At 50.2% G+C, this 57,671-nt stretch carries 54 protein-coding genes, 1 tRNA gene and 1 pseudogene (1 of these 56 only partly in view); 19 read left to right on the top strand and 37 right to left on the bottom strand.

Features of this window, described 5'->3' with window-relative positions; genetic code table 11:
- Positions 1–926 precede the first annotated feature (926 nt).
- A complete protein-coding gene (locus C4B57_02385; protein ID PXF55619.1) occupies positions 927–1,220 on the top strand; it encodes a hypothetical protein in 294 nt (97 codons plus the stop codon).
- 56 nt (positions 1,221–1,276) lie between these two features.
- On the opposite strand, the gene C4B57_02390 is transcribed toward C4B57_02385, so the two are convergent.
- Complete coding sequence (locus C4B57_02390) at positions 1,277–1,681, bottom strand: VapC toxin family PIN domain ribonuclease (protein PXF55495.1); 405 nt, start codon at positions 1,679–1,681, stop codon at positions 1,277–1,279.
- A complete protein-coding gene (locus C4B57_02395) occupies positions 1,681–1,914 on the bottom strand; it encodes an AbrB/MazE/SpoVT family DNA-binding domain-containing protein (protein PXF55496.1) in 234 nt (77 codons plus the stop codon). Before C4B57_02395 ends, C4B57_02390 begins: the two co-directional genes overlap by 1 nt.
- A 488-nt stretch (positions 1,915–2,402) precedes the next feature.
- On the opposite strand from C4B57_02395, the gene C4B57_02400 reads away from it, so the two are divergent.
- From C4B57_02400 to C4B57_02410, 3 genes are all read left to right on the top strand, one after another.
- Complete coding sequence (locus tag C4B57_02400; GenBank protein PXF55497.1) at positions 2,403–3,614, top strand: AAA family ATPase; 1,212 nt, start codon at positions 2,403–2,405, stop codon at positions 3,612–3,614.
- Positions 3,615–3,965: 351 nt separating this feature from the next.
- Positions 3,966–4,145 (top strand): hypothetical protein, encoded by a 180-nt coding sequence (locus C4B57_02405; protein ID PXF55498.1) that lies wholly within the window; start codon positions 3,966–3,968, stop codon positions 4,143–4,145.
- A 704-nt stretch (positions 4,146–4,849) separates the two neighbouring features.
- Positions 4,850–5,062 carry a hypothetical protein gene (locus C4B57_02410; GenBank protein PXF55499.1) on the top strand — a complete coding sequence of 71 codons (213 nt, stop codon included), beginning with the start codon at positions 4,850–4,852 and terminating at the stop codon, positions 5,060–5,062.
- Between the two features lie 80 nt (positions 5,063–5,142).
- On the opposite strand, the gene C4B57_02415 is transcribed toward C4B57_02410, so the two are convergent.
- Positions 5,143–5,448, bottom strand: coding sequence for a hypothetical protein (locus tag C4B57_02415; protein ID PXF55500.1), 306 nt, complete (start codon positions 5,446–5,448; stop codon positions 5,143–5,145).
- Between C4B57_02415 and C4B57_02420 the strand changes: the two genes are divergently transcribed.
- Positions 5,442–5,591, top strand: a complete 150-nt coding sequence (locus C4B57_02420; GenBank protein PXF55501.1) for a DUF2191 domain-containing protein — start codon at positions 5,442–5,444, stop codon at positions 5,589–5,591. The genes C4B57_02415 and C4B57_02420 overlap by 7 nt on opposite strands.
- A pseudogene (locus C4B57_02425) lies at positions 5,588–5,845 on the top strand (VapC toxin family PIN domain ribonuclease). Before C4B57_02420 ends, C4B57_02425 begins: the two are co-directional and overlap by 4 nt.
- 470 nt (positions 5,846–6,315) lie before the next feature.
- Here the strand turns inward: C4B57_02425 and C4B57_02430 are convergent.
- The gene (locus C4B57_02430; GenBank protein PXF55502.1) at positions 6,316–6,597 is read right to left on the bottom strand and encodes a hypothetical protein; all 282 of its coding nucleotides are present in this window, start codon (positions 6,595–6,597) and stop codon (positions 6,316–6,318) included.
- Positions 6,598–7,203: 606 nt separating this feature from the next.
- Here C4B57_02430 and C4B57_02435 point away from each other — a divergent pair.
- The 3 genes from C4B57_02435 (at position 7,204) to C4B57_02445 (ending at position 10,003) form a co-directional block, all read left to right on the top strand.
- Positions 7,204–7,476 (top strand): AbrB/MazE/SpoVT family DNA-binding domain-containing protein, encoded by a 273-nt coding sequence (locus C4B57_02435; GenBank protein PXF55503.1) that lies wholly within the window; start codon positions 7,204–7,206, stop codon positions 7,474–7,476.
- The gene (locus tag C4B57_02440; protein ID PXF55620.1) at positions 7,466–7,792 is read left to right on the top strand and encodes a type II toxin-antitoxin system PemK/MazF family toxin; all 327 of its coding nucleotides are present in this window, start codon (positions 7,466–7,468) and stop codon (positions 7,790–7,792) included. The genes C4B57_02435 and C4B57_02440 overlap by 11 nt, the downstream gene beginning before the upstream one ends.
- A 357-nt stretch (positions 7,793–8,149) precedes the next feature.
- A complete protein-coding gene (locus C4B57_02445) occupies positions 8,150–10,003 on the top strand; it encodes a bifunctional homocysteine S-methyltransferase/methylenetetrahydrofolate reductase (GenBank protein ID PXF55504.1) in 1,854 nt (617 codons plus the stop codon).
- A 288-nt stretch (positions 10,004–10,291) separates the two neighbouring features.
- Here C4B57_02445 and C4B57_02450 read toward each other — a convergent pair whose 3' ends face one another.
- A complete protein-coding gene (locus tag C4B57_02450; protein ID PXF55505.1) occupies positions 10,292–10,729 on the bottom strand; it encodes an IS200/IS605 family transposase in 438 nt (145 codons plus the stop codon).
- 99 nt (positions 10,730–10,828) lie between these two features.
- Between C4B57_02450 and tilS the strand changes: the two genes are divergently transcribed.
- The 6 genes from tilS to C4B57_02480 all read left to right on the top strand — a co-directional run bounded on the left by tilS (position 10,829) and on the right by C4B57_02480 (position 18,847).
- Positions 10,829–12,319 carry a tRNA lysidine(34) synthetase TilS gene (gene tilS / locus C4B57_02455; GenBank protein PXF55506.1) on the top strand — a complete coding sequence of 497 codons (1,491 nt, stop codon included), beginning with the start codon at positions 10,829–10,831 and terminating at the stop codon, positions 12,317–12,319.
- Positions 12,320–12,436: 117 nt separating this feature from the next.
- Positions 12,437–14,260, top strand: coding sequence for a cell division protein FtsH (locus C4B57_02460; protein ID PXF55507.1), 1,824 nt, complete (start codon positions 12,437–12,439; stop codon positions 14,258–14,260).
- A gap of 10 nt (positions 14,261–14,270) precedes the next feature.
- Positions 14,271–15,122, top strand: a complete 852-nt coding sequence (folP, locus tag C4B57_02465) for a dihydropteroate synthase (protein PXF55508.1) — start codon at positions 14,271–14,273, stop codon at positions 15,120–15,122.
- 545 nt (positions 15,123–15,667) lie between these two features.
- On the top strand, positions 15,668–16,465 hold the full coding sequence (locus C4B57_02470) for a TIGR00159 family protein (GenBank protein ID PXF55509.1): 798 nt from the start codon (positions 15,668–15,670) through the stop codon (positions 16,463–16,465).
- Between the two features lie 3 nt (positions 16,466–16,468).
- Positions 16,469–17,401, top strand: a complete 933-nt coding sequence (locus C4B57_02475; protein PXF55510.1) for a hypothetical protein — start codon at positions 16,469–16,471, stop codon at positions 17,399–17,401.
- Positions 17,402–17,491: 90 nt separating this feature from the next.
- Complete coding sequence (locus C4B57_02480; protein ID PXF55511.1) at positions 17,492–18,847, top strand: phosphoglucosamine mutase; 1,356 nt, start codon at positions 17,492–17,494, stop codon at positions 18,845–18,847.
- Between the two features lie 22 nt (positions 18,848–18,869).
- Here the strand turns inward: C4B57_02480 and C4B57_02485 are convergent, their stop codons facing one another.
- The 17 genes from C4B57_02485 to C4B57_02565 all read right to left on the bottom strand — a co-directional run bounded on the left by C4B57_02485 (position 18,870) and on the right by C4B57_02565 (position 39,382).
- Entirely contained in the window at positions 18,870–20,045 is a 1,176-nt protein-coding gene (locus C4B57_02485) for a cell division protein FtsZ (GenBank protein PXF55621.1), read from the bottom strand.
- 23 nt (positions 20,046–20,068) lie between these two features.
- Positions 20,069–21,292: a cell division protein FtsA gene (ftsA, locus tag C4B57_02490; protein PXF55512.1), complete on the bottom strand. Its 1,224-nt coding sequence runs from the start codon at positions 21,290–21,292 to the stop codon at positions 20,069–20,071.
- Between the two features lie 8 nt (positions 21,293–21,300).
- Positions 21,301–22,140, bottom strand: coding sequence for a hypothetical protein (locus C4B57_02495; GenBank protein ID PXF55513.1), 840 nt, complete (start codon positions 22,138–22,140; stop codon positions 21,301–21,303).
- Positions 22,137–23,042: a UDP-N-acetylenolpyruvoylglucosamine reductase gene (locus tag C4B57_02500; protein PXF55514.1), complete on the bottom strand. Its 906-nt coding sequence runs from the start codon at positions 23,040–23,042 to the stop codon at positions 22,137–22,139. The genes C4B57_02495 and C4B57_02500 overlap by 4 nt, the downstream gene beginning before the upstream one ends.
- Complete coding sequence (locus C4B57_02505) at positions 23,032–24,426, bottom strand: UDP-N-acetylmuramate--L-alanine ligase (GenBank protein ID PXF55515.1); 1,395 nt, start codon at positions 24,424–24,426, stop codon at positions 23,032–23,034. The genes C4B57_02500 and C4B57_02505 overlap by 11 nt, the downstream gene beginning before the upstream one ends.
- Positions 24,419–25,615, bottom strand: coding sequence for an undecaprenyldiphospho-muramoylpentapeptide beta-N-acetylglucosaminyltransferase (murG, locus tag C4B57_02510; protein PXF55516.1), 1,197 nt, complete (start codon positions 25,613–25,615; stop codon positions 24,419–24,421). Before murG ends, C4B57_02505 begins: the two co-directional genes overlap by 8 nt.
- Before the next feature lie 4 nt (positions 25,616–25,619).
- Positions 25,620–27,029 carry a UDP-N-acetylmuramoyl-L-alanine--D-glutamate ligase gene (murD, locus tag C4B57_02515; GenBank protein ID PXF55517.1) on the bottom strand — a complete coding sequence of 470 codons (1,410 nt, stop codon included), beginning with the start codon at positions 27,027–27,029 and terminating at the stop codon, positions 25,620–25,622.
- A gap of 35 nt (positions 27,030–27,064) precedes the next feature.
- Complete coding sequence (locus tag C4B57_02520; GenBank protein ID PXF55518.1) at positions 27,065–28,144, bottom strand: phospho-N-acetylmuramoyl-pentapeptide-transferase; 1,080 nt, start codon at positions 28,142–28,144, stop codon at positions 27,065–27,067.
- 3 nt (positions 28,145–28,147) lie between these two features.
- Complete coding sequence (locus tag C4B57_02525) at positions 28,148–31,216, bottom strand: UDP-N-acetylmuramoyl-L-alanyl-D-glutamate--2,6-diaminopimelate ligase (GenBank protein PXF55519.1); 3,069 nt, start codon at positions 31,214–31,216, stop codon at positions 28,148–28,150.
- A complete protein-coding gene (locus C4B57_02530; GenBank protein ID PXF55520.1) occupies positions 31,216–32,796 on the bottom strand; it encodes a hypothetical protein in 1,581 nt (526 codons plus the stop codon). The genes C4B57_02525 and C4B57_02530 overlap by 1 nt, the downstream gene beginning before the upstream one ends.
- An 11-nt stretch (positions 32,797–32,807) precedes the next feature.
- Positions 32,808–33,173 (bottom strand): hypothetical protein, encoded by a 366-nt coding sequence (locus tag C4B57_02535; GenBank protein ID PXF55521.1) that lies wholly within the window; start codon positions 33,171–33,173, stop codon positions 32,808–32,810.
- 48 nt (positions 33,174–33,221) lie between these two features.
- Positions 33,222–34,265 (bottom strand): 16S rRNA (cytosine(1402)-N(4))-methyltransferase, encoded by a 1,044-nt coding sequence (locus C4B57_02540; GenBank protein ID PXF55522.1) that lies wholly within the window; start codon positions 34,263–34,265, stop codon positions 33,222–33,224.
- On the bottom strand, positions 34,129–34,578 hold the full coding sequence (gene mraZ / locus C4B57_02545; protein ID PXF55523.1) for a division/cell wall cluster transcriptional repressor MraZ: 450 nt from the start codon (positions 34,576–34,578) through the stop codon (positions 34,129–34,131). Before mraZ ends, C4B57_02540 begins: the two co-directional genes overlap by 137 nt.
- Before the next feature lie 281 nt (positions 34,579–34,859).
- Positions 34,860–36,014, bottom strand: a complete 1,155-nt coding sequence (gene mltG, locus C4B57_02550) for an endolytic transglycosylase MltG (GenBank protein ID PXF55524.1) — start codon at positions 36,012–36,014, stop codon at positions 34,860–34,862.
- Positions 36,015–36,134: 120 nt separating this feature from the next.
- Positions 36,135–36,344 (bottom strand): hypothetical protein, encoded by a 210-nt coding sequence (locus tag C4B57_02555; protein PXF55525.1) that lies wholly within the window; start codon positions 36,342–36,344, stop codon positions 36,135–36,137.
- Positions 36,345–36,448: 104 nt separating this feature from the next.
- Entirely contained in the window at positions 36,449–37,063 is a 615-nt protein-coding gene (locus C4B57_02560) for a threonylcarbamoyl-AMP synthase (protein ID PXF55622.1), read from the bottom strand.
- Positions 37,064–37,573: 510 nt separating this feature from the next.
- A complete protein-coding gene (locus tag C4B57_02565; GenBank protein ID PXF55526.1) occupies positions 37,574–39,382 on the bottom strand; it encodes a phosphoribosylamine--glycine ligase in 1,809 nt (602 codons plus the stop codon).
- 460 nt (positions 39,383–39,842) lie between these two features.
- On the opposite strand from C4B57_02565, the gene C4B57_02570 reads away from it, so the two are divergent.
- The 3 genes from C4B57_02570 to C4B57_02580 all read left to right on the top strand — a co-directional run bounded on the left by C4B57_02570 (position 39,843) and on the right by C4B57_02580 (position 43,185).
- Positions 39,843–40,589, top strand: coding sequence for a hypothetical protein (locus tag C4B57_02570; protein PXF55623.1), 747 nt, complete (start codon positions 39,843–39,845; stop codon positions 40,587–40,589).
- 384 nt (positions 40,590–40,973) lie between these two features.
- Entirely contained in the window at positions 40,974–41,288 is a 315-nt protein-coding gene (locus C4B57_02575; protein ID PXF55527.1) for a ferrous iron transport protein A, read from the top strand.
- Between the two features lie 55 nt (positions 41,289–41,343).
- On the top strand, positions 41,344–43,185 hold the full coding sequence (locus tag C4B57_02580; protein ID PXF55528.1) for a hypothetical protein: 1,842 nt from the start codon (positions 41,344–41,346) through the stop codon (positions 43,183–43,185).
- A 35-nt stretch (positions 43,186–43,220) separates the two neighbouring features.
- Here C4B57_02580 and C4B57_02585 read toward each other — a convergent pair whose 3' ends face one another.
- The 9 genes from C4B57_02585 to C4B57_02625 all read right to left on the bottom strand — a co-directional run bounded on the left by C4B57_02585 (position 43,221) and on the right by C4B57_02625 (position 52,225).
- Complete coding sequence (locus tag C4B57_02585; GenBank protein ID PXF55529.1) at positions 43,221–43,823, bottom strand: methyltransferase type 12; 603 nt, start codon at positions 43,821–43,823, stop codon at positions 43,221–43,223.
- A 149-nt stretch (positions 43,824–43,972) separates the two neighbouring features.
- Positions 43,973–44,048 (bottom strand) — tRNA-Glu (locus C4B57_02590).
- A 170-nt stretch (positions 44,049–44,218) separates the two neighbouring features.
- Complete coding sequence (gene ampG / locus C4B57_02595; protein ID PXF55624.1) at positions 44,219–45,406, bottom strand: muropeptide transporter AmpG; 1,188 nt, start codon at positions 45,404–45,406, stop codon at positions 44,219–44,221.
- Positions 45,407–45,461: 55 nt separating this feature from the next.
- Entirely contained in the window at positions 45,462–46,400 is a 939-nt protein-coding gene (locus tag C4B57_02600; GenBank protein ID PXF55530.1) for a pyruvate synthase subunit beta, read from the bottom strand.
- A complete protein-coding gene (gene porA / locus C4B57_02605) occupies positions 46,397–47,575 on the bottom strand; it encodes a pyruvate ferredoxin oxidoreductase (GenBank protein ID PXF55625.1) in 1,179 nt (392 codons plus the stop codon). The genes C4B57_02600 and porA overlap by 4 nt, the downstream gene beginning before the upstream one ends.
- A 2-nt stretch (positions 47,576–47,577) precedes the next feature.
- On the bottom strand, positions 47,578–47,871 hold the full coding sequence (locus tag C4B57_02610; protein ID PXF55531.1) for a pyruvate ferredoxin oxidoreductase: 294 nt from the start codon (positions 47,869–47,871) through the stop codon (positions 47,578–47,580).
- Between the two features lie 74 nt (positions 47,872–47,945).
- Positions 47,946–48,494: a pyruvate synthase gene (locus C4B57_02615; GenBank protein ID PXF55532.1), complete on the bottom strand. Its 549-nt coding sequence runs from the start codon at positions 48,492–48,494 to the stop codon at positions 47,946–47,948.
- A gap of 151 nt (positions 48,495–48,645) precedes the next feature.
- Positions 48,646–50,553 (bottom strand): hypothetical protein, encoded by a 1,908-nt coding sequence (locus C4B57_02620; GenBank protein PXF55533.1) that lies wholly within the window; start codon positions 50,551–50,553, stop codon positions 48,646–48,648.
- 256 nt (positions 50,554–50,809) lie between these two features.
- Positions 50,810–52,225, bottom strand: coding sequence for an L-seryl-tRNA(Sec) selenium transferase (locus C4B57_02625; GenBank protein PXF55534.1), 1,416 nt, complete (start codon positions 52,223–52,225; stop codon positions 50,810–50,812).
- Here C4B57_02625 and C4B57_02630 point away from each other — a divergent pair.
- The gene (locus C4B57_02630; protein ID PXF55535.1) at positions 52,224–52,697 is read left to right on the top strand and encodes a 23S rRNA (pseudouridine(1915)-N(3))-methyltransferase RlmH; all 474 of its coding nucleotides are present in this window, start codon (positions 52,224–52,226) and stop codon (positions 52,695–52,697) included. The two genes, C4B57_02625 and C4B57_02630, sit on opposite strands and share 2 nt — an antisense overlap.
- A gap of 215 nt (positions 52,698–52,912) precedes the next feature.
- Here the strand turns inward: C4B57_02630 and C4B57_02635 are convergent, their stop codons facing one another.
- From C4B57_02635 to C4B57_02660, 6 genes are all read right to left on the bottom strand, one after another.
- Positions 52,913–53,137, bottom strand: a complete 225-nt coding sequence (locus C4B57_02635; protein ID PXF55536.1) for a hypothetical protein — start codon at positions 53,135–53,137, stop codon at positions 52,913–52,915.
- A gap of 19 nt (positions 53,138–53,156) precedes the next feature.
- Entirely contained in the window at positions 53,157–53,726 is a 570-nt protein-coding gene (gene pyrE, locus C4B57_02640; protein ID PXF55537.1) for an orotate phosphoribosyltransferase, read from the bottom strand.
- A complete protein-coding gene (locus tag C4B57_02645; GenBank protein PXF55538.1) occupies positions 53,723–55,024 on the bottom strand; it encodes an adenylosuccinate lyase in 1,302 nt (433 codons plus the stop codon). The genes pyrE and C4B57_02645 overlap by 4 nt, the downstream gene beginning before the upstream one ends.
- 113 nt (positions 55,025–55,137) lie before the next feature.
- Positions 55,138–55,521 (bottom strand): hypothetical protein, encoded by a 384-nt coding sequence (locus C4B57_02650; protein PXF55539.1) that lies wholly within the window; start codon positions 55,519–55,521, stop codon positions 55,138–55,140.
- A 10-nt stretch (positions 55,522–55,531) separates the two neighbouring features.
- Positions 55,532–56,848 (bottom strand): spore maturation protein, encoded by a 1,317-nt coding sequence (locus C4B57_02655; GenBank protein PXF55626.1) that lies wholly within the window; start codon positions 56,846–56,848, stop codon positions 55,532–55,534.
- 29 nt (positions 56,849–56,877) lie between these two features.
- Positions 56,878–57,671 carry the 3' portion of a lipid-A-disaccharide synthase gene (locus C4B57_02660; GenBank protein ID PXF55540.1) on the bottom strand. It continues 397 nt past the right edge of the window, so 794 of the gene's 1,191 nt are visible here — the last part of the coding sequence; its start codon lies beyond the right edge, outside the window — the gene reads right to left on this strand; it ends in the stop codon at positions 56,878–56,880.

Consider the following 57,671-nt stretch of genomic DNA (forward strand, 5'->3'; position numbering starts at 1 on the left):
CTGATCTCTTTCTTTAATTGACGAAACTGCTCAAGCCTGATAATCTCTCTGTCATCCATACTGAAGCCTCCTGTTTGAGATTTTATTTGGTTGGTGCCTATATATATCTTAACAGGAGGTTTCTTTTTTGGTAGTCTATTTCTTTTCTGATATATATGATATGCTTTTGAGGTATATTCTCTATCTGAGTTAATATATAACGTAATTGACTAAATTGAATAACTCTGATGCGAGATTTTCAAGAAAGTGTCCATGGACGGTGGATTTGGAAAATATGGCGACACCAGGCGGACAGAGTCAAGGGATCTGTGGGACTTCGTAAAATTTGTTGAATTATCATAGATAGAAGGAGGCGGAACGGGGAGTTCCAGGTGGAGACCTGATTAAGAAGGAATCGAGACAGAATTTTTCCCCTTGACCTTACGTATTTTCATTGTTTTTGATCTGGGGTCTGGCCAAGCCAATTAGCTGATACTGGAAGAAACGGTCGTAATCTGTGCTGATTACGGCCTTAAACGGCCTTTCTGGGGCTGAAAATACTCTCTTAAGAAAGCGGTAGGATATTCTCTATGAGCCTAACTGATCATTGCTTTGGTTCTCAGTTTTAAAAGGAAAACCGGGGGACAATTCTTCAAAGTGAGGGAAGTGTGAATACCCAAGACTGGAAGTGGCTGACAACGCAGAGGGAAGGACAGTTCTTTGAACGGAAGTGCTGTTGTGATCGCTCAGGCAAACGACCAAAGCGCAGAGATGCTCGAAGCGTAGCCCGCGATGTTTCCAAGACCCTTGCGGCCATGGCCGATGCCGATGGTGGGACCCTGGCATTAGGGATAGAAAATAGACGGCACACCCAGCGGCGTGGATTATCCGCAAGATCGCTTCATGGCTATCTCCTATCGGGAAATAGGTATCGGGGAGGATGCAGCATGAAAACCAAAGAAGAAATACTGAAAATTCTCAGTCACGAGATACCTTTTCTTAGGACTAAATATGGCGTGGTAAGTTGCGGTCTATTTGGCTCGTATTCAGGGGGGCAGCCAACCCTGAAAAGCGATATAGATCTGCTTGTCGAACTTAGAAGACCTGTTGGCTTTTTCAAATTTATTGAGCTTGAGGATTATCTTTCAGAAAAGCTCGGGACTAAAGTCGATCTTGTGACAGAAGATGCCTTAAAGCCCTTTATAAAACCTTACGTGATGGAGACAATAGCTTATGTCTGAGAGACGCAAAAGTGTTTTGCCATTTATCAGGGACAATTTCCCTCGCAAATTCTCTTCTAATGAGAGATCCAATTCTCCATTTTTAGGCCTGGTATACGCTCAAATTCCCTAACATTATCCGTAACCAATACTGCATCCAGCGCCAATGCATGAGCAGCGATCAGAAGATCGTTGGCCCCGATAAGAGTTCCTTTTTTCTTGAGATGCGCACGAATCATTCCATATTCAGGTGCGGCCTGTTCCGGCCAGTCCAATACAGTCACATACTCGAGAAATTCATTTAACGCAGCCTCGTTATGTTCGCGCTTCCTGGACAGTCTGATTCCATACCACAGTTCCGCCAGCACGATACTCGATATCCCAGTTTCTCCGATTGGGATTTTCAAGAGTTTTGCCTTTACTTCTTCAGGGCGCTTCTTGATAATGGCAATACAAACGTTTGTATCCAGCAGGTACTTCATCAAAACCCCTCACGTTCTTCAGGCAATAAATCTTCAATATGATCTGGAAAGTCATCACTAAAAGGCTTTCCTCTGGCAAAATATTGATCCCAAGACTTTGGCTTGGGTGTGAGGACTATACGATCTCCTTCCCGCTCAACAAAAACTTCGTTGGTATTAAAACGGAACTTCTTTGGAATACGGACGGCCTGACTCCTTCCGCTCACAAACACCTTTGCTGTTGTTTTTTCCATGTATATAAATCCTTTTCAGTCCTAGATTGATAAGATTGATATATGACAATAATATATCCCATAATGAGCATATTGCAAAGATATATACCAAGTCTTTCGTTCAGGAACATCAGAGAAGAAAAAGAGACGGGCGAATAATACTCTTAACAAGCCACATTTAAGAATGCGCCGGTTTCCGGCTTTATTGAATTACCAGGAGCAAAGGAAACGGTGTCATAATCTGTGCTGATTACGGCCTTAAATGGCCTTTTGGGGGCCGAAAACACCCTCTTAAGAAAAAAGCGGTAGGATATTCTTTATGAGCCTAACCGATCATTCCTTTTCCGGTTATTGCCCCTAACGAGGTCTTATGTCTCCACGTCCATGATAGGGGTTTCTCGCCGAAAATAAAGAGAAGCGTTAAATATGCTTGACACTTATTGAGGAATATCGTAAAGTATATTGTACGAAAATAGTCATAAATCGTTCAGTACGGTTGACATAAGGGAATGTTAGATCTAAGCGAATTTTTCAGCATCCAGGCAAGCTTGCTCGGCCGGGTTTCCCGGTCACACAGTCGCTTTCTCAGGGAAAATGTTGACTGGAACAGCCGCCTGCTGGGCATTGTCGGAGCCAGGGGGACAGGGAAGACAACCTTACTCCTTCAGCATCTGGCCGAGGCCGAACAAGACCAGCGCCTTTTGTATGTTTCTGCCGACCATATCCGGCTGCAAGCAAGCGGCCTTTATGAAATCGCCTCCCATTTCTTCCGCCTTGGCGGAGAGACTATTATGATAGATGAGATCCACAAATACGCCAACTGGTCGCAGGAAGTAAAGAATCTGTACGACTCCTTCCCAACCGCAAAGATATTTTTTTCAGGAAGTTCCACTCTTGCTCTGCAAAAAGGAAAAGCAGACCTTTCCAGGCGGGCTGTCTTTTACAACCTTCCAGGGCTTTCTTTTCGTGAATATCTATCCTTTGCCCATGGATTGGAATTTCAGGCGGTTTCCCTGCCGGAACTCTTACAAAACCATACGATAGTAGCCTCGAAACTTTTGAAGGCAGGGCCGATCCTTGGACACTTCAATGACTATCTCGATCACGGGGTCTATCCCTTCTTCCTGGAGGGGATAGATGACTATCTTCCCAGGCTTTTGAACGTCCTGGAGAAAGTGCTCTATGAAGATATTCCGGCAGCCATAGCCATTAAGACGGCAAATGTGCCCGTGCTGAAACGCATGTTATGGCTGGTAGCGACATCGCAGCCGTTCACACCTAATATTGAAAGAATGTCCAGGAACCTGAAAATCTCTAAGGAATACGTTTATAACTATCTCGATTCCCTGGAGCGAGCCGAACTACTTTCCGGATTTTTTTCCTCGGAGACAGGCTACCGACTCGTGCGAAAGCCTTCTAAGATATATATGGAAAACACGAACCTGCTAAGGGGGGTGGCCGGACAACTTGGCGGAAAGGATCAGGCAGGCACTGCGCGCGAAACCTTTTTTGCCCATCAACTGAAAAGCGCAGGCGCGAATGTCCGCATCCCGAGCCGTGGCGATTTCCTGGTGGAAGGGAAATATCTGTTTGAAATCGGCGGAAGAACCAAGGGGAAAAGTCAGGTTAAGGATGCTGATAATGGTTTTGTGGTGAGGGATGAAATTGAAGTCGGTTTCGGCAACGTAATTCCATTGTGGCTGTTCGGATTCCTGTATTGAGTGAAAAGAGAACCAAGGGACGATCTTTGGTTTTACAGTTTCTAAGTATTTTAGAGCCGGTTCATGATGGCAAGAAGGTCGAAGATAGATGAAGATTGTGAGGAATTGAGCGTTGTGGTGGATCCATGGAACCTCAAACTGAAACCTGCAAAACTGAAGGGAGTCCCCCTGGACAATGAGTTTTGATGAAAAGCTGGTCACTACGATGACAAGAGGATCAGCCTCGACCTGGACGATGGCGTGAAAGTCAACTATGGCAAATTCGGGGATCTCCTGGCGGAAGTGAAAGTCGTGACAGGGAAGAAAGCAGAGTAAACCACGAATGACACGAATAAGAAAACCTTGAATGGAATGCCGTTATCATCTAAAGCCGATGCGGCTTTCCGACAGGCAGCAAAGAAAATAATCCAACGCGCCAGACAAACCGGTACTCCGGTTGTCATCTGGGAACAAGGCCATATCAAAGAGATCCCTGGCGAAGAGTTTGAGATAGCAACGGCAGCAATGGAGCTGCGAGAACCCAGACCCTGAACCATTCTCTAAATTATTCGTGTAATTCGTGGTTTCGTTTAGTCGGTGGTGTGAATTACTGTAGGTAGAAGGAGGAGAAGCGGATAGTTCTAAGCAGAGACCTGATTAAGAAGGGATTGAGGCGGTTTATGGATGAAAATAGAAATTAGAAATTGGACATTGGTTCTATACCCGGACAAGCCGGGACCAGACGTTTCCTTATTCCCATTTTTCTTATCTCCTTGTCAATGAGTAGCGTTACGGGCGAAAGAGGCTTATCCCCCTATTATTCTGTTGTTTTCCAACATAATCTATCTTTAATCACAGATATCAATACGAAAAAAGTACTAATTTTTTCGTATTTTTGCTTTTTTTTCGCCCTGCCTGATCTGTTTTGACGGGACAGAAAAGGCGCTATGAAGATGGAGGATTCCAGGTCTGTTTCCTGCTTGACAGCCAGGATTATGTGGTACACACTTTTGTTAAACTTTGTACGCATAAGGAAGTATATGGGACTGAGGGGAGTTATAGTATTTGACGGCAGCGCGCTTATTTTATTGGCAAAATGCTGATTGCTGGAGATTGTGCGCGGGCTGTTTGATGCTGTTGTGGCGGAAGCCGTAATGGATGAAGTGGCCTCACAGGATCTGGTCAGGGCCTATCCTGATGCCGCCCTGATTTCCAGGCTGGCATCAGAAGGGGCAATAAAGTCATGACCCCACACCATGTCCGGATGTGGCGACCTTGCCCCTGTCGCTTCACAGGGGGAAAGAGATGCCCTGCTGCTGGCTGCTGGACAGAACAGGGCAGTGCTTGCCACGGATGACGGCAAGGCCATCAAGGCCGCAAGATTCCTTGGCCTGCCTTTTATAATCACTCCTGGAATCGTCGTGGAACTGTTCAGACTGGGGAAAATATCGTTTAAAAAAGGCACGTGAATCCCTTGAAAAACTTGGCCGGATCGGTAGATATTCACCCGAGATCGTCGCTGGTCAAACATCTTCCTTACGTTCTCCGCTCAGTCGAAAAAAAAATGACCCATCAGTTCTTCAGGAGAGAAAACTTTCTTCAACTCTCTTAATGCAGGTTGCCCCCTTTTGCCCTTCTTCTTCCTCACGAACTTGTACTTGACCCACTGGATAAACCCTTCATCTCCAACAATGCCGCTTCCTTTTCCCAACTCCAACGGATTGTCCAAGTCTTGCATCAAGCCCCTGGCCACAAACGTACCGTATTTTTTCCTGCCTTTAGAATTGTCCCCACCCATGTAATCCAGTACAAAACCATAGTTGACAAAATCCTGCCTTTTTCTCAGCCATGACACTCAGCCAGCTAAAAACCAAAAAAGCTGTTGTTGAGACAGGGCTTAAATTATTGGTTCAAATTAAAAAACAAGAACGGATCAAAAGCTTACGTGGAAAATTGAAATGGGATGGTGACCTTGATGCAATGAGGTTAGACCAGTGATTTCGGTCGACTCATCCGTATGGGTCAATTATTTCAACGGTATTTCCACATGGCAAACAGACCTTCTTGACAATTACCTTTCAAATGTACCCGTCGTCATCGGTGATTTAATTCTCACAGAGGTCCTTCAGGGTTTCAGATCTAATAAAGATTACGAAATAGCCAAGAACTTCCTCAGTGGTCTTCCGTTTCGTCAAATCGGTGGATGCAACGTCGCCATTAAAAGTGCCCAAAATTACCGACTCCTTCGAAAAGGGTGATAAGAAATTGCTTTTTAGTCGGCCAGAGGCACGAAATATGCTGTTCCTGTCAAGGCATAGGAGACAGCATATATGCACTGGGCAGACGAAGCAGCGGCTTATCATCCGCGCAGGACTCATGAGTCAGCATTATGGCAGCTTCTGAACGAACATTTTCATCATTTTGTAGCAGAATAATATCTTTTAGCCTTTTCCTGCAGGGAACGCTGGTTCTGTCCCTCATGTTAACGGTCCTCAAAAAACGCGCATATTTGGTGAAAAGCGCATTTGGCCACCGTTTGTGTATGCGGAAAACGAACTTTGTTGAGTATTGATAAATTTTCGGTGGGCATGTACTCGTGGTGCGGCCAAAACGCCTGTCTGCGCCTGCCTGTGCGTGGCCGCACGCAGACATGTGCGACGCACAGGCAGGCATGATGTTGGTAACCAAGACGGAACCAAGAAAAAACCAAGGCAAAAAATACTCAGTCAACAAAATGAGGAAAATGGCTTTCGATGTCTACCCGATATGCCCGCAGCATGATTCTTCCATCCGGCTGGATGTTTAGCCAGCCCTCCACCTGGACTTGTGTATTATTTTCCCATGCCTCAAGGAATTCAAAAAGGGAGACCTTGTCGCTGAACATTGGGGTCCAGACCGGAATGTGTCTCTGATTCTCCGAGTCTTTCATGACTACCATTGCCAGCTTCTTGTCTGACTTTTTATCAAAGCGAACTACCTTGCCTTTTAGTCTGAATCTGGCCATGTCCTCTCCTTATTGTCATGAAAGAGATAACCGATAGCAAACATTTATTGGGTCAATCCGAATCTCTCAACGATTTTTGGGGAATGATTTCGCCCCATAATAGTTCTTGAGCCAGAGGTAAAAAGTCGGCGTTCTCTCGCCGTCGGCACCTTCAGGTTCAGCATGGTAAGGTGAATTTGTCAAGGCTGCGTAACGGAGTGGAGCACCCGAAGGGCTTGGCCTTGACGGATTCAACGTCCATGCTATCAGCATTTTTTCATACATCGAATGCCTTTTCTGACATCATTTTTCTCATGGTGGGCGACCTTGGTATTCCAGCGCAGATCCCGGCCTGTTTTATAACCATGTGAAATGATGCTATCCCCTGAAACGATGGTATATACAAGGAAATGGACGTTTGGGAAATCCGGATATAGCCACTTTTTTAACCCATGGGTGGGTCAATTTTCAGTTGCCATTTCGAGACGTTCTAAGCTGAGACCTGATTAAGAAGGGATTGAGACTGCTTGGCAGATGTGAAAAATACATTGATTTTTTACGCTTGACTTTAAAACAAAGGTAATTACAATAATTACAAAATAAGTAATAATTCAAGGAGCAATAACCATGGAAAAACGGATACGTGCAAGGGATATTAAATTGATCCCTATTGGAAATTCAAAAGGAGTTCGCATACCCAAGGTACTCCTTCAAAAATATGGCCTTAATAATTCCCTTTTGCTTGAAGAAACAGATAGGGGACTGCTTCTTCGAAAGAAAGATGAAAATAAACTTTCTTGGGAGGATACATATAAAGCCATGGCTGATGAAAAAGAAGATTGGGGCGATTTTGATACAACGCTTCTTGACGGATTGGAGGATGAAGGCTTTGGATATTAAAAGATATGAAATATATTTCGCTGATCTCAATCCCACTATAGGAAGCGAAATTAAAAAAGTACGTCCCGTTGTCATAATTAGCCAAGATGAAATGAATAAATATCTAGAAACCGTTGTCATATGTCCCTTAACCTCAAGGCTGCATCCACAATGGAGAACCCGCCTTCAGATAAAATGCTCGAATAAAAATGCTGAAATAGCAGTTGACCAAATACGCACTATCAGCAAACTACGATTAAAAAATAAAATTAATAAGTTATCAGAGACCGAAGCTGCTCAATTACGTATGCTGATAACTGATATGTATGGCGAATAGCCTTCCTTTTATCTTTTCTGAAACCCGTCTATCCTTCAACCCCCTGAATCAAATGTGGCACTGATCACTTCTCATGCCGGACAGGATTTAAGGGATTTTGTTTGTTGTCGACCCCGCCCCTGCCACTTTTGCTGTATCTAAGGAGAGGTTCTTCCCCTAAAGAGAGGAATCGGGCTTTTTGCCTTTCTCAGGGAGTACGTCTACGTGCCCTTCGCCTTGCATCTTCGGCAAACTTGGCTGCTGCATAATCTGAGTCTATGTCGTCATGTATAGGGAGGAGGGGATTGACAAACCAGCTGGCAGGCAGGAAAATCATCCATGTCTCATGGGTGATGGAGACATAGGCAGGCCTATGCTATGAAAGATAACTTCGCAGAACACCTTAAAGAGAAAGTCGTGTTGGGGGACGGCGCCTTTGGGACCTATCTCTTTGAAAAAGGAGTGGACCTCGCAAAGAATACCGATTTGCTCAACATCAGCGATCCGGACCTGGTCTATTCCATTCATGAAGAATACATCCGGGCCGGGAGCGAGCTCATTGAGACCAACACCTTTGGCGCCAATCGTTTCAAAATGCTCAAGGTCGGCCGGGAGCACAGGGTGCGGGAAATCAACCTCAGGGGGGCTGAGCTGGCATGCCGGGCTGCAGGAGATGAAATCTTTGTGGCCGGATCCATCGGCCCTACAGGTGTAAAGTTCCCGCTTGAGAGTGATGAGACTGAATCCGGCACGGTGCAGAAGGCCTTTGTCGAACAGATGACTGCCCTGCTTGAAGGCGGGGTGGATCTTTTCATTATCGAGACCTTTACCTACCTGGACGAGCTGCTTTTGGCCATTGAAGCAGCAAAAAAGATTGCGCCCGATATCCCGGTTGTGGCCCAGATGGTCTACCCGTTCAACGGGCGGACAGCCATCGGCCTGGACGCCCTGGCCTGCGGAAGGGCGACAGCCGCTGCAGGAGCCACAGTCGTTGGCACCAATTGCGGACGGGGAGTCAAGGCCATGCTATCGGCAGTTGAGCGGCTGTCTTCCCTCAAAGATGAAGTTTTCCTTTCGGCGTTCCCCAATGCCGGGCTCCCTGAAGTCGTGGAACACCGCATGGTATATTCGACACCGCCGTCCTATATGGCTGAGAAGGTGACAGAAATGGTCAAGCTCGGGGTCAGGTTGATCGGCGGATGCTGCGGCACTACGCCGGACCATATCCGTGAATTCAGAAAGCACCTCCGCCTCAAGAGACACAAAGCCGTATCGGTCGCAGCCGCTGTTGAAAAATCCTCTGATTTGCCCGAAGACAGAAAGGACTCGATCGGCAGGGGCGGAATGATCGAGAGCCTGAGACCAGGCCGCATCCCTGTGCTTGTGGAAGTGGATCCTCCCAGGCATCTGGATATAGAAGGAATTCTCACGGGCGCACGTGCCCTGGTCGAGGCCGGTGCAGATGCCATCACCCTTGCCGAACATCCCCTGGCCGTTCTCCGGGCGGACAATCTGTCTCTCGCGCACAGGATAAGGGAGGAAACCGGGATCCAGACAGTGCTGCACCTGACTTGCCGGGATCGCAATGCCTTGGGTCTCCAGGCACAGATCATGGGAGCCCACATCCTCGGGCTGGAAGCCATTCTGGCTGTCACCGGAGATCCGGCCACATCCACGGATCAGCCCGGAGTAAGCGGCGTGTTTGATGTCCGCTCCTTTGGCCTGGTGCAGATGATAAGCCGGTTCAACCGTGGACTGAACATGGCAGGTGCCTCAATGAAAAAGCGGACCAATTTTTCTATTGGTGTGGCCTTCAGCTATCACCCTGCAAATCCTGATCTGCAAATCAGCAGATTGGAACGAAAGGTCGATCTGGGTGCACATTTTGCAATGACTCAGCCGATTTTTGACCGGGATGTCGTGGAATCCATGATGGAACAGACGCAACACCTGGACCTCTTGATTTTCACAGGTATTTTTCCTCTGATATCCGCCAGGAATGCGGACTTTCTGCACAACGAAATCCCGGGTATTTCAATTCCCACGGAGGTTCGAAAGCATCTGTGGAAGTACGAAAAGGTCGAGGACCAGCGCAAGGCGGCCCTGGACCTCACCAGAAAGCTGATTGCCGACATCACTCCGTTCGCTGACGGACTCTATCTGATCAGTCCTCTCAACAAATGGGAGATCCCGCTGACGCTGGTCAAGGAAGTAAGGGCCTCCGGGCACTGACACAGGGGCGCCGCTCCCGGCTTGAAACTTGAAATTAGAAATTAGAACGAAACAAAAGCATGAAGGCCAAATTTCCAATTTCTATTTTCCAATTTCCAATCTCAACCTTCCGTGAACGTTTACTCTGTCTATGTGCAGCACACAGGCGGTCCATGAAATTGAAACAGCACCGCAAATGAGGTATTATCAACAAAAGATTGCGGTTATCTTGGTAACTCTGATTAAACCACTACCTGCTGAAAGCAGGTAGATTTCTTATACGACTGAAAGTCTAACATGGTTCAATCTTTAGTCATTAGCAATAGTGAAGGCCTCTTTAGGGCTCGCCTTTTCTTGGCTTGCAATATAAGCGGCTATCATTTTTTCTGTAACATTCCCAACTGTTGCACAAAAATAGCCGCGAGCCCAAAGATGCCTTCCCCAATATCTCTTACGCAAATGCGGAAATTCTTGCTGAATCAGTCGAGAACTTCGTCCTTTCACATATTGAACTATCTTGCTCGGAGCAAGTTCTGGAGGACATGAAACATGCAGATGAACATGATCCCTGCTAACATGACCATTAAGAATTGTAATATTGCGGGCCTCACAAGTCTGACGGATTATCTCCCTGGTTCTAAAAGCCACTTCTCCTTTCAAAACATGATAACGATATTTCGTAACCCATACGAAATGATACTGGATATCATAGATCGTGTGAGGCCCCTTGCGATATTCTTTGCTTATGGCGATAACCTCCCATGAGCAAGTTTACCACGATCCCTTAACTGCTGAAGCCTTTCGCCTGAAAGGCGAAGGTTTTAGACCTGGCGCATGGAAAAATAAATGTATGGGAAAAGGCCGGTCTTGTTAAAATCCGAGGGGCAAAAGGTCCATTCGTCATCCGGGATTTCATCTCTTGTCTCACTGGTCAGGCTGACTATCAGGCGCAAGAATCTCTTTGGGCCCGGGACAAGGGTAGTAGTTGCGGTTTCAGGCGGGCCGGATTCGGTCTGCCTGCTGCACATCCTGTATTTATTGAGCAGCCGGTGGAGGCTCGGCCTTGAAGTAGCCCATTTTGAGCACGGCCTCAGGGGCCGGGAATCCAGAGACGATGCCCGTTTTGTCGAGAAGCTGGCTCGCGATTTCGGGCTTGGTTTCTCCCTCGAGCACGGCAATGTCAGGGCCTTTGCCAGCAGAGAAGGCACAGGAATTCAGGAGGCCGCCCGGATCCTCAGGTATGAATTTCTGGAACGTGTGCGCTCCGATACCGGGAGCACACATATTGCCACGGCACATACCGCTGACGACCAGGCAGAAGAAGTGCTGCTGCGGTTAATCAGAGGTGCAGGCCTTCCGGGACTCAGCGGAATTCCGTGGGTGAGAGACAGCCACATAGTACGTCCGCTGCTGGGTGTAACCAGGCAGCAGATACTGGATCATCTCAAAGCTCATGGCATCCCGTTCGTAACAGATCGATCCAATAACAGCAGGGCGTATCTGCGCAATCGCATTCGCAGAGACCTTCTGCCGCTTCTATGCGAGAGCTTCAACCCGGCGATCGTGCGTACTGTCAATCGTACGGCAGAGATGCTGGCAGAAGACCACCTGTTATTAGAGAATATCGCAGAAAAGGCATATCGGGATTCATTGTCATATCCCGGCCTGGATGGAGAACCGGCCTTCAGTGTAAAAAAGATTAAAAGGCATCCGGGGCCGATTCGCCGCAGGATTTACAGAATGGCTCTGAGGAACTTAAAGCTGTTCAACGGCAGGGTGACAGCCGCTCATCTCTTGGCGATGGATAAGTTAGCCGTTGCGTCTAAAGACCCTTGCGCCTCATGCAGGCTGCCAGGAGGTGTACTGGCCTGCAGGTGCTATGATGAGCTTTTTATTTCTGCCGGCGGCCGGGAAGAACGGTTTTTTAATTCGAATAACAGGGAGCGTTCTATAAGAGTTACCGGGCCTGGACGTTGGCCTGCTCCTCATGGAAAGGGATACGTTGAAATTTCGCTCTCGGATGTCACTGATAACTACAGGTCCCGAAATCGAAGGGACTATTTCAGCCCGCTGTGGTTAAATCCTGAGGCCGTCGGTTTCCCTCTGGATCTCAGGACAAGAAGGCCCGGAGAAATTTTTTGGCCCCTGGGCGCCAGGGGACCTTTTAAGCTCAAGAAATTCCTGATCTCAAGCAAGGTCCCCAAAGGGATCAGGGATTCTTTGCCATTGCTCGCCAGAGGAAAGGAGGTAGTGGCAATAGTGGGGGTTGAAATAGCTCATCCATACAGGCTTCTCCAGACGAGCAAAAGGGCGCTCTCACTTCAGTGGATAAAGTGAGGGCTCATATAAAATAATTATTGTATTAATTGCGTTATTTTGATTTATTATAATTTTTGATTTATGTTTAAATGATATTTTAAACGATATAAAGAATATCATAAGCGGAGGAAATTTTTGAATACCTTTTACAGGAACCTGAGCCTGTGGCTTGTTATCGGCCTTGTGATGGTCTTTATATTCAATCTCTTTAACGAGCCCCAAAAATCAATACAGGAGATCCCATACAGCGACTTTTTGAAACAAGTTGAAAAAGGTGAGGTGACCGGTGTTGCCATCCAGGGAGATAGACTTGAGGGTATGCTTGAGAGCCAGACATCTTTTTTTACCATAATACCCGCACAGGACCCGGATATGATGCGCCTGTTGAAAGAAAAAGGCATTACCATCCAGGTAAAACCTGTCAAGGAAACTCCCTGGTATCTTACATTGCTGATTTCCTGGTTTCCGATGTTGCTCCTCATTGGTGTATGGATTTTCTTTATGAGACAGATGCAGACAGGAGGTGGCCGTGCCCTGTCCTTTGGCCGCAGCAAGGCAAAGATTGTTACCGATCAGAATACCAAGGTCACATTTAAAGATGTGGCAGGAATAGAAGAGGCCAAGGAGGAGCTGGAGGAAGTAATCGATTTTCTGAAAGATCCCAAGAAGTTCACCCGTCTCGGAGGCAGAATTCCAAAGGGTGTATTGCTGATCGGGTCGCCCGGTACGGGGAAGACCCTTCTGGCCCGGGCCATAGCCGGAGAGGCGGATGTGCCGTTTTTCAATATCAGCGGGTCTGACTTTGTTGAAATGTTTGTCGGTGTGGGTGCTTCCAGGGTAAGAGACCTTTTTGTCCAGGCAAAGAAAAACGCACCATGCATTATCTTCATTGACGAGCTGGATGCAGTGGGACGCCACAGGGGTACCGGGCTGGGAGGCGGACATGACGAAAGGGAACAGACATTAAATCAGCTTCTGGTGGAGATGGACGGTTTTGAGAGCACCGGAGGGATTATTTTGGTTGCAGCCACCAACAGGCCTGACGTACTGGACCCCGCCCTGTTGAGACCCGGCCGCTTCGATCGACAGATAGTTGTCCCCGTACCCGATCTCAAGGGACGTGAAAATATATTGAAGGTACACGTGAACGGCGTTCCGCTCGGACCCGATGTCGAACTGGCATTAATTGCCAGGGGCACGCCAGGGTTCTCCGGAGCCGATCTTGAAAATCTTGTAAACGAGGCGGCCCTTCTTGCAGCCAGAGAAAGCAAAGAGACCGTCAGCATGGCTGACTTTGAGAAGGCCAAAGACAAGGTGCTCATGGGCACCGAGAGAAAAAGCCTTATCATTTCGGATGAGGAAAAGCGCGTAACTGCCTACCATGAAGCAGGACACACACTGGTGGCAAAGATTCTCCCCGGCACCGACCCGATTCACAAGGTGACCATTATACCGAGGGGCCGTACCCTCGGGCTCACCCAGCAGCTTCCTGAGGATGAGCGCCATAGCTATCCAAGGTCGTATCTTCTCAACAACCTTGCAATTCTCATGGGGGGCAGGGTGGCAGAAGAGCTGATAATGAATGAATTTACCACCGGGGCCGGGAATGACATTGAAAGGGCCTCGCATCTGGCGAGAAAGATGGTCTGTGAGTGGGGTATGAGTGACGGGCTTGGTCCGATAGCATTCGGCAGGAAGGAAGAACACCCGTTTCTCGGCAGGGACTTCAGCCAGGTTAAAGACTACAGCGAAGAAACCGCCAGGAGAATAGACAAAGAGATCCTGAAAATGGTGCATGATTCATACAAACGGGCCAAGTCGATAATTCAAGAGGATATCGATTGCCTTCACGGTATTGCCAACGCCTTATTGGAACATGAGGCCCTTGATGCATCGAGTATCGACCAGATAATGAGTAAGTGCAGAAAAAATACTCGGATCCAAATGGCATCTGCCTGATACTGCAAGGATGTCCCTCCCCGGTTTGGCTATAAAAGGGCATACATTTCACTGGGGTTCTCGTACATATATCATGGGGGTCATAAACGTGACCCCTGATTCATTTTCAGACGGCGGGAAATTCTCTTCCCCGGAAGGGGCTAAGCAGCAGGCCGCCTCCCTGATAGCCGCCGGGGCTGATATCCTGGACATAGGAGGGGAGTCTGCCCGGCCTTTCTCAGAGCCTGTTACCCTGGAAGAAGAATTGCGCCGGGTAATACCTGCCATAAGGGAAATACGGAAAATCAGTGACTGTCCGATATCCGTTGACACCGTGAAGGCCGAGATGGCCGAGGCCGCCCTCAGCGAGGGGGCCGACATTATCAACGATATCAGTGCGCTGCGCTTTGATCCAAGGATGGCCGATGTGGCATCCGCCCTTGAGGCCCCTGTTATACTTATGCACATGAAGGGGACCCCCAGATATATGCAGGTAAACCCCAGCTATGAGGATGTAGTCGGAGAAGTCAAGCTCTTTTTGGAAAAACGCGTGACCTGGGCAAACAGCAAGGGCATACCCAGGGAAAAGATACTGATTGATCCAGGCATCGGGTTTGGGAAAAACTTTCATGACAACCTGGTTTTAATTAATCATTTGCAGGAATTTACCGAGTTAGGAGTGCCGGTCGTGGTGGGTGTATCGCGCAAGGCATTTCTGGGGACAATAACAGGGATAAAAGAGGCGGAAGAGCGTGACGTGGCCACTCTGGGTGCGGTAGCGGCGTCATCCATGAGAGGGGCGGACCTGGTAAGGGTCCATAATGTTGCCCTCACCAGGCAGGTGCTCCAGGTAGTTGATGCTATCTGCAGAGAGAGTCTTTAATGAAATAAATGTTGAATTTCGAATTTAATAAAGGGGGGTAACCTTAATTCAAAATGTAAATATTCGGTGAACCCGTTATATCCTGCCTTGAAGCGGTTACCTTTTTCCGGGTTTCAAAGCTCACTCATCGCGGACCGGAGAGGCAGTGCAATCCGGCCCGCGATCGAAACCCTGCAAAAGGCAAACCGCTCCTGCGGCAGGGCGCGGATGGCAACCGTTCACAGGAAGGGGATATTTCTTTGAACAGTTTATAACGGAAGCCCCCGTAGTTTTCTCGGCTTTTGCTGTGGGGGAAACTGCATCGCCTTAAGCGCAGCGTAGGGCGAATGCAGAGGGGGCAGGACATCCCCCATGTCAAAAGCCTTAAGAAAACAAGGGGCTGAAGTGTGAAGTGAAAAGAAATATCCCCTGCCAGTGAACGGTTACGTAGGGTCACGGGTTCAGCGAATATTTACTTCAAAATTCAACATTATCTATAAAAAAATATACATCTGGAATATTTTGAGCGAAATCCCGTTCCAGGACCCTTTACAGTGTAATCTTTAATGTTCAATAATCTCATCTCATATATACCAATAATTCGATGGCAGGATGTAGTAGACATTTTAGTGGTCTCCTACATCATATACCGTGTCATCCTTCTTATCAGAGGGACACGGGCTGTACAGATGGCGGCAGGGCTGGCTGTTATTATAGTGATTTACTTTGCAGCCGGAGAGTTGAAACTCTTCACCCTGCACTGGCTGCTGGGAACCGTCCTTAGTTCCCTGTTTCTACTCATCATTATAATATTTCAGGACGATATCCGAAGAGCGCTGGCCCAGATGGGCCAGACACCTTTCCCGAAGTTCCGGGTCAAGACCTTTCAGGCCCTTGAAGAGATTGCAAAGGCAGTCTCTACTTTAATAAAGAGCCGTACAGGTGCCTTGATAGTACTTGAGAGGGATGTAGGCCTAAACGACTATCTTGAATCAGGAGTGGTAATTGACGGGCAGGTAACTCGTGCCTTGCTCTGCACAATATTTGACAAGGGATCCCGGTTGCATGACGGCGCAGTGATTATCCAGAAAGGCAGGCTTTCAGTGGCTGGGTGCGTGCTGCCCTTGAGCATGAATCCGAACATCAGTAAGCGCCTGGGCACAAGACACAGGGCGGCCATAGGCATAACCGAGCAAACTGATGCTGTGGCAGTGGTGGTTTCCGAAGAGACCGGCAGTCTCTCTGTGGCCATTGCCGGGAAAATCACCAGAGACATAGATCCCGATACGCTCAGACGTATCCTGCATAACACCTTTGCAGGTGAAGAGACTGAAAAACCATGGTGGCGAAGGAGGATAGCTTAGTCTGTGCACCGGCGAGGTCTTTTTCGTAAAGATTGGGTCCCCAAGCTCCTCTCATTGGCATTTGCTTTGCTGCTTTGGTTCTTTGTGGTTGGAGGGGAAAAGGCCGAGGTAAGCGTCTCCATTCCGCTTGAAGTAGTAAACATACCCGCAGGCCTGGTAATAGCAAACGATATTCCTTCCAATATTAATGTGAGGGTCTATGGCCCCCGCAGCCTGATTCGTACCATGGCTGCCAAGGGTATTTTGAAGGTAATTGATCTTAAAGACGCAACACCGGGCAAAATCACTGTCCATATATCACCCGATAGCCTTTCTTTGCCCGGTGCGGTCAGGGCGCTCAGGATACAGCCCAGCAATGTTGAAATAATGCTGGAGCCTCTCGTGTTAAGTGATTTTCCAGTAAAACCGGTTCTAAAAGGTACGGCTGCCAAATATTACAAAGTGCTGGACGCGTATGTAACCCCTCCGAGGGTAGTCCTTTCAGGGCCTGAAAGTGTAATAAAGGCCATGAAAGAAGTAAAGACATTCCCAGTGGATATTGAAGGGGCTTCGGATGAGATTACCAGGAAGGTAGGCCTGGATCTTCAGGGACTTAATGTGTCGCTCGAAGAAAAGGCAACATATAAAGTCACTGTACGTATAGTGCCTGTCCATGGGATAAGGCGCATCACTCATATACCGGTGTACATTGAAAACAACGAAGCAGGCGCTTCATGGTGGCCCAGAATAGTAAGTGTGACTTTACGGGGATCCTTACTGGATCTCAGAGAAATCGAGGCCAAAGATATACATGTAAGGATTTCGATAAAGGGTCTTGGGCCCGGCATCCACTCGTTGGAGCCTGAATGCATTGTCCCTGAAGGATTCACATTAATGGAAATAACGCCTCGAAATATCAAAGTGAATATTCCCAAGGGCTCGCAAATAAATAAGTGAAATGTAAACCGCTTCAAGGCAGGATATAACGGGTCACCGAATATTTACTGTTAAATGTCGAATTATAGAAGGAATCCAGGAGGTCATCAAATGCGCAAGTTGTTCGGCACAGACGGCATTCGCGGGATGGCTAACATCCATCCCATGACTACTGATATTGCCATGAAGATCGGCCGTGCCGTAGCCTATATGTTTAGAAATCGTCGCGGGCGCCATCCCAGGATACTTATAGGGAAGGACACCCGGTTGTCGTGCTATATGCTGGAGAATGCGCTTGCAGCCGGAATATGTTCAATGGGAGTGGATGTTTTGCTGCTGGGGCCCATGCCTACTCCGGCCATTGCATTTCTTACCGCCAATATGAGAGCTGATGCCGGGGTAGTTATATCAGCGTCCCATAATCCCTTTCAGGATAATGGGATAAAACTCTTTTCGGGTGAGGGCTTTAAATTGCCCGATGAATTAGAGGAACGAATAGAGGAACTGATGGATTCTGAGGCCCTGATAAAATCCCAGCCGACAGGACAGAATGTCGGCAAGGCCTTCCGCATTGACGATGCCCCCGGCAGGTACATAGTATTTCTGAAAAATACGTTTCCAAAGGATCTTGCCCTGGATGGCGTTAAGGTCGTGCTGGACTGTGCACATGGTGCGACCTACAAGGTGGCTCCTGCTGTTTTTGAAGAGCTTGGGGCCGATGTAATCAGATTGGGAGTGAGCCCGAACGGCACCAATATTAACTACAGGTGCGGAGCCATTTATCCTGAACTCATACAGAAGGCCGTGGGCGAGCACAACGCCGATATCGGGATCGCTCTTGACGGTGATGGTGATCGTGTAATAGTAGTTGACGAAAAGGGTTCAGTGGTCAATGGAGATCACCTTATGGCAATATGCGCCTATGATATGATTGACAGGGGCAGACTCAACTTTAATACCGTAGTGGCGACGGTTATGAGCAATATAGGACTTGAGGTCGCCCTGGAGAATAAAGGCGGGCGTCTGGTCAGAACGCAGGTTGGTGACCGCTACGTAGTGGAGACCATGAGGAGGACAGGTTACAACTTCGGTGGTGAGCAGTCAGGACACCTGATATTCCTGGATCATATAACTACAGGAGATGGCATCCTGGCTGCCCTGCAGCTTCTGGCTATCATGCAAAGGAAAGAAAGGCCCCTTTCAGGACTTGCCGACATAATGGATTCCTTTCCCCAGGTACTACATAATGTCCGCGTGCGGGAAAAGAAGAACGTGGATGAAATTGCCGGTCTCAAGGAACTCAAGGACCAGTTAGAGAAAGATCTTAAACGCAGAGGCAGAATACTTGTCAGGGCCTCCGGCACTGAGCCGGTTATACGCATAATGGTTGAAGGTGAAAAAGAGGAGCAGATTCACGCCATAGCCCTGACGATGGGTAATCATATTAAGTCGGTCTTCGGTATTTAGTATTCCTGACAGGCCCTCAGTCTCAGTCCGCCTTTTGCCTGATAAAGGCAGGGATGTCCAATTCACTGTCGTCCAGCTTGTCAAGGCCCTCAAAGTTTGATATCTGTTTTCTCGGCCTTTTTTTCAGGCCTGATTCCAATATGTGATTCATTTGGATGCAGGTCGTCGGATCACGATCCGGTTTCACAGTTTTATTCTTTTTCTTTATGGATTCTATGTGCTTTTCAAGGGATGGAGCAACAGTCCCTATGCCGGTGGCTATGACTGTTATCCTGATCTCTTCGTCTATGCCGTCGTCAAATACGGTACCGAGGATGATATTGGCGTCCTCATGGGCCTCGTCACGAATCAAGGATGATGACTGCTCCACCTCCTCCATACTCAGGGTAGAACTGCTTGCAGTGATATTGATCAGTATGCCCCTGGCTCCGCTTATGGAGATGTCTTCGAGCAATGGATTGGCTATGGCCATTTGTACTGCCTCCAGTGCCCTGCGCGATCCCCTGGCAACACCGGTACCCATGAGGGCCATCCCCATTTCAGCCGTGACAGTGCGAACATCCGCAAAATCCACGTTTATATATCCCTTCAGGACTATGAGGTCTGAAATACCTCTTACTGCATAGTAGAGGACCTCGTCTGCCTTTCGGAACATCTCGAGTATCGGGGTGTTAGGCTGTGCAAGACTTCTGAGACGGTCGTTTGGTATGGTTATTATGGTATCTACAACATCTTTTAATTCTTTTATCCCTTCTTCTGCAACTTGCGTCCTGCGATTTCCTTCAAAGGAAAAAGGTTTTGTCACTACCGCTACTGTAAGGGCGCCGATTTCCTTACTGATTTCGGCAATGACGGGGGCCCCTCCGGTGCCGGTGCCTCCGCCCATGCCGGCAGTGATGAAGACCATATCGCTTCCTTCCAGCATTGCCCGGATATCGTCTACGCTCTCTTCTGCGGCCTCCCTGCCGATTTCAGGTTTTGCCCCTGCTCCGAGTCCCCTGGTGAGCCCTTTACCCAGTTGAATCTTATTAGAGGCCAAAGACATTTCAAGGGCCTGGGAATCCGTATTTGCAGCCACAAATTCAACCCCCTTGAGTTCGGAGGCTATCATGTTGTTAATAGCGTTTCCGCCTCCGCCTCCGACTCCTATTGCCTTTATCTTTGCACTGAGGTTTGGTTCTATAAACTCAAACGACATATGTTTGGTCCTCCAACTGATATTTAAATCTTGAACCATGACTTCATGCGAAGGGTTACCCGATTGAATATGTTTCCATCCCTTATCCGGAATTTCTTTCTGGGTTGACTTTCCATGCCGAAGAGCACAAGACCCACGGCAGTAGCGAACATGGGTCCGTTGACCACGTCCACCAGGCCGGAGATCCGTTGCGGAAAACCGATTCTCGTCGGCAACTGGAATACCTGGTCTGCGATCTCGGCAATTCCGGGCAGCAGGGCAGAGCCTCCGGTTATAACAACTCCTCCGGCCAATAGTTCTTTAAGTCCCGTCCGTTCCATTTCCTGGTCAATCAGTGTAAAAATCTCCTCCACCCTGGGCTCAAGTATCTCAGACAATATGTGTCTGGACAGAAGCCTGGGTTTGCGCCCTCCCACACTGGGGACTTCTATCATCTGGTCTTTATCCACAAGGGAACTGAGGCAACTGCCGTGACGTGTCTTTATTTGTTCGGCCTCCTTGACAGGCGTCCTTAACCCGACTGCTATGTCATTAGTAAGGTTGTTACCGCCAAGTCCCAGCACCGCCGTGTGTTTTATTGCACCATCAGTAAACAGGGCAAGATCCGTGGTGCCGCCCCCGAAGTCCACAAGGGCCACCCCGAGGTCCTTTTCTTCCTGGGTTAGGACGGCCTCGGCCGAGGCAAGGGGCTGAAAAACTATGTCAACTACATCGAGTCCCGCCCTGTTTGCGCACTTGATAAGGTTCTGGGCAGCCGTAACCGCTCCTGTTACTATATGTACCTTGGCTTCCAGCCTTACCCCGGTCATACCGACAGGATCCAGGATCCCTCTCTGCTCATCCACCATATACTCTTGAGGCAGAATATGAATAACCTCCCTGTCGAGGGGTATGGCCACCGCCCTTGCCGCATCTATGACCCTGTCAACGTCCTCCTGGGAGACCTCCTGGCCCTTTACAGCTATCACCCCATGGCTATTGAAGCCTTTTATATGGCCGCCGGCAATGCCGATTAACACAGAGCCTATCTCGCACCCGGCCATGAGCTCCGCCTCTTCCATAGCCCTCCGTATGGAATCAACGGTGTTGTCTATATTGACAACCACTCCCTTCCGGAGACCTACGGAAGGGTGAGTTCCCACGCCTATAATATCAGCACCCTTACTGTTGAATTCACTCACTACCGCACATATTTTAGTGGTGCCGATATCCAGACCGACGATTATGTCACCCGGCCTCTCGACCATTTCCTCTCCTAATCTTTCAGACTGACCAGGGCCTGACCGGGACCGTAGTCCAGTTCAACTTTAGCCACTTTTTTATATTTTCCTGAACTATAAAGTTGATACAGGACTTTTTCCGCCTTACTGAACTGAGAGTTGAGGTCTTCAGTATCAAAGTGAAAAGGAATACCGCTGTCAGCCGTATAGAGTATTAAGGTGTCTTTTCCGGCTATGTGTATCTGGCTTATGTTATTGACACCCAGAGTTCTTGTACCTCTGCCTGCCATGGATATTAATTCCAGGGCCTTTTGGATCTGGTGATCTGGTGATTCGGTGATCTGGTGATTCTCTGTGTACTTCGGATCAATTCCTGTGATGATGGGAAGAGATACGGGCTCTTCCGCAGAAAGTAGTTCATCGATAATCTTACCCTGCTCATCAATCAAATAGATCTTGTCAGAATTCAATAGGGCTACCGGAGTGCGTTCTTTGATCGTGATCATCAAGTGGTCCGGCAGCTCTCTCTCAACTTCAACGGCATTGACCCAGGGATGCGCCTCTATGTTCGTTGCGATTGATTCCAGATCGAGAGACATGAGATTGTCCCGGGCGGTTACACCGCTGATCTGCAAAACCTCCTCTTCTGTGAGATGATTGCAGCCTTTCACCAGGACCTGGCCGACCCTGAAAAGTTCAGACCGACATACCCAATGCCAACACACAAAAAGGCCGGCAAGAACCAGGCATGCCGAGGCCATGGCGATCAACATTTTGGGATGGATAGACCACGATACCGGAAATATCAGACTGGTCCACGGGCCTGATCCATGCATTGAAGACCTGAATTCTGTGGACGTCCTTCTGATCTTCATGTCTCCATACCCCAAACAGACACCTCCGGGACAAGTTTAATGCCAGTCTCTTTTTGTACGCGCTCCCTGATGATTTTTAGCAGATCCACTACCTGTAGAGCACTGGCTTTTCCGCAGTTCACAATAAAGTTTGCATGCCTTTTGGATATCTCGGCATCACCGATTCTAAGACCCTTGAGTCCGCACCGGTCTATGAGCCTTCCTGCTGAATCTCCCGGGGGATTTCTGAAAATACACCCTGCACTCGGTTCTCCTGCAGGCTGGGTGGCCCTCCGTTTGAGCATCACCCTTTTGACACGGCGCCTGATCCGATCGGGATCGGCTTTGCAGAGTTGAATCCTTGCGGCAGAGATAAGGGCCCTGTCCGGAAGCCTTAAGGACCTGTAATCAAATTGCAGTCTATCTCTCCGGAGCCAGCAACTCCCATCAGGGCCTGTAAATTGTACAGCTTCTATTGCTTCTGACATGGAAAACTTGTTAGTGCCTGCGTTCATGGCTATGGCCCCCCCTATACTTGCCGGAATACCCGAAAGATTCTCAAGGCCGGACAGGCCGTTGCGTATGGACCAGGAAACAAAGGAATCCAGCCTGCATCCTGCCCCTACGGACACTGTTTTAAGGAAATGGCCACGGGGGGAGGAATGGATACTGTTCAAAGCTGCAAGGCTCATGACTATCTTCACGCCTTTATCGCTGATCAACAGGTTGCTTCCCCGGCCCAGCACCTTATAGGGTATGGAGCGATTACTGAGGTAAGAAATAGTCTGCTCAAGGGCCTTCAAACTGCCCGGAACCAGGAACAGATGCGCGGGCCCGCCTATCCGGAAGCTTGTAAGTGGTAAAAGAGGAACATCCTCACGTACCTGGAGATCTCTTATTTTTTTCAGATCCTCAGAAAGCAATCGCTGGCTCCTTTGTCTTAAGCATGTCCAGAATTTTCGTTCCTATACGGCCTATAGTGCCGGCACCGAGTGTTATGACCACGTCATCCTCCTGGAGACTTGATATAATTGCCCCGGGAAGGTCCCCGCAGGACTCCACATAATGCACCTGCCTGCCCTGTTTATCCCTGATATTTCTGGCCAGACGTCTTCCACTGACTCCGACTATGGGGGTTTCGCCGGCTGGATAGATCTCTGTCAGCCACAGTTCATCAGCCTCCCCAAAGGCCGTGGTGAAATCGTCCATTAACATCCGGGTCCTGCTGTACCGGTGGGGTTCAAAAAGAACCACGAACCGGCGTTCAGGCCAACATGTCCTGGCAGCCGCGAGTGTGGCCAGTATCTCAGTAGGGTGGTGCGCATAATCATCCACTATTGTTATCCCTTCTGCCTCACCCAGTATCTCAAATCGTCTGCCTACACCTTCATATGACATGAGACCGGTCCGGATCTTGTGAAAGGGTATCTCAAGTTCAAGGCCCAGGGCCATTGCAGCCAGGGAATTTCTTACATGGTGCAGCCCCGGGACCTTGAGTTGTATCCTGCCGAGTTCGGCGTTCTGCCACCAGGCCCTGAAGGATGCTCCCAGGCCTTCGAAGTGTATGTCTCTGGCCTGCAGATCAGACTCGGGTCCTGTCCCGTAAGTCATTACCCGTTTTTTTACTGCCGGGAGCATCTCTCTGAGGCGGGGGTCATCTCCGCAGAGTATGGCAAGGCCATAGAAAGGGATTTTGTCTATGAAGTCCAGAAAACACCGGATTATGGCATTCATGTCTGCATAATAGTCCAGGTGCTCTCTGTCTATATTGGTTACCACGGCTATGCTTGGCGTAAGGCGCAGGAAACTCCCGTCACTCTCATCGGCTTCTGCTATCAGGAACTCGCCCTGTCCCCAACAGGCATTGCTTCCAATACCATTCACCTTTCCCCCTATGATGACCGTCGGATCAAGGCCGGCTGCGCGAAGCACAGAAGAGATCATAGAGGTCGTGCTGGTCTTTCCGTGAGCACCGGCCACTGCTATGCCGAACTTCTTGAGCCGCATCAATTCCGCAAGCATTTCAGCCCTCGGTATGACAGGAATTTGAGAGGAATAGGCCTCCTGGACTTCGGGGTTGCTTTCCCTGACGGCAGAAGAAATCACCACTACATCGGCTCCCTGAATATTTTCAGGGGCATGACCCTTATAGATTATGCCCCCCAGCTTATTGAGACACCTGGTGATTTCAGTCTCACATAAATCAGAACCTGTGATTGTATATCCAAGATTGAGAAGGACCCTTGCAAGTCCGCTCATGCCTATTCCGCCGATTCCCACAAAATGAATATGCTGTTTTTTATACATGACTATGCAGTGTAGAATCTTTCAATGAATTATTCCCTGCTTCAGAACATGAAAGACTATGGCAGGCCATCTTTATCAGCGTGGCGGCTATTTCTGCGGCTGCCATGGGTCTTCCGAGTTTTCGAGCATTTTTCCCCATATTAGCGAGTTTTTCAGGATCCTCAAGCAAGGACTGTATCTCTCCTGCCAGTTTGACAGCACCTATTTCTCCCTCCCGGAAATATTTTGCAGCCCCGGCCACAGACAGTTCTCTGGCATTGGCCTCTTGATGCATATCTGTTGCCGATGGATAGGGAATCAGTATAGAGGGCCTTCCAAGGGCTGTGACCTCGGCCAGCGTACCTGCACCGGCCCGGCAGATAACCAGATCCGCCCAGGAATAGGATTCACCAATATCGGATATAAATGGAGTCACTCTGGCCGGAATGTCTGCGTCCTTGTAAAATTTCTCAATATCCGGCACATCCAGCTTACCGGTTTGGTGGATAATTTCCACATGAAAACCGGATTGCCACAAGACCTGAATGGCCGAACAGACAAGCCGGTTCAGGCATCTGGCACCCTGACTTCCCCCCAGCACCAGGAGCCTGGAATCTGGTGATCTGGTGATCTGGTGATCTGGTGATTGAATAATGTCTTTCCGTATGGGATTTCCGGTGAAAATTACCCTGTTTTTTGGAAAGTATCTGGCAGTTTCCTTGAAGCTCACAAACACGGTCTTTGCAAATCTTGAGGCCAGACGGTTCGTGAGCCCGGGGATGAGATTCTGTTCATGGATGGCAACGGATACCCGCAATATTCTTGCTGCAAGCAGCACGGGCCCGGAGACATATCCCCCTACACCCAATACCACATGAGGCCTGAATGATTTAAGCCACAAAAAGGCCCTGGCAGCGGAGGAGGGAAGCCCGGCCAGAGAGCATATGGTTCCTGCAAGGCCTGAGCCCCTGAGAGGTCTTGTACTCAGGATGCGATAATCCCATTGACGCCCTGAGAGTGCATCTTTTTCCACCGGACGGCCCGTGCCTATCCACAAGACATCCACATGACCGTATATTTCCATGGCTTCAGCCACGGCTATTCCCGGAAACACATGTCCTCCCGTACCACCACCGGCTACGACCAATTTGGTGGTTTGGTGATCCGGGTTGCGGATTACGGATTGCGGATTGCGGATTGCGATGTCCATTTATTCAATCACCCAGTTCCAGGACTGCCTTCTGAAAGGCCATGCCCCGTTCTTCATAGTTCCTGAACATATCAAAGCTGGAACAGGCCGGGGAAAGGAGTACGGCATCACCCGGCTCGGCCAGGGACATAGCCTCTCTTACGGCTTTCTCCATGGTCTTTTTGCCGTCTTTTGTTCCGCGCACTTCGATAACCGGTATTACCTTGCTCAGGACCCTTTCAAATGCCCCGGCCTCCTCTCCCATGACAACCGCGCTGCGAATGCGTCCCCCTTTTGCAGTTTCTGCCAGTGATGAGTAATCTTCACCCTTGCCGCGGCCGCCGGCAATCAGCACTATTGGCTGCCCTATGGATTTAAGGGCACAGAGTACGGATGCCATATTGGTGGCCTTGGAGTCGTCATAATAGTCTATGCCTCCATATTGGGCCACCCACTGAAGCCTGTGGGGCGCGGCTTTGAAGCTGCGGACAACAGACTGCACGGCACCTGCACCTGCACCTGCCAGACGTGAAATAAGTATGGCGCAAGCCAGGTTTTGAGCGTTGTGCAGGCCCTTCAGTGACCAGCCTTCCAGATCATATTCCTCACATTTATTATCATGCCACATGACGTTGATCTTTTTCAGGGATGTGTCCAGCACTGCTCCGGGAACCCCGGGGCGCAGTCCTCCGAAGCAGAGCCTTCTGGCACGCCCTCTGTTCTTCCACTTTTCCAGTTCCTTGTCGTCCATATTGCGGATGGCCCAATCTTCAGGCCACTGGAAATCGTATATTACTGCCTTGCTCTCTCCGTAACTTCTGATGTCCCGGTAGCGGTCAAGGTGATCCGGGGCAAGATTGAGCCATGCCGCTATCCTGAACCTTGGAGGACGGAAGGGGAAGTATTTGACCCTGGGGAAGTAATCCAACTGGAAGCTGCTGATTTCAAGAACCGCAATAGTTTCACCGGTGTGTCTTTCAATGAACATAGATAATGGCTGCCCGATGTTCCCTGCCTTTACATGAGGCACACCGGCCTTTTCTAACATCTCATCCACGAGCATCGTGGTAGTGGTTTTCCCGTTTGTGCCGGTTATGCCGATTAAAGGCCCCTTCCAAAAAGATGCCGCAAGGGCCAGCTCCCCGACCACAGGTATATTGGACCTGCGTGCGGCCTCAAGGGCAGGGGTTTCATGCGGAACACCCGGGCTGACCACAATCAGATCGGATGAGAGGCAGGTCTCCACCTCATGTCTTTTCGTCTCCACCCTAACGCCGTTTTCGTCACACCAGTCTGCCAGTCCCTCGGGCCACCTGTCCAGTGGATTCAAGTCGCTGCACGTGACTTGCGCCCCCTGGGAGACGATCCATCCGGCAGCCGCCTGTCCGGATACACCCATGCCCAGTACTGTTACTTTCCTGCCTTTCAGTTCCACTCAATCACCAAATATTTACTCACCAAATCCCTTTCCTATCTCAACTTGAGAGTGCTGACTGCAACCAGCCCCAGCAATATGGAAATTATCCAGAACCTCACGATGACCTTTGGCTCTTTCCATCCCTTAAGCTCAAAGTGATGATGGACAGGTGCCATACGGAAGATCCTCCTGCCTCCTGTTGCCTTGAAGTAGAAGACCTGAAGAATTACGGATAATGCCTCAGCTACAAAGACTCCGCCCACAATTACAAGCAGCATCTCCTGCTTCGAAAGTACGGCCACTGTCCCAAGGGCGCCGCCTGCGGCAAGGGAACCTGCATCTCCCATGAAGATCTCTGCAGGATATGTATTATACCAGAGGAAACCCAGGCCCGCTCCTACCATGGCGCCACAAAACACTGCAAGCTCTCCTGCGCCGGGGACAGAAGGAATCCTGAGGTACTGGGCAATAGTCGAGTGGCCGGCCAGGTATGTAAACAAGGTATAGACCGCTGCGGCCACTATGAAGGGGCCGGCAGCCAGCCCGTCCAGCCCGTCGGTCAGATTTACGGCATTAGAGGCCCCGACGATCACAAGCAGGGCAAAAAGACCATACATGATTCCGAGATCGGGCCGGAAGTTCTTAAAAAAAGGGATGCTGAGATGTGTGTCCCACTTCCCATGTGCAGCGATTATCCATGCAGCCAAAAATACAAAGACTGCCTGGCCAAGAAGTTTCCATCTGCCCGGCAGCCCAACACTGTTCTTTTTTCTGATCTTCAGCAGGTCGTCTGCAAGGCCTATTGCGCCGTAACCGACAAGAATCAAAAGGCTTATCCACACGTAAAGATTACCGAGGTCCGCCCACAGGAGCGTAGCGATCACGATGGACCCGACGATCAATATACCCCCCATGCTCGGTGTACCGGCCTTTGCACGATGTCTTGCCGGTCCGTCGTCCCTGATGATCTGCCCCATCTGCATTGCACGCATACGTCTTATGAACCAGGGGCCGAGGAACAATATTATCGAAAGGGCAGTAACAGCCGAATATATCGTCCTGAACGTAATATAACGAAAGACGTTGAATACGGGCCACAAATCGTGGAGAGGATACAGCAGATGAAAGAACATAACCTATCCTCCTCCCAGATGCCTGATAAGGGCATCTGCTGCCTTCTCAAGGCCTACGGCCCGTGATCCCTTTACGAGTATAATTGCCGGGGAAGGCATGCAATCAAGAGCGTCTGATTCTATCCATGAAAGCAAATCCTCCGTGTCGGGGAAGATGCGGATAGCCTCTTGCGAAATACCCGCCTTTTTTGCAGCCCCGGAAACAGTATCAGCAAACCGGCCTGCTGAAACTAAAAGATCAACCCCTGTTTGGGCTGCAAGCCGTCCGAGATCCTGATGAAACTTGCGAGCGGCATTGCCGAGTTCCAGCATGTCTCCCAGGATCGCTATCTTTTTCTCGCCCCTGCTCCAGAATTCGAGGGTCTCAAGGGCCGCTCTCGCAGAACCGGGATTTGCATTATAAGAATCGTCTATCAGCCTCCATCCGGATCCAAGATTCTTCAGAAACAGACGGCCCGGAACCGGTTTCACTTCCTCAAGCCCCTGCTTTATACTGACCGGCTTCAGCCCCACTGCATGGCCTGCAGCCGCGGCTGCAACGGCATTCTGCACGTTCGCCTTACCTATGAGGGAAAGATCGACAGAGAGCCTGCTTCCCGCGATATCCAGGTCCAGCAGAGTGCCATGCTCGACCGGGGTCCAGGACAGGCAAGTGATTGCAGCTTTGAGCTTTGAGCTTTGAGCTTTGAGTTGGGGATTGGGTGTCAGAGAATAACCCACTATCCGGCACGTCAGATCTTTTGCCCCTTCAGTAACCAGTGGGTCGTCAAGGTTCATCACTGCCACACCCGTCCGGGGAAGGGCTCTCCAGAGTCCCCATTTTTCTTCGGCCACTTCTTTTATGCCCCCCAGGCCGACAAGATGGGCAGGCTGTATGGTAGTAATAAGGCCCGCTTGCGGCTGAGCGATTTCGCACAGCCGGGATATCTCTCCGGGCCGGTTCGTTCCCATCTCCAGCATTACCCAGGAGTCATCGGTTTTGGCCGAAAGCAGGCTGAGGGGAAGTCCGATAAGGTTGTTGAAATTCCCCGGGGTCTTAGCCACTTTCCATTTCTTCCCCAGGATCGAGGAAATCAGTTCTTTTGTTGTGGTCTTGCCGCAACTACCTGTAATGCCGATCACCTTGATTCCGAGGTATTCCCTGTACCATGATGCGAAGTCTCCCAGGCTCTTCAAGGTATCCTGAACTTTCAACAGGACCGGACGGGATCGAGGGCTGAAAGCCGAAAGTCCAGGGTCAGGAATCGAACTGACTACGGCACCAACGGCGCCTTTTCTTATGGCTTCGAGGACAAAGTCATGGCCGTTGAAGCGGTCCCCTGGAAGCGCCCAGAATATATTCCCTGTTCTCACCGATCTGGAATCTGTTGATACGCCATGGATTGATATGTCAGGATCACCCGAAAGGACTCGGGCTCCAATGGCCTTTGCCACCTGGGAGGCCTTTAATCGAAATCCCTGATCCTCAAGAACCTCTACTTTTGACTCTTGTCTTTTATTCCCTGAACCCTGAACCCTGAACCCTGAACCCTGAACCCTGCCTTTTGACCCAAAGGCCTCTTTCAATACCTCTCTATCGTCAAAGGCAAATCGCCCGCTGCCGATTATCTGGCATGTTTCGTGGCCCTTCCCTGCCACCAGCAGGCAGGCGCCGGGGCGCGCTCTTTCCGCCGCCCATGATATGGCGTCCCTCCTGTCCGGAATTACCTTCACTTTTGCTCTGTTTGCAGGATGATGAGGCGGAAGGTCCCTGAGGCCGTTCAACATCTGCTCGAGTATGGCAAGAGGGTCTTCAGTGCGGGGATTGTCAGAGGTCAGCACAACAATATCCGCGAGTGAAGCCGCTGCCTGCGCCATAAGAGGACGCTTACTCCGGTCCCTGTCCCCACCGCAGCCGACTACGCAAATCACGGGCCTGAATCCTAATGTAACAAGGCTGTTCAGGACACATTCAAGGGCATCAGGTGTGTGAGCATAATCTACAAAAGCAGTCACTCCATTGGGAGTGCACACAGGATCGAGTCTCCCCGGAATGCGCGTCACTGATTCTATACCGGCCTGAATATGGTCCGTATCTATCCCGAGGGCGATTGAAGCCGCTACTGCTGCAAGGATGTTATAGAGATTATAGGAACCCGTAAGCCTGGATCTGAAAGAAACAGGCCCTCTGGGCGTGACAAGCCTGCCTGTTATTCCATCAATATTGATGGACTGCGACTCAGGCCTCACCTCGGCCTCAGGACTGAGACCATAACTGATCTTTTCTTTTTGCAGAATCTCCCACAGTCGCCTTCCATGGAGGTCATCAATATTAATAATTGCCGCACCAGAGGGATGCTCCAAAAACAGTTTTGCCTTAGCCCGGAAATATCGTTCCATGTCTTGGTGATAATCCAGGTGATCGCGGCCCAGATTGGTAAAGACAGATGCGGCGAAACTGCACCCGGAGATCCTTCGCTGGTCAATGGCATGAGAAGATACCTCCAAGGCCGCCGCTTTTACTCCTTGTTCCAGCATATCTGCCAGAATCTTTTGCAGTCTTACGGCATCCGGGGTGGTGAGTTCGGAAGGTACCTCCACACCTCCATGTCTCCTGTTTATAGTCCCTATTACACCAGGGTTCAGTCCGGCTTTGCTGAAGATTCCTTCCATGAGATATGTGATCGTGGTCTTACCATTAGTGCCCGTAACGGCTACGAGGTCCATTTTTTCACTGGGGTTTCCATAAAAGGCACTTGCCAGGAGGCCGGTTGAGAGCCTGGGATCGTCAACCCCTATAACAGGAAGTGTTCCAGGTACGGATTCGATATAATAACGTCGGGCGTCCTGGCCCGGCACTAACAGGACAGCGGCTCCTTTCTCTACGGCATCACTGATAAATTGTCTTCCGTCAAATTCAGTGCCTGGAATTGCCGCGAATACGTATCCCTGCTTCACCTGCCTGGAGTCTGCGGATATGCCCGTGATTTTTACGTCATCAAGGTCCGATGGAGAAAAAACGGTGGGCCTAACAGGTCTGAGCACTCCCAACATATCCCGTAATGCCCTTTCGTTCTGCATGTTATTAGACATCACTTGCACGTTATGTTGCAGACCTTCACGCCCTTAAGGGGCATTCCTGATCTTGGTTTCTGCGCGACCACGGTCCCTGCGCCCTTGAGTTTGATAGAAAGGCCTATGGATTGCAGAATGTCCATTGCCTGTCTTGCGGATTTTCCCTTGAGGTTTGGCATCATGGATAGATCTTTTTTGGTTTCTTTGCTTTTTGCCGTTTGCCATTCGTCGTTCAAAGGTATCTGTGCCGCCTGTTTTACCACCAACAGTGCCCGGCCTAAAGTGCCCCGGCGCTTACGAGGGTCAATTTTTACGCCATCGAGAAAACCAATATAACTTACTTTGGGTGATCTGTCGGGCCAGAATCCCAGAACCGTGACCTGGGCCGGAGATCGGATGGATATTCGTCCGGCCTGTCCATTCCACCTGATGCTCGCAAGAGAAGGCCCTGACCTGACTGCGAGATTTTTCCGCGATCTGAGCATAAGCTCTTCTGTTAACCATGGGACTTTGACCTGCCTCTGGTCCTTCACGGAAGACTCGGATGGCGGGAATTCCTTACGGCCTTTCTGCAAGGCCAGGTGTGGCGTTACCAATATATTTCCATTTATCAGTGCTGAGAAGGCCCTGAGAATCTGGATCGGGCTGGCTGTAATGCCTCGGTATAGTAAGCAGTTCTGCAGCCCCGGCAGGACTGAAGACAGGCTGCCCTGACCTTCAGCCGGAAGATCAATACCTGTCGTCTGGCCAAATCCCAGACCCCAGAGATCCCTTGACAGGCCATCGTAAGAGACAAGGTCTTTCAGCTCCTGTCCAGTCCAGGGACTCCACAGGACCACACCTTCATCCAAGGTCTCCCATTTACACTTGCAGGCCGTTCGGTCTGGAGATTGGTTTTTTGATTTTGGCTGCTCACTTTGTTCAAACATCCAGCTCAAGAGAGTCACAAGGACTATTGGGTCGACATCATCCTGCAGGGAGTAATTTGTAATGTTCGTCGCAGGCAGCTCCCAAAAACGTCCCGGGTCCCAGGAGGGCTTGCTGGCCATGGCGAGAATCTCGCCGTTTTCAACGCTCATTATGACAAGACAGCCCTTATCGGCCTTAAGTCTTCTAAGTTGCCTGTCAAGCTCCCTTTCTGCCAGTGCCTGAATGTCTTTTTCGAGGGTAAGTATAAGTTCCTGCCCGCCCGGATAAGTCAGGGATATATTCGTATGGCTCAAAAGGCTGTTGTAAGTGTATTCAACTCCCTCGAGGCCTCTGCCGCCGCGATCGATAAACCCCAAAACCGGAGAAGCCAGTGAACCGCAAGGATATACCCTTTTATATTCGGAAGGCCTTGCCAGGCCGCAGTCCTTCTTACGGCTCACGGCGAATACCGCTCCTGCCCTGTCAAGAATTATGCCCCTGTACAAGGGGCTTTTCGGGGAATAGTAGTCACGGCTCCGTTGCCGGGAAAACTTGGAGGAATCAGCGTCATCTTCGCTATTGACATTATTGCCCTGCCAAAAGCAGCCAACAAACGGTGCGGTAAAGATCACAAGACCTGCCAGGCCGAAAAGAAACAAAATTCTCTTATTTTTATAAGGAAAACTCATTCAGATCTCTGTCAATTAAGTGATATTATCTGTCTGTCGGCAGGTGGATGAAGTCCCATTTTTTTCCCCAGCTTTTCCAAGCGGCTTCGTGCTTTGAGCCGGTCCACCTGAGTGCTGAAATCCTGATATTGAGCACTGAGACGGCCCTTCTCAGCCTGAAGGAGCTCTATATCCTTTGCTGTTTTTCGTGTCTGGTGAGCAGTCCAGAACCCCAGAGTTAACAGGACAGCCAGGGCAAATATGATAGCGATTGCCATTTGACGGGTTGTCTTGAGTACTTTTGAGAAAGAAAGGCCGGTGCCGGTTCTGTTTTTTTGTGCCATTGGAACATATGAACGTCTCTGAGGTATTCTGATCGTCGCTGGTCGAGGACTCATCTCTTTTCCTCCTGAAGCAGGCCTTGCAAGGGATCCGCTACATTGATTTTAATTGGGTTGCGCCAGCAGTTCTATACATTGAGCTACTCTCAGTTTGGCACTCCTGGCCCTGGGATTAATGCGTATCTCCTCAGGGCCCGGTACCAGAGGTTTCTTGGTCAAGGGTTTCAGTCTGTTATCTTCTCTGAAAGCGGTCTTTACCAGACGGTCTTCAAGGGAATGAAAAGAGATAATACACAGTCGTCCCCCAGGTTTCAGGCAGGACGGGAATGTATTAAGGGCCTCTTCAAGGTCGTCCAGCTCTCTGTTCACAGCGATTCGAAGCGCCTGGAAGGTCCTCGTGGCGGCATGAATTCGGCGGGGATGGTATTTCCTGGGAATGGCATTGGCAACCACCTTTGCCAAGTCCGCCGAGGTCAGAATCGGGGCGGTCTTCCGCCTGTCACATATGCATTTGACAATTCTCTTTGCCCATCTCTCTTCTCCGTATGTCTGGATAAGCTCGGTCAATCTTTCTGCCGGAAGCTTGTTGACCAGATCGGCAGCAGTCACTGCGCCGGAGAGATCCATTCGCATGTCAAGGGGCTCGTCTCTGGAAAAACTGAAGCCCCTCCCGCTGTTTTCCAGGTGGAAGGTGGAAATTCCGAGGTCCATGAGTATCCCGTCAACTTGCCCTATTCTGTTGGATAAGAGGATATCATGGAGATGGATAAAGTTGCTGTGAATCAATCGAATTACCCCTTCTCCAAATGGGCTCAACCTGGATTTGGCCCGCTCCAGGGTTTCTATGTCACGGTCAAGGCCGAGGACCAATTTGATCCCGGGGTACCTTGTCAACATGGCCTCCGCATGGCCTCCCAGCCCCAGTGTTGCATCAACATAGATCCCTCCGGACCCCGGCGAAAGACTATCCAGTACTTCAGAGACCATTACAGGTACATGTCTGGTCTCCTTTTCAGCCACTGGCCCCGAATTTAGCAGTGATACTGCTGCTGTACTCGTCAAAGTTATCCCTCGTTTTTCGCAACTCTTTGTCCAGGTTATCCTTGTTCGAGACCTCGAAGTAAGTAAGCATGCCCGAGAGGACCACATCCTTGGTAAGCCCCGCTTCTTCACGGAGCCTCAGAGGGATCAATATCCTTCCCTGGCCGTCCAAGGGACATTCCGCTGCTGCTCCCAACAAATACCTTTTAAAGGCGACGACCTCAGGAGGTCCGAATTGGAACCGGCTGAAATGCTCTTCTATTTTTCGCCATTCTTCAAAAGGATAAGCTGCGAGACAGGAGGGCAGGTTGGTGACTATCAACCGGCCATCGTATTTTGCCTGCAAGACCTCTCTGAAACGGGCCGGGATGCTGAGACGGCCCTTGGCGTCTAAGACATGGGCCGACCTTCCCCTGAACATTGCCTTTTACCCCACTTTATCCCACCATTTTCTAACATTTTTTAATATATTGAAATAAGAAATTGTCTGTCAAGAGAATCGAGAGACAATTTAATATAAATATTACAGTATGTTATATAAATAGAGCCACGGTTTCCTCTATTTTTCTGCGATTATCTTATGAAAACAGTGATTCTTAAAAATTGAGATGGAACCATATAAATCACCTCTGATTTTTGTATCGGGAAACAGTATCATATACTTGAAACTTTTGAAATATTTTTTTGATTATTATTTGGTGATTAATAAGAAAAAGACTGGTGGTTTAAAGTGGGGGAAGATGGAAGAGCGGTTTGTGATAGATCAGGTTTGATTTCTTTTCTGGGCCGGTATTTACGTCGGCGTTGATACTGATCTACCGCCCTGTTGTGTTCATCCAGGGTCCGGGAAAAATAATGTGTTCCGTTGTTTTTTGAAACAAAATAGAAATAATCCTTTTTTGATGGATAGAGAGTCGCCCTGATGGACTCCTTACCCGGATTTGAAATCGGCCCTTTGGGGAGACCTTTGTTTACGTAAGTGTTATAGGGGGTGGCTTTTCTGAGGTCTTTCCACCTGAGACGGCGCTTCCTTACCCTGGTTTCCACAAGTATCCCGTAATGAACGGTTGGATCTGCCTGGAGAGGCATATTCTTTTTTAGCCGATTCCAGAATACACAAGCAATTAACGGCCTTTCCCATGATTGCATAGCCTCTTTTTCCACTATGGAAGCAAGTATTACTATATCGTGGACTTTAACACCCAATTCTTCTGCTCTGCTGCTGAATCCTTCTGAATTCCATACTCCCCAGAAACGGTTAACAAAGGTTCGGAGCATCTCAAGTTCCGTGGCGCCCTTGGTCAACTGATAGGTATCAGGGTAAATATAGCCCTCAGCACTATCAGCCTCTATGCCAAGGGTCTTCAAGATCTTACGGTTCCTTGCCACCTTGAGGAATGAATCGCCGGATGTCAATTTTGCATTTTCAAGAAGGCCGTTTATTTGAAACAGGTTATAGCCCTCGGGGATGGTGACAATATACTGGCGGGTCTTTCCCTGGACCAGATAATCCAGGATCTCTACAGGCGTTTGGGTCGGGGAAAGTTCGTATTCCCCTGCCTGGATCCTGGTTGTTGCATTTCCCCACCAGGCAAGGATATAAAAATACCTTTTGGATTTTATTAAGCCTTCTGCCTCAAGTAGCTGTACTGCCGAGGAGAAGGTGCTCCCTGTGGGAATTATTATGATCTTATTTTTTCCCGTTTCCGAAACGGGCAGGGTACATCCTTTCCATATCTGATAACCGGACAGAAAGATTAAGTAGAGCAAAATTGGCAACCAGAATTCACGTATTATGCGCATATTCTTTAGATCGGATTTTTCAACAGAATCATGTTCAGGGTTTTTGTAATGCAATCAGGTCATTAATAATAGAGAATTGTAAATATTCTTATGAACCCGTCCGTGGTCCACTGCGCAGACCGTTCACTGGCAGGGGATATTTCTTTTCACTTAACACTTCAGCCCCTTGTTTTCTTAAGGCTTTTGACATGGGGGAGTCTTGCCCCCTCCCCGTTCTCCTTCGCTGCGCTCAGGAGCCGGGGTTTCCCCCACAGCAAAAGCCAAGAAAACTACGGGGGCTTCCGTTAAACTGTTCAAAGAAATATCCCCTTCCCGTGAACGGTTGCCATCCGTGCCCTGCCGCAGGAGCGGTTTGCCTTTTGCAGGGTTTCGATCGCGGGCCAAATTGCACTGCCCCTTTCGGTCTGCAATGAGTGAGCTTTGAAACCCGGAAAAAGGTAACCGCTTCAAGGCAGGATATATTAGAATATTTACGAAGAATCTTTCGGTCAGCCTGTAACATCTCTGATATCTTTAGGGCTGATAGCCCCCTCCCGTATAATTTCAGGAGGATCAATACTTACATCTATGATCGTGGATGGAGGCCCTCCGGATACAGGACCCCCATCCAGTATATAGTCAGGGGGTGTAGACCGTAATTGATCCGCAACTTCCTCGGCTTTACAGGCGGCAGGGTGTCCTGAGAGGTTTGCACTGGTAGCGGTCACGGGGTTTCCCAGGATTGTCACCAGTGAATGTGCCCATGGATGGCTGGAAATCCTTACACCTACCTTGCCTGTATCCGCACAGAGCGGCCATGGCAGCCCGGGTCTGGCCGGTAAAAGCAGGGTCAAGGGGCCCGGCCAGAGACGCTCCATCAAGGCAACCGCTGCCGGCGGAACCCGGCTGGCCAGATGGATGAGATCCGAGGTATCTGAAATGAGGACCAAGAGCGGCTTGTGTCTCGGCCTTTTTTTGATTACATATATTCGTTCAAGGGCTTCTGTTTGAATTATTGAGGCCCCAAGCCCATAGCTCGTTTCGGTGGGAAAGGCTACTACTCCGCCCCTCTTAATTATATCCGCAGCCAGCCGGATCAATATGCGGTCAGGTGACTGTACCATATCGTAATTAAAAAACAAGTAAGCGCTCACGGGTAAATATTCTTATGAACCCGTTATATCCTGCCTTGAAGCGGTTACCTTTTTCCGGGCTTCAAAGCTCACTCATCGCAGACCGGAGATGCGGTGCAATCCGGTCCGCGATCGAAACCCTGCAAAAGGCAAACCGCTCCTGCGGCAGGGGGCACAGATGGCAACCGTTCACGGGCAGGGGATATTTCTTTGAACAGTTTAACGGAAGCCCCCGTAGTTTTCTTGGCTTTTGCTGTGGGGGAAACCCCGGCTCCTGAGCGCAGCGAAGGAGAACGGGGAGGGGGCAAGACTCCCCCATGTCAAAAGCCTTAAGAAAACAAGGGGCTGAAGTGTTAAGTGAAAAGAAATATCCCCTGCCAGTGAACGGTCTGCGGAATGGACCACGGGTTCACCGGATATTTACGCTCACGGAACGTTGGAACTGGAAAATGGGAATTGGGAATTTGGCCTTTACGCTTTTGTTTCATCTCTGCCGAATTTCTAATTTCCAATCTCAAGTTCCTCTATCTCTTTTGCCTGGGCCTCTCTGTATTCCTTCAATTTCCTAGCAAGGTCCCGGTCTTCCAACGCCAGGATCTGAAGTGCCAACAAGGCGGCATTTTTTGCTCCGGCTTCTCCTATTGCCATGGTTGCAACCGGAACGCCGGGCGGCATCTGGGCAGTGGAAAGCAGGGCATCAATTCCGTTCAGTGCCGAATTGCCTACCGGCACCCCTATCACCGGAAGGATCGTATTCGCTGCCAGGGTGCCGGCCAGGTGCGCGGCCATTCCGGCGCCGGCAATCAGGACCTTTATCCCTCTGGCCTCTGCCTCCCCGGCGTATGACGCGGTAAGCCCGGGGGAACGATGGGCCGAGGCAACCCTCAACTCACAGGCTATGCCAAACTCGTTCAGAATATCCCTGGCCGCTTCCATAACCTCTTTGTCACTGAGACTTCCCATGACAATGCCCACCTTGGCGGTGCTGCCGGTATGCCGGTTTCCCGGCATACCGGCAGCACCGGACGTGTGTCTGAGAGCCTTTTGGCCGATATCCCTTCTATAGTGCATCCCCTCCCAGGAGATCTGTCCAACTGCTTCATATGCAAGGTCTATCGCCTCTGAAATAGTATTCCCGAGTGCCGTAACCCCCAGGACCCTTCCGCCGGATGTGACGAATCGATCTCCATCCTTGGCAGTCCCTGCGTGAAAAACCATCACGTCTTGCATCTCAGCCACTTTTTCCAGCCCGTGAATAACCTTGCCTGTCTCGTAATTTCCAGGATAGCCTCCGGAGGCCATGACAACGCAGACGGCAGTCCTTGGATCCCACTCAAGTTTTATTTCATTCAGCCTGCCTTCAAGTGCTGCCTCAAATATCTCCATCAGGTCAGTGCGGAGTCTCATCAGGATCGGCTGGGCCTCAGGGTCACCGAACCGGCAGTTAAATTCCAGGACCTCTGGTATGCCATCTCTAATCATAAGCCCGCCGTAAAGCACTCCCTGATAGGGCCTTTTTGCCTTTGCCATGGCTTTCACAGCGGGCCTCATAATGTTTTCCATAATATCGTCAAACAGGGCGCTGCTTACCACTGGTGCCGGAGAGTAGGCACCCATACCGCCGGTATTGGGCCCCATGTCATTATCAAATACAGACTTATGATCCTGGGAAGTGGCAAGGGGAAGGACTGTCGTCCCGTCGGTTACAGCCATGAAGGAGGCCTCTTCTCCGGTGAGAAATTCCTCTACTATAAGTCGATTGCCTGCTTCGCCAAAGACCTTTTTGCGAAGGATAAGATCTATTGCCTCCTCCGCCTCGGCAAGGCTATGAGCAAGCAACACCCCTTTGCCGGCCGCCAGCCCGTCCGCCTTTATTGCAACAGGCACTCCAACTATGCTCTTGACATAATCAAATGCGGCATCCGGATCGGTAAAGACCTTGTAGGACCCTGTTCGAATGCCTGCTTCAGTCAGCAGTTCCTTTGAAAATACCTTGCTGGCCTCGATCTCAGCAGCCGCTTTAGTGGGCCCGAATACTGCAAGTCCATGCTTGCTGAAACTGTCTGCCAGGCCCTCAACCAGGGGGGCTTCCGGGCCTACAACCGTCATATCGATACCTTCCTTTTTGACAAATGATACAAGGCCGTTAATGTCAGAGACCCTTAAGGATATGCAGGCGGCATGTTGACTTATGCCGGAATTTCCGGGCGCGCAGAATACTCTGGAAATTTTGGGACTGGATGCCAGCTTCCAGCAAATGGCGTGTTCACGTCCTCCGGAACCTATTACCAGGATTTTTTTCTGATCCATAATCTTCTCTTCCCCCTGTGTTTTTTTAAGAACAAGGCAGGCTAAAACTATCCGTATGATATAAAGGTGTCAACGCCTGTTCTGGTGATCTATGCTCTCAGATATCTGGCGTTCGGGATAGTTGCGGTTTAGATTTGATAATGTTTGGGTAATCGCAGGATCATTGTGATTGTAATACCGTAATCGACGCCGATCTTGCTTGGCTGGAACGTAAATATTCTTATGAATCCGTGGTCCACTGTGGAAGTTGCCATCCGTGACCTGCCGCAGAAGCGGTTTGCCTTTTGCAGGGTTTCGATCGCGGGCCGGATTGCACTGCCTCTCCGGTCTGCGATGAGTGAGCTTTGAAACCCGGAAAAAGGCAACCGCTCCAAGGCGGGACTATAACGGGTTCTCCGGATATTTACGCTGGAACGGGATAAATTGTTTCAGGGAACCAATAACAAAAGGCAGAAGGAATATGTACGCAGAACTTAAAAGAGCATTGAATGATATAGCCGCAGAAAATAGCTTACTTGAAAATGAAGTGAACATCACTGCAAAAATCCTGACACCCGAAGAAGCCATAGGCAAGACGGAAAGGAGGGATTTTCCCCTGCTTCAAGGCAGGGAATCTTTGATCCAGGCTGATTTCAAAGGGGCCTTGGGGCAGGCCTTTACTGACACCCCAAAGACCTTCAGAGGCAGACTCAAGGAAATACTCAAATTAAGATTAACGGATAACGGCAAGAGAGCGCTCTTTGTCGCTACGCTGAACGCACTGTTACGATATAAGTGTATAATTAACGACACCGTTCACTGCAAAGACAACGGGCCTGAATTATGCGCCGGGGAAATGGCCGGGGCAATCATTGAAAAATACGGACCTGATATCAACATCGGAATTGTCGGCTTTCAGCCGGCTATAATAGATAATTTTTCCAAGAGGTTGTCTGCGGAAAATATGAAGGTAACAGATTTTGATAAAGATAACATTAACAGGATTAAGTATGGGGTGCCTGTCTGGGATGGCAGAAAAATGACAGAAGAACTCATTAAGACCTGCGACGTCATCCTGGCTACAGGCTCAACAATAGTAAATGATTCCCTGTCTCAGTTGATCTCTCTTTCAGGCAAATATCAAAAACCACTTTATCTCTATGGCACGACAATTGCCGGGGCCAGCAAACTCCTGAATCTGAAAAGGCTGTGCTTTCAATCTTCTTGAGCGGACATTCATAGCGGTTATCATCCCGAATTATGCAGCAGCCAATTTTACCAAATCTGCTTTGTTGTCAGGCACTTGAAGTACAAAAGTACGTCTGCGTGCCTTCCGCCTCGCATCTTTGGCAAACTTGGCTGCTGCATAATTCGGGATCATATCACGGCGAGAAGATCTTCTGCCATTTCATCCGCCTCCGTATGAGATTGTCATCTATCCTGCCCCGCGTTTGCATTTTTTTCTTGACAGAAAAATCAAGAACTGATATTGCGCATACGTTTCAATTAAGGAATACCTTCCTGGATGTAATCCAAGATAGAATACAAGAATTTCCTTTTGACATGCCGACACGATTTTTGTGTTGTGATATCTGGGGACTAAGGAGTGATCATGAAACAAAGGGGTGGCGCTTACGACCCGTTCGACTGCAAACACTACCCGGAGGCCGATGTGGTCATGAGGCCAGGCATGCCTCTCGCTATGGCCTGCACTGGTGAAAAAGCGCGTATCGTAATGCTCGCAGGCGGCAGGGGGATGCACCAGAGGCTGACCAGCATGGGCTTGGGTGTGGGATCGGAGATCGAGATAATCAGAAGGGGGTCCCCGGGGCCTTTTCTGATAGCGACCGGCAATACGCGTCTTGCTATAGGGGCGGCTATGGCCCATAAGATCATGGTTATTCCAATGGAAAGGGAAATCGAATGACCATGGATAAAATAAGGCCAGGCCACGGGTTGTTAATGACCGCTTTTTCTCTTTCTTGCAGGATGGTCTCCGGACACTGAAAGTACTCCAAGAAAAGAAAGGCCAAAAAGTGCCTGATATTCGGGAAATCACCTGGGTGTCAGAGACGGGTTCTACCAATGACCTTGCCAGAGAGAATTTTCAAAAAAGAGGGATTCTGTGGCGCTGTTTTGTTGCCGGCTCCCAGACCAGGGGCAGGGGTAGGAAAGGCCGGAACTGGATTTCTCCTCCCGGCACCGGCCTGTATCTGTCGATTGCTGTGCCAAGGCCCGGAATTCTGGAGGCCTGGCTCCCTCTAACCTGCGCCATTGCCTCATCGGCCGCCATACAATCCATTCTCACCAGGTCCCGCTGTGCCAGGCCGCCTTCTATTAAAATAAAATGGCCCAACGACCTGTATATTGAAAATGGAAAGTTGGCAGGTATGCTTTGCGAACTGGCAGACGGATCCGAAAGTCCTGCCTGGATAATCGGAATAGGCATAAACATTTGCACTCCGAAAAATGCCTTCCCGGAACATCTCAGGGAAAAGGCGTGTTCCATATCAAGCGCTACGGGTTGCCGGGTCTCCCGAGACTCCCTGCTTGAAGAACTGCTCGTTCATCTCTCTTTCTGGCTGGGAAAGATATATGAAGGCAATGTCTCGGCTATTTTGAATTTTATTGAAAAAACAGAAATAATGGGCATAATTCAGGGATCAGAAACCGGGCGGATCTCCAGCCACAGGCCCGCACAGCCTGACACAGGCGACCAGATCGCTGAATCAAGGATAATACCGCAGATGCAGACAGATATCCGCAGGCTACAATCGTCAAATCGTCAAATCGTCAAATCGTCAAATCGTCAAATCGTCAAATCGTCAAATCCGCTGGGTATCACCATGGGCTGTCCGGCGGGAATCGGTCCTGAAATCATTATAAAGGCATTCGCTGCCAATCCTGAATGGCTGCTTTCACCTCCGGCAGTGGTCATAGGGGACATGAATATACTTAAAAAGGCATCAAGGGCGCTTGATATCGACATTCCCCTTAAGTCCTGGGTGCCTGGAGATCCCATTTCCGGCAGTGCGATACATGTGATTACACGGACAGACCTTAATGCCGAGGATATCCTTTGGGGAAAGCCGAACCCAGTCACTGGAAAGGCCTCTTTCGAGTATGTCACTGAGGGCATCAGACTCTGCCTGGGAAAAAGTCTCTCCGGCCTTGTGACCGGCCCTATCAGTAAACTGGGCCTCAGGCTTGCCGGCATCTCCTACCCCGGACATACCGAGATATTGGCCGACAGGACCAACACGGAAAGATATGCAATGATGCTGGCAGGCGACAGGCTCAGGGTAGCCCTTGTGACCATACACTGCCCCTTGAGGGAGGTGGCGGACAGCATCAGCACGGAAAAGATTTTTCAAGTAATTTTCCTTACGGATTCCTTCTTAAGAAATGAACTCGGCATAAAAGAGCCGGAGATTGCCGTGGCCGCACTGAATCCACATGGAGGCGAGTCCGGGATGTTTGGCAAAGAAGAAGAGCATATCATATCGCCCGCTATAGAAATGGCCCGGGGAAAGGGTATAGCGGCCAATGGGCCTTATCCTCCTGACACAGTGTTTTATCAGGCTGTCAATGGGAAATTCGACGCTGTAGTCTGCCAGTATCATGACCAGGGGCTGATTCCCTTTAAGCTCATTCATTTCAGAGACGGGGTCAACCTGACCTTAGGCCTTCCGATAACCAGGACTTCAGTAGATCACGGGACTGCATATGACATCGCCGGTACCGGAAAGGCGGATTGTGCCAGTCTTGAGGCGGCAATCAGACTCGCATCGAAGATAGTGGAAAAGAGAAAAGAAGGTCCATAAAAAAATATGAACCAGCACGGCGGCGTGCCATCCGATCAGGCGCCGTTTTTCTTCTCCCACCGGTAAACCCGCATGGGAGGGATGTTGAAAAGCTCAGCCTCCACTTGCCCGGAGCCAAGGATGGGTCGGCACAGGGAGGCAACCCGCTTGCTCACCTGATATGCTACAAAGCGCCCTCCCGGAGCGAGCGTCGACGAGACGGACTCGATAATTTGAGATCCAAGGGCGTGGCTCATGGTGGAAAAGGGGATGCCGGAAATTACAACCTCGGGAGGGGCCATTCCATACGTGTGGAGAATTTCTTTTATCTCTGTGGCACTGCCAAGGTGAACCTTCAGACGGTCGTCTTTTATGCAGTTTAGTATGGCGTGGAAATTCGGATTGATCTCTATGCACAAGAGCCTGGCGTGCGAAGTCATGGAATGCAGTATGGCCCTGGTCGTGCCCCCGGTGCCAGGACCCAGTTCCACTATAGTCTTTGCTGAACGGACTCTCGCTGCCTCTACGGTGCGACGTTCGAGAAAGCGGGAACTCGGGATTATCGAGCCGATCTGAAAGGGATGCTTCAGAAATTCCTGAAAGAAGATGGACCGGCCATTCAATAAGGTGCCAAGTGGCTTGAAATTTGATGCCTGTATAGTCAGATCCTAATTATACTGCGAGTGTTCCAGTTCAGGCCAACATCCGCCGCGCCTCGCATTTTCCGTTTTCGTTGATGTTTCACCTCATGGTCACTCATGCACTTTACCAGGTTTTTAGCCTATAACTTACTGTTTTTTTATATCTATGGCGGTCCCAAGGGGAATCGAACCCCTGTTTCTGGCGTGAGAGGCCAGCGTCCTAGACCCCTAGACGATGGGACCGGGAGTGACGGGAGGCAAATTAAAGGTCTGTACCAGTTATGTCAACCCTAAAGGGTAATGGTTGCATTTTCAAGGTCCGAAAGTTCCCGGTCTTTATCAGACAGCAAGGGCCGCGAACCACGGTGATTCTGTGCCTCTTATTTCAATGGTCATCGGGTATTTCCCATGCGTCAGCCCTTTTCAAGAACCGATATGTGCCGCCTCATCCACCACAGGATTATCAGTCCCGGGAGAGCCGCCAAGGTGGTGACGAAAAAGAACTGCGCCCATCCCAACCATTTAACTACAAATCCTGACGGCGGGCCCACAAAGATCCTCCCCAAAGAGGCAAGGGCTGAGAACATGGCATACTGGCTTGCGGTAAAACGATGGTTGCAGAGTGCCATAAGAAAGGCCACAAAGGCTGCTGTACCCATACCCCCGGATAGATTTTCAAAACCGACTGCAGCAATCATTGCACAGTAGCTCTTGCCGATCCAGGCAAGCAGCATGAAGGAAAGATTGGATACCGCCTGCAACACCCCGAAAAACATGAGCGCACCAAAGAGTCCGATCTTTGTCATCAGCCCTCCCCCCAACAAGGCACCGCCAATAGTAGCAACGAGACCAAACCCCTTGTTTATAGTCCCTACGTCAGTAGGACTGAAACCGATCCCGCGGATGAGAAAAGCGGTAGTCAAGGTACCGGCAAAGGCATCCCCGAGCTTGTAAAGTACAATAAGTACCAGCATGGAAATGGCTGCAGTCCTTGAAAAGAATTCCTTTAAGGGGCCGGAAATAGCTTCAGGTATGCTCCCGGGCGGGGAAGGCGCAAGCCTCGGCTCAGGGCCGGCAAGAGTTGCAAAGATTCCCAATGACATAATGCCTGCCATTAAAATATACGTGTTTTGCCAGCCTATGCGATCTGACAGGATAAGGGCCAAGGCGCCGGATACCAGCATGGCAATTCTGTAGCCGGTAACTGACAGTGCAGCGCCAAGACCCCGCTCTTTCTCCTCCAGCACATCAGTCCGATAGGCATCGATTACGATATCCTGGGACGCAGAACTAAAGGCGACCGTCAGGGCAAGGCAGGCCATAAGGAAAGGAGTGCTTGACGGGGAGACAAAGGCCATGGCGGATATCCCTGAAACCAGGATCACCTGAATGGGCAATATCCAGCCCCTGCGTCTTCCCAGCCAAGGAAGAGAAAAGCGGTCCATGACAGGGGACCAGAAAAACTTTAATGCGTATGGAATGCCCGCAAGGGAAAAAAGGCCGATAGTGCGGATGTCAACACCATCCATTGCAAGCCAGGCCTGTAATGTGCCGCCCGTAAGGGCCAAAGGGAGCCCTGAAGCAAACCCCATGGGCAACATGACTGCCAGCCGCCTGGAGGCAAGGAACCGGATCAAATATCTGAGGCGCGAAATACTACGTCATCTCCGACAACCTGACCAGCTTTTCGTAGTCGGCATTCACACGCTGCTGGATGTGGGCGATATGTTCTTCATCCAGATGGCGAAAGCGACGCTGGCCTTTCAGATATTCCTGAACGGGCTTGGGTTTTGTTATCTTGCGGCTCATGATATAGCGTCCTTCGATAACTTCATACAGGGGGAAGACCCTTGTCTCCACGGCCAGCCTGGCAAACTCAATGGAACGCTCAGGCGCCGACCCCCAGCCAGTGGGGCAAGGTGAGTATATGTGTACGTAGGCAGGTCCTTTGACCAGGGCCGCCTTTTTTACCTTGTTCATGAGATCCAGGAAATAGGCGGGAGAAGCCGTAGCAACATAGGGGATGTTGTGGGCCACTGCTATTCCCGGTACGTTCTTTTTCCAGGTGACCTGGCCGAAGCTCTTTTCCCCTGGTGGGCTGGTGGTTGTCATGGCCCCGTATGGTGTGCAGCTGGAGCGCTGGACTCCAGTGTTCATGTACGCCTCATTATCTAAACATATATAAGTGAAGTCGTGGCCCCGCTCAAAAGCACCGGAGATCCAGCCAAGACCTATATCACTCGTTGCACCATCCCCTCCAATTGCCACTATGTCTATATGTCTTTTAGGGACCTTGCCCTTGCGTCTCAGGACCTTCAGGGCAGACTCTATTCCCGACGCCACGGATGCCGGGTTCTCAAAAGCAATGTGGATCCATGGCACTTTCCAGGCAGTCTGCGGATACGGAGTGGTAATGATCTCCATACAGCCCGTGGCCATACAGACAATAACATTTGGTCCCAGGGCCTTCATTGCCATCCTGAGGGCCAGGACCTCACCGCAGCCTTGACACGCCCTGTGGCCCGGTGCAAGCAGCTCTTCCTTGGGGAGATTTTTCGCCTTAAATCGTTTGAATTTTTCGAATTCAGGTATCATTTTTCACGCACTCCGATCACTTCATACAGTTCTTTTGGACGTTTCCTGGCAAATACCATGGACTTGTCTACCATTTCCTCGAACCGCTCAACTGTTACATCCCGTCCGCCAAGCCCGGCAATGAAATTGAAAATCTTGGGGGCCCCGGGTACCTTGTAGAAAAGAGACCTGAGCTCAGCGCCCACCGGGCCGCAGATTGCGCCTGGGGGCAGGCAGCGGTCCACTACTGCCAGAATTTTTGCCTTTCCGGCAGCCTTCCGGAATTCCGGCCCTGGGAACGGACGCCACAGACGGATTCTTGCCAGCCCTGCCTTTTGCCCTTTATCCCGCATGGTATCTACCGCGGTCATGGCCGTCTCTGAAATGCTGCCCATTGTGACCAGCAAAACCTCGGCATCTTCAGAGCGGTAAGTCTCGATCGGATTATACTGACGCCCGAAAAGGTCGGCGAATTCCTTCCAGCCCTGGAGTATCACCCTCCTGGATGCCTTGAGGGCCTCGTTGTGCGCGACCTTTGCCTCTGAATATACCTCAGGAATACCTACAGGACCCATGGTGATGGGCCTTCTGGGATCCAGGCGGTAACGGGGCTTGAAGGGCGGAAGATACTGATCCACCTCCTCTTGGCTCAAGAGCTCTACAGCCTCGACAACGTGACTCAAGGTGAAGCCGTCAATGTTTACAATCACCGGCAGGGACACGCGCCTGTCTTCAGCCACCCTGAAGGCATGAAGAGTCAGGTCAAAGGCCTCCTGGCCGTTTTCCGCAAAGGTCTGTATCCAGCCGATGTCCCTCTGGCTCATTATATCCTGGTGGTCGTTCCAGATACTTATGGGTGCAGACAATGCACGGTTCACTACAGCCATCACTATTGGAAACCTCATCGGACCGGGTATGAAGAGGATCTCGCTCATCAACAAGAGACCCTGGGAGCTGGTTGAGGTAAAGGTCCTGGCCCCGGCTGCTGAAGAACCGCAGCAACAGCTCATTGCTGCATGCTCAGATTCTACCGGGACGAATTCAGCATCTATTTCACCATTTGCTACTACTTCCGAAAGGTGTTCCACAATATGGGTCTGAGGGGTAATGGGATAGGCAGGGATCACATCTACATTCGCCAGCTTTACCGCCTCAGCTAATGCAATTGATACTTCAATTCCCACGCGTTTGGCCATGATCATCCCTCCTCCGGGACTATTGTTATGGCATCTTTGGGGCACTCGTGGGCGCAGATGCCGCAGCCTTTACAGTACTCCATGTTTACCTCAAAGAAGCCGTCTTCAGTTTGAGTGTAGGCCATATCAGGACAGTATATCCAGCACATACCACACTTGATGCACTTTTCTCTGTCAATGACCGGCCTTTGAGACCGCCAGTCGCCCGTCCTGAATCTGGCCGAACTGCCCGGCTCCATCACGTGACACCCAAAGGTTATTGTCTTCCAGCCTACAATGGCATCGGTATCGGCCATTTTGTCACTCCTTCGCTATATCTTAAAGGTATTATGGGGTTGGTAATATCTTTGGCCTTTTCCATTCACATAAATCATCCAGTGACTACCGTCTCTTCAAAGGCCCTGTGCATGGCAGCCTTGTTTTTCTCTGAAAGCCGTCCAAACCGGCGATCCAATGCGTCTTCCAAGGCCTCTGTCCCGACAATACCGGTAGCCTTTAACAGAGCTCCAAGCATCGTAGTATTGGTTATGGGCAGTCCCAGGACTTCTCTGGCTATGGTATTGGCATCTACCATGGCAAGCCTGCTATCCAGGCCAAAGGTCTCCCTGATCTCAGGCTCCTTCATGCGGGTATTAAGGATGACGATCCCGTCTTCATGCAGCCCCTCTGAGACCTTTACCAAAGAGGGGAGTGCTGAGTCCAGGACTATCACTATGTCCGGACGGTAAACTTTTTCCCTTGTCCGTATAGGGGAATCACTTACCCTTACAAAAGCCGTAACAGGGGCACCCCTCCTTTCCGGGCCGAAGCTGGGAAAGGCTTGTGCGTACTTTCCCTCGTCTATGCCTGCAGTTGCCACGAGCTCAGCCGAGGTAACAGCTCCCTGCCCGCCGCGGCCGTGAAGTCTGACTTCTTTCATTAGCTAAATCTCCCAGTTATGTATTCCGGATATGACGAAGTAGGGCCTATAAAAAAGAAAAAATTTTACGTAAGTGGTTGGTAAAATCCTTCAGATAGTTTGTTAACACGTTGGTTTTTGCCTTGTCAAGGCCCTGATTTATGAGCCGGGGCTAATTTTGACCCTCAAGGGTATTCAATTTCTTATTAAGCCGGCAGAGAACTGTGCGGACCTGTCTGGATCCTCCGCCCAACGCCTCGGCCTGTCGTCCGAGCTTTACTGCTGTTTCCCGGTCATGTGTCTCTTCAAGGTAGCCAAGGGCCAGAAGTGCCATGGACTCCGAATCTTCATGGTTATTTTTTATGGCCTGCTGCCAGGCCGTCTTGGCGTCCTGCCATCGATTAAGGATCCTGTAAGCCTTGCCGAGTATTCGGAAGATGGCCCCTGGTACCGGTTGGCCAGGTTTGTCTACAAAAGGACTGAGAACATCCAGGGCCTCTTTTGCCCGGTTTGATTCAATGAGCACTTCGGCCATACGGCCTGCCAAGCGCAGATCGCCCGGTTTCAGTGCATAGGCCCTTTTCAGGGCCTTTTCAGCGCTTCCGAGATCTCCTCTCTGGAAATAGATGCCACCAAGGTTATAAAGGGCCATAAAATTTTCAGGAGCGGAATTTACGGCCCTGGAAAAGGCATCAATGGCCTCCTTCGTCCTTCCCAGTTCTGCAAGACAAACTCCCAGGCTATTAAGCAGATTGGTGTTTGAGGGCTCGATCTTGAGACCACGCCTGTAGCTCCTGCAGGCACCTGGCAGATCTCCCCAGGAAAGGATTTCGTCTCCCCTGACGTTCCAGGTCAAGCTGTCATGGATGGCCACTGAACCGTTCCCCAACATATCCGCATGCATAAAGGCCCACAGGGCCGCCACCGGTGCCCGAGATGGACCTGCTGCAGGCTGATAGCTGGCAGCAATGCCTATGGTTGATGGCGTACTCTGGGCAGCAGTGCATAGTCTCTGTATCTCATTACCCCACCGGATCAGGTCAGGTTCCCGGCTCTTTTTGCCAAATTTTCTGATCAAAAAGGCATTATCCCTTCCCCCCGAAATAAATACTCCATCCGGTCCCAAGACATCTTTAAGATCATGGGGTGCAGGTCTAACATAAGCAACGGCACATTTTGAGCTGCCCTTGACGGCCTTTTTTACCTGATCAAGCCTTGATCTGAGCCCTTCAAGACCCAGTCGGTCTTCAAGAGCTTTTAAATCACTTGTGCAAAAAATTGCAGTACCCAGTTCCTCAGCCAACCTTTCAAGACCGTGGATATCCTCCCTTACCTGACTGATATCAAAAGGCTCTGAGACAAAGTGACCATAAGCTTTCGATATCAGTATCCTCATTGTCCGGGCCTTTGAAATCAACCGCCCGAGGCCGAAAGAGAGTTTTTTTTCGTCTGCCCCGGGCAGAAGTATCCAGAACTCCCCTGGATTTCCCCCCAGCCATTCAGGATCAGAATGTCTCCAGAGCATCGAGCACAGTTCAATCACACTTTCAGGACTGCAGTAATCGGCATTTGCACGGGGCCTTTGCAAGAGATGCAGCAAGGAGGCTGAAGACTTCTCTTTTTTATAAATAGCTTCCAAAGTAAGACTTACATATGGAGGAATTTCCCCTGGCCTTGAAAAAGAGGACTTCAATCGCAGGATCTCGAGTCTATTTTCTACCCAGGACTGCAGAACAGGAAGCCACCTTTCAGCTTCTTCCGGTCCGATGGAGTTTTCTACTCTAAATAACACCAGAGTGCCGAGGGTAGTTTGTTGCTTGGTGGTGGCTGATCGGTCTCTTATGGGGATCAGGACCTGCTGTCCTATCCGGTCCCAAAACCCCTTTAATTCAGACAGGGCCTGAGAGGCCCTCTGTCTCTGGCGCTCTGAAAGTTTGGCTGGCGGAAGGCCGTCAACATGGTCAGAAATGGGGCAGAATATCCATTCTGAAAAGGAAAAAATTTCACCAAGCAATTTAATGACCCGGTCACCCAGCCGTTCAAGGTCTGCTGGGACCAGGCGAAATACAGGATCAGTCATTTGTTAATATTATCCAAACTAAGCAATTAGCTATTAGCGGTTAGCTATTAGCTATTAGCTATTAGCTTAATGATTACGGAATATTTTGCTATTACAAACTTTCACCCTGTTGAATGCAGCTTCGCTGCCCCCTTTGGGGATTCAACAGGGTGAACCCATTGGGTATTTCCTGTTTAACGTAATGCCCTGATTTTTCAAAGCTAAATGCTAATGACTAACAGCTAATCGCTCAACTTAAGTATTATTCACTGGGTAACTATTTACTCAGCCTTGCATGGGCCGAGGCCACTGCCTGTGCAATAATCCCGTAGTCTTCTTCCTGAACCGTCCTGATGTCCATAAGCACACGGTCTTCTTCGATCCTCACGATCACAGGCGGTTCGTTTTTGCGCAGCTCGGCCTCGATGCGCGCAGCAGAAAACGCCTTGTTTTCCGGAGCAAGGGCTACGGCCATTGACTTAAGCTGCTGCAGAGGCAAAGCACCACCCCCGACACGGGAAATGGTCTCTACTGTATTTATCGATATGCCGGTGAGTTTCAAGGCCCTTAGTCGCCTTTGCAGCCGTCTTGCACGGGATTTCAGCTCATCACGGGAAAGGCACAACATGTTGAGCGTGGGAATGACCCTAACCGCCCGCTCCGGATCCTGATAGAGTCTCAGGACCCCTTCCAGGGCCACAAGGGTGAGCTTGTCTATCCGGACCGCCCTGTTCATGGGGTTTTCCTTTATCCGGTCAACAAATTCCTTTTTCCCGATAATGATCCCTGCCTGTGGTCCGCCCAGGAGTTTATCACCACTGAAGCTCACCAGGTCCGCCCCGGCAGCCAGCGCCTCCTGGACCGTGGGCTCATGCATTATTCCATATCTTGAGAAGTCTATGAAGTTGCCGCTGCCCAGGTCTTCAAATACCGGGATGCCGTATCTTCCACCAAGTTCAGCCAGATCTGAGACGGATACGGCCATGGTAAAGCCTACCATCTGAAAGTTGCTCTGATGGACTTTGAGGAGAAGTGCGGTCTGTTCCCCTATGGCAGACTCATAGTCCCTCAAATGGGTGCGGTTTGTGGTCCCGACCTCCCTCAGGACGGCCCCGCTTTTTGTCATCACGTCAGGAATGCGGAAGGAACCGCCTATTTCCACCAGTTCACCCCTGGAGACGATTACCTCTCTGCCCCCGGCCAGGGTTTCCAGTGTGATGAGGACTGCGGCGGCGTTGTTGTTCACTATAAGGGCCGACTCCGCCCCGGTAAGTCCACAGAGCAATTCTTCTACGTGGCTGTATCTGCTTCCCCTCATCCCTTTTTCCAGGTTATACTCCAAATTTGAGTACCGGCCTGCTACATCAAGCAAGGCCTGAGAGATCTCTTTCGGGAGAAGTGAACGTCCGAGATTTGTATGTATCACTACGCCTGTGGCGTTGACTACCGGCCTTAAGGAGGGCCTGAGCAAGGATGTCACACGCATTTCGATCTGTTTTTTTATGTTTTTATATTTTACTGATTCGGGATCAGGTTCCTGTGAGGACAGGATATATGAGCGCAGACTGTCAAGGACGTCTCTGCAGGCATTTACCTTGACCATTCGAGGAACTTTATTGGATAATGTCTGTATCAGTTCGTCAACCTTGGGAAGCTTCCTTAAGAGTTCTTGCTGAGATTGAGAATAACCCATGTTGCGTCTCTCTTTAATCTGGATTGATAAGACCAGGGATGCCTGGCTCAAGGCCGGCATCGAGCATTATATAGAAAAGATCGAGCATTACATTCGTGTGCAGGTCCTCCAGGTCCGGGGTGTAGGCTTTGCCCGGAATATGAGGCCTGACGAGGTCATGAAGCGCGAGGCCAAATCCATTACAAAGGTCCTGCCAAAAGGGGGTTTTACAGTCGCTCTGGACGTAAAGGGCCGGATGTTGGATTCCCCCGGACTCGCAGAGTTGCTGACAGATCTGGAGGCAAGAGGGATTAAAGACATGGCCATGGTGATAGGCGGGGCTTCGGGGCTTGCACCGGAAATAATCAAGAGGGCGGATGAGAGCTTGTCTCTCTCCCCGATGACCTTTACACACGACATGGCAAGACTAATCCTGGTTGAGCAGATCTACAGGGCCTGCACCATCAATGCCGGCGAGCCCTATCACCATTGAAAGATGAACGTCCAAATTGAAAGATGAACGTCCAACATCGAACATCGAACGTCCAACATCGAATGAAAAACAAACATCCAATACCGAACACACAACAGCTATTTCCGTTTCTTCATCTTTTCCCATTCAAAATTCGATGTTGGACGTTCGATGTTCGATGTCCATTTTTTTTAAACCTTGAACCCTGAACCTTTGAACCCATGCCTATAATTCATTCATGCCTCCACTACAGAGGTTACCTCGGGGATTTCACTCTTAAGATATCTCTCAATCCCTGACTTGAGTGTTATCTGGCTCAGGGCACAGCCCTTGCAGGCTCCGGTGAGAGTGACCCTGACTATCCCGCTTTTTTCATCTACTTCCACCAGTTTTACATCCCCGCCGTCCCGCTGCAACATAGGGCGCACCTTGTCCAGTGCTTTTTGTACTCTGTCTTTCATGATCTGTATTATTCTCCTTTTATTTTTCAGCCAGTGCCAGGATATCCCCACGCGTAAACAGCGCTGAAAGTTCATATCCGGCATTGCTCAGGGCCTTTCTTCCACCTTCCTCTCGATCAACAACAGTGAGTATCCGGGCCACTTCGTAACCTTCCTCCCTCGTCCTCTCAATTGCCTTTATGAGGGTTCCGCCAGTGGTAACCACGTCTTCGACAAGGGCCACCTTGCTACCAGGGGAAATGTTGGATTTTCCTTCTATCCAGGACCCGGTACCATGTCCTTTTGCTTCTTTTCGGATAATAAAGGCAGGGATGGGTCTCCCTTCAATAAAGCTCACCACGGAGACTGCTGTGACCAGCGGATCGGCCCCCAGGGTCATTCCACCGACCCCTGAAATGCCTATGCCGGACTGCAGAATGCAATTGTACAGCAGCTTGCCGCATAGATATGCCCCCTCTGCAGAGAGCGTGGTCTGCTTGCAGTCTATGTAGAAGTCGCTCTTTTTCCCGGAGGTCAACCTGAAGGTCCCTTCTCTGTATGAGAGTTCAAATATCATCCGTCCGAGTCTTTCCCAGTCTTTCCGAATCATTGCTCAGCACCAAAGACCCGCTCAAATACGGTTTTCACATGTTTAAGATGGTAATTTATGTCGAATACGGCCTCAATTTCTTCCGGGGCCAAGTACTTGGCCAGGTCTTGGTCCGCCAGGAGTCTTTCCTTGAAAGTGCCGGTTCCTTCCCATACCTCCATGGCCCGTTTCTGGACGATTCTGTAAGACTCCTCCCTGCTGACGCCCTTCTGTGTGAGCATAAGCAACACCTGTTGGGAGAATATGAGCCCCTTGAGCATGTTCAGATTATGCTCCATCCTGTCTGGATATACTATCAAGTGATCCAATATTCCGGTAAAACGGCCCAAAATAAAATCTGTCACAATAAAGGCATCAGGGCCGATCACACGTTCAACTGATGAGTGGCTTATGTCCCGCTCGTGCCAAAGTGTTACGTTCTCAAGGGCCGGGACCGCATAGGAACGTACCAGCCGGGCAAGGCCGCAGAGGTTTTCCGACAGGATCGGGTTCCTCTTGTGCGGCATGGCCGAGGAGCCCTTTTGCCCCGGCCTGAAGTACTCTTCCGCCTCCAGCACCTCTGTTCGCTGAAGATGGCGCACCTCGGTTGCCATCTTCTCAACAGAGCTTGCCAGCACTGCCAAGGTGCAGAACACATCTGCGTACCTGTCCCGTTGTATTATCTGGTTGGAGGCAGGGGCGGGCTTAAGACCCAGGTGTTTGCATACATGGGATTCCACCCTGGGATCCACGTGGGCAAACGTGCCGACAGCCCCTGATATCTTGCCATAGGAAATCGTCTCCTTTGCATCCTCAAGACGCCTGCGGTTCCTCTGCATCTCATCATACCAGACGGCAAGCTTCAGGCCAAAGGTGATGGGCTCCGCATGGATACCGTGAGACCTCCCTATCATCACGGTGTCTCTGTGTTCAAAGGCACGTCTTTTTATGACGTCCATCAGTAAGTCCACGTCATCAAGGATGATTTCCATGGCCTGCCTGAATAATACGGCCATTGCCGTGTCCAGCATGTCGGATGACGTAAGGCCCCAGTGCAGATACCGGGCAGACGGACCTATGTGCTCTCCTACGTTTGTAAGAAAGGCAATCACATCGTGACGTGTCTTTTCCTCGATCTCGGCTATCCGTTCCGGCTCAAAGGCGGCCCTGGCCCTTATGTCCTCTGCAGCCTCTTTCGGTATTACTCCGAGCTCAGCCCATGCCTCTGCCGCAAGGATCTCTACCTCAAGCCAGGTCTTGTATTTGTTCTCCGGGGTCCAGATGGCCGCCATTCCAGGCCGGCTGTATCTATCTATCATAAAAAATCCCTGTTATAGTTCAGATTCCAATGCCCCTTCCTGTGCCCCAAGGCCCGGTATCTATATACGAGACAAGACCTCGCTGTGGAAGAGGCTGTTTTATTGTAAACCGATTACAGGGTGCTTCTTTTTCCAACATGCTCTCGCCCCTTGTTTTCTGAGGCTTTTGCAGCCCGGGACCCTCCCCGTTCTCCTTCGCTGCGCTCCGGAGCCGGGGTATCCAGTTCTGCAAAAGCCAAAAAAACTACAAGGGCTAACGCAAATCGTTTCCAAAAGAAGCACCCTGTAATCGGTTTAAGTCCATTGTGCTTCGGAGTTGCCATCAGCACCCTGCCGCAGGAGCGGTTTGCCTTTTGCAGGGTTTCAACCGCGGGCCGGATTGCACTGCCTCTCCGGTCCGCGATGAGTGAGCTTTGAAACCCTGAAAAAGGTAACCGCTTCAAGGCAGGATATAACAGGTTCACCGAATATTTACCGCGCTTTTTTCTGTTTTTCAAATTATTCGCCTTAGAACATTATGTGACACATAACGAGCGCCATCAGAATTCCTGTCATATCTGCAAGCAGGGCAGCCGCTACTGCATGCCGGGTCCGAACCACACCGACGGCACCGAAATATACTGCCAGGACATAGAAAGTGGTTTCCGTGGAGCCCTGCATTGTGGAGACCAAAAAGGATGAGAAGCTGTCCGGGGCATGGCTCACTATCTCACTCATGATTCCAAACGCCCCGGAGCCGGAAAGGGGCCGCATAAGGGCCATGGGAAGGGCGTCTGCCGGCATGCCGATCATTGATGTGAGCGGTTGGAACGCTGATACCATAAGGTCAAAAGCACCCGAGGCCCGAAACATCCCGATGGCAACCATGATCATCACAAGAAACGGGATAATCTTTACTGCTACCTGAAATCCTTCCTTTGCACCTGTGGTAGCGGCTTCGTAGACCCTGACACCCCGAAAATAACCAAACAGGAGAAGGCTGCACATAATTACAGGGACCAGCCAGTAGGAGAGGATCTCTCCTGCCAGGTCCCGCCAATCAGTGCCGGCAGTTAGACGAAATACGGCTCCGCCTGCAAAGGCAAGGACGGTCAGTATGACCGCCCACCTGCCGATCCATCCGGGCGGGTTAAGTTCTCCATCGGCTTCTTTTTCTCCATTGCAGACCGCAACAGGGTCCTGTTCCGTATCACCGGGATCTTTGCTTACTGTTTCTATGGGTGTTTTGTGTCTGCTGAAACGAACAAAGGCCTTTGAGGCAATAATGGCCATTGTGGTAGAGCAGATCGTTGCAACAAGCGAAGGAATAAGAATGGAAGCCGGCTCTGCGGCACCGGCGGCCGCCCGCACTCCGATTACGCCCAACGGGAGGATCGTGACGCTCGACGTATTAATCGCCAAAAAAAGACACATCGCATTGGTAGCCTCACCCTTGTTCGGATTCAGCCGGTCTAATTCCATCATCGCCTTGATTCCCATTGGCGTGGCTGCATTGCCGAGTCCCAGGGCATTGGCGGACATATTCATAATCATGGCCGACATGGCCGGATGCTCGGCAGGCACATCAGGAAACAGACGGCACATGACAGGACGGATGGCACGGGCGATCAGACGCATCAAGCCACCGGCTTCAGCGACTTTCATAAGACCAAGCCACAGTGCCATAACCCCGATCAAGCCAATCGCCAGGTTAACGGAATTTTTTGCGGATTCGAACGAAGCATCGACCAGTTGCTTCATTCTGCCGTTGTAGGAGGCGACCACTGTAGCCAGGAGAATCATAAAAAGCCATATCAGATTAATTGCTGCCGGACGTTTTTCCAATGGCTCAATTACCCATAGCCAGGCCGCACTCAAGGACCCTGAATGAGATCCATGGCGAGGTCTGCCGCCCTCTCTGCCGCCCCTGGTTTACCCAGGGCATTTTTTACCTCTTTCAGATCCCTGATCATATTCTCCATTGCGGCTTTGTCCCCGAAAAGAGACAGTACCTCATGAGAGAGCCGCCCGGCACTGACATCCCCCTGGAGTATCTCGGGTACTACCCGGCGTCCTGCCACCAGGTTTACAAGGGACACAAAAGGGACTTTTACGAGACATCTTCCCAGAAAATATGTAACAGGGGACACCATGTAGGTGACCACCATGGGAGTGCCCAGAATAGCGGCCTCAAGGGTGACTGTCCCTGAGGCCGCAAGTATCAGGTCGGAAGCGGCTATGGCATCATAGGTCTGGCCCCTCACCATTCGAATAATCGGGTGGTCGGGTGATCCATCCGTCTGTGTTCGTCTGTGCTGGTCCGTGGTCACTGACTCGGTAACCTGATAAATAAATGGTTCCAGAGTTCCGGGATCAAGCGATGGTGCAAGCGGTAGCACAAACTGGACATCCCGCCCGTCTTTAAGCATCCTCCGGGCAGCACCTGCCATCACGGGAAATAACCTCGAGACCTCGCTCTTTCGACTGCCAGGGACGAGTCCTATTACCGGCCTTTCCGGATTGAGTCCCGCCTTTTTGCAAAACTCGCTTCTGGAGACCCGGGCCTTGACCACGTCAAGAAGGGGATGGCCTACAAATCTCGCTTTCATGCCGTGAGACCTGAAAAAGGCCTCCTCAAACGGCAAAATGACAGCCATTCGATCTGTCA

Source organism: Deltaproteobacteria bacterium, from assembly GCA_003194485.1.
Lineage (GTDB): Bacteria > Desulfobacterota > Dissulfuribacteria > Dissulfuribacterales > UBA3076 > UBA3076.

Bases quoted from the DNA above. Each gene is read 5' to 3' on its own strand.
- C4B57_02385 (PXF55619.1), top strand. From the start codon at position 927: ATGAAAACCAAAGAAGAAATACTGAAAATTCTCAGTCACGAGATACCT.
- C4B57_02390 (PXF55495.1), bottom strand. From the start codon at position 1,681: ATGAAGTACCTGCTGGATACAAACGTTTGTATTGCCATTATCAAGAAG.
- C4B57_02395 (PXF55496.1), bottom strand. From the start codon at position 1,914: ATGGAAAAAACAACAGCAAAGGTGTTTGTGAGCGGAAGGAGTCAGGCC.
- C4B57_02400 (PXF55497.1), top strand. From the start codon at position 2,403: ATGTTAGATCTAAGCGAATTTTTCAGCATCCAGGCAAGCTTGCTCGGC.
- C4B57_02405 (PXF55498.1), top strand. From the start codon at position 3,966: ATGCCGTTATCATCTAAAGCCGATGCGGCTTTCCGACAGGCAGCAAAG.
- C4B57_02410 (PXF55499.1), top strand. From the start codon at position 4,850: ATGTCCGGATGTGGCGACCTTGCCCCTGTCGCTTCACAGGGGGAAAGA.
- C4B57_02420 (PXF55501.1), top strand. From the start codon at position 5,442: ATGACACTCAGCCAGCTAAAAACCAAAAAAGCTGTTGTTGAGACAGGG.
- C4B57_02430 (PXF55502.1), bottom strand. From the start codon at position 6,597: ATGGCCAGATTCAGACTAAAAGGCAAGGTAGTTCGCTTTGATAAAAAG.
- C4B57_02435 (PXF55503.1), top strand. From the start codon at position 7,204: ATGGAAAAACGGATACGTGCAAGGGATATTAAATTGATCCCTATTGGA.
- C4B57_02445 (PXF55504.1), top strand. From the start codon at position 8,150: ATGAAAGATAACTTCGCAGAACACCTTAAAGAGAAAGTCGTGTTGGGG.
- tilS (PXF55506.1), top strand. From the start codon at position 10,829: ATGTATGGGAAAAGGCCGGTCTTGTTAAAATCCGAGGGGCAAAAGGTC.
- folP (PXF55508.1), top strand. From the start codon at position 14,271: ATGTCCCTCCCCGGTTTGGCTATAAAAGGGCATACATTTCACTGGGGT.
- C4B57_02470 (PXF55509.1), top strand. From the start codon at position 15,668: ATGTTCAATAATCTCATCTCATATATACCAATAATTCGATGGCAGGAT.
- C4B57_02480 (PXF55511.1), top strand. From the start codon at position 17,492: ATGCGCAAGTTGTTCGGCACAGACGGCATTCGCGGGATGGCTAACATC.
- C4B57_02485 (PXF55621.1), bottom strand. From the start codon at position 20,045: ATGTCGTTTGAGTTTATAGAACCAAACCTCAGTGCAAAGATAAAGGCA.
- ftsA (PXF55512.1), bottom strand. From the start codon at position 21,292: ATGGTCGAGAGGCCGGGTGACATAATCGTCGGTCTGGATATCGGCACC.
- C4B57_02495 (PXF55513.1), bottom strand. From the start codon at position 22,140: ATGAAGATCAGAAGGACGTCCACAGAATTCAGGTCTTCAATGCATGGA.
- C4B57_02505 (PXF55515.1), bottom strand. From the start codon at position 24,426: ATGTATAAAAAACAGCATATTCATTTTGTGGGAATCGGCGGAATAGGC.
- murG (PXF55516.1), bottom strand. From the start codon at position 25,615: ATGGACATCGCAATCCGCAATCCGCAATCCGTAATCCGCAACCCGGAT.
- C4B57_02520 (PXF55518.1), bottom strand. From the start codon at position 28,144: ATGTTCTTTCATCTGCTGTATCCTCTCCACGATTTGTGGCCCGTATTC.
- C4B57_02525 (PXF55519.1), bottom strand. From the start codon at position 31,216: ATGTCTAATAACATGCAGAACGAAAGGGCATTACGGGATATGTTGGGA.
- C4B57_02530 (PXF55520.1), bottom strand. From the start codon at position 32,796: ATGAGTTTTCCTTATAAAAATAAGAGAATTTTGTTTCTTTTCGGCCTG.
- C4B57_02535 (PXF55521.1), bottom strand. From the start codon at position 33,173: ATGAGTCCTCGACCAGCGACGATCAGAATACCTCAGAGACGTTCATAT.
- C4B57_02540 (PXF55522.1), bottom strand. From the start codon at position 34,265: ATGTGGTCCTCTCGGGCATGCTTACTTACTTCGAGGTCTCGAACAAGG.
- mraZ (PXF55523.1), bottom strand. From the start codon at position 34,578: ATGTTCAGGGGAAGGTCGGCCCATGTCTTAGACGCCAAGGGCCGTCTC.
- C4B57_02560 (PXF55622.1), bottom strand. From the start codon at position 37,063: ATGGTACAGTCACCTGACCGCATATTGATCCGGCTGGCTGCGGATATA.
- C4B57_02565 (PXF55526.1), bottom strand. From the start codon at position 39,382: ATGGATCAGAAAAAAATCCTGGTAATAGGTTCCGGAGGACGTGAACAC.
- C4B57_02570 (PXF55623.1), top strand. From the start codon at position 39,843: ATGTACGCAGAACTTAAAAGAGCATTGAATGATATAGCCGCAGAAAAT.
- C4B57_02575 (PXF55527.1), top strand. From the start codon at position 40,974: ATGAAACAAAGGGGTGGCGCTTACGACCCGTTCGACTGCAAACACTAC.
- ampG (PXF55624.1), bottom strand. From the start codon at position 45,406: ATGTTGCCCATGGGGTTTGCTTCAGGGCTCCCTTTGGCCCTTACGGGC.
- C4B57_02600 (PXF55530.1), bottom strand. From the start codon at position 46,400: ATGATACCTGAATTCGAAAAATTCAAACGATTTAAGGCGAAAAATCTC.
- porA (PXF55625.1), bottom strand. From the start codon at position 47,575: ATGGCCAAACGCGTGGGAATTGAAGTATCAATTGCATTAGCTGAGGCG.
- C4B57_02610 (PXF55531.1), bottom strand. From the start codon at position 47,871: ATGGCCGATACCGATGCCATTGTAGGCTGGAAGACAATAACCTTTGGG.
- C4B57_02615 (PXF55532.1), bottom strand. From the start codon at position 48,494: ATGAAAGAAGTCAGACTTCACGGCCGCGGCGGGCAGGGAGCTGTTACC.
- C4B57_02620 (PXF55533.1), bottom strand. From the start codon at position 50,553: ATGACTGATCCTGTATTTCGCCTGGTCCCAGCAGACCTTGAACGGCTG.
- C4B57_02630 (PXF55535.1), top strand. From the start codon at position 52,224: ATGTTGCGTCTCTCTTTAATCTGGATTGATAAGACCAGGGATGCCTGG.
- C4B57_02625 (PXF55534.1), bottom strand. From the start codon at position 52,225: ATGGGTTATTCTCAATCTCAGCAAGAACTCTTAAGGAAGCTTCCCAAG.
- C4B57_02635 (PXF55536.1), bottom strand. From the start codon at position 53,137: ATGAAAGACAGAGTACAAAAAGCACTGGACAAGGTGCGCCCTATGTTG.
- pyrE (PXF55537.1), bottom strand. From the start codon at position 53,726: ATGATTCGGAAAGACTGGGAAAGACTCGGACGGATGATATTTGAACTC.
- C4B57_02645 (PXF55538.1), bottom strand. From the start codon at position 55,024: ATGATAGATAGATACAGCCGGCCTGGAATGGCGGCCATCTGGACCCCG.